Genomic DNA, 57,671 nt, shown 5'->3' with positions numbered 1-57,671 from the left:
GCTCGGCGGTCCCATGAGCGTCGAGCACCTGCTGGTCCTGGCGGACCCCACCGCGCGTCACCTGGAGCCCCTCCGGCCACTGGCCTCCCGCCTCCACCTCACCGTGGGCGCGTCCGAGGCGGAGCTGGGAGCCGCCATCGAGCAGGCGCAGGTGCTCGTGATCGACTCGCAGAAAAAGGACCTGCTGCGCACGCTGCTGCCCCGGGCGCGGAACCTCCGCTGGATTCACTCTTTGTTCGCCGGCGTGGAGAACCTCCTCTTCGAGGAGCTCATCCAGAGCCCCCTGCCCCTCACCAACTCCAAGGGGGTCTACAGCGGCTCGCTGAGCGAGTTCGCCCTGGCCGCGATGCTGTTCTTCGCCAAGGACCTGCGCCGCCTGGTGCGGCAGCAAGCCGAGGCCCGCTGGCAGCCGTTCACCTCCGTGGAGCTGCGCGGGCAGACGCTCGGCATCCTGGGCTATGGCGACATCGGGCGGGCCGCCGCGCAGCGCGCGAAGGCCTTCGGCATGCGCATCCTGGCCTGCCGGCGCCGGCCCGGGCAGAGCGAGGGAGACCCCTTTGTGGAGGCGGTGTTTCCGCTCGAGCGCCGGCAGGAGATGATCGCCGCCTCGGACTACCTGCTCCTGGCCATGCCGAACGCCCCCGGAACCCAGCGCATGATGGGGGAAGCGGAGCTGAAGGCCCTGAAGCCGCACGCGGTGCTGATCAACGTGGGCCGGGGGAGCACCGTCGATGAACCCGCGCTGGTGCGCGCCCTGGAACAGGGCCGCCTGCGGGGCGCCGCGCTGGACGTCTTCGAGACCGAGCCGCTGCCGGCGGGGCACCCCTTCTGGCGGCTCGAGAACGTCCTGCTCTCGCCCCACTGCGCCGACCACACGCCCACCTGGCGGGAGGATGCCGTGGCCTTCTTCCTGAAGAACCTGGAGCGCTTCGAGGCCGGTGCGCCCCTGCTGAACCTCGTCGACAAGCACGCGGGGTATTGAGGCGGCCCCGGCGTCCCGGAAGCGGGACGGGTCCGTCCAGAAAGGAGACGGGGCGGAGCGCCAATCCCCTGGAAGCACTCGCGGGGCGCTTCGGCACCTGGGTTGCTCCCCGGCCCGGGCATGCGCTTCGAATTCGAGCACCTGGGAAGCCTCACCCCGTTCGAGCTGGCGGAGGGCCAGCACCTCCTGGGCGGAGGACCGGAGGACCCCATCCGCCTGGAGGGCCTTCCCCCCGGGCTCCTGACCCTCCACATCGAAGGTCCCCGGCTGACCGTGACCGCCCTGCAGCCCATCACCGTGAACGGCGTCCTCGTGCCGTCCGGCCTGCGCCGGCTCGTGCTCCCCGGCGAGGTGATGGGCCTGCCCCAGGAGATGCGCCTCAAGGCCGTTGCGCCGCCCCCGGAGGCCGAACGTCCCCTGAGCACCGTGGCCGTGTTGAAGCACCTGCTGACCGATGCGGAGGAGCTTCCCCCCTCCCAGGCCGCCACCCTCACCTGCCTCACCGGGCTCGACACGGGCCGCGTCTTCCCCCTGGCGGGCGCGAGGACGGACATTGGCCGGGGCACCGGCGTGGACCTTCACATCCGGGACCGGACCGTTTCCCGCGCCCACGCCCGCCTGTGCTGGGACGGCACCACGTACACCGTGGCCTCCTTGAGCCCCCACAACGGCCTCTACGTGAATGGCCGGAAGGTGAGGCAGCCCCTCGCCCTCGGCAGGGGTGACGTCATCGAGCTGGGGCAGACCCTCTTGCGGTTCCAGGCGGCCGTCGAAGTCCCCCTCCCGGAGACCCCTCCGGACGCGGGGGAACCGCCCGCGCCAGAGCTTGACGCAGCGCAGCAAAGCCGGTTTCAAGGCGACGGGTGGTTCCTCGGCATGGGGGCGGTGATGGCCCTCACGGGGATTCTCGTCACCTATGCCCTGCTGGGCTGAGCGGGCTCAGAGCGCCTGCGCCGAGAGCCCCGCGCGCTCCACGAGGAGCGCCGCGAGCCGCCGGTGGTGCACGAAGAAGCTGGTGAAGTGGACAAACCCACCCCGGCCCCGGATGGCGTAGACGGTCACCGGCCCCGGCAACACGTCCACCTTGTGGATGTCCTTGAAGGAGAAGCGCCGGGTACGGACCAGGCCGCGGCAGGTGATGCCGCGCTCGTCCACCACGATGCTGCTGCGCCCGTAATACATCAGCGAGACAGCGAAAAAGACGACGAAGAAGAGCGCCGCGAGGAACGTCTGCAGCGGCACGCCCTCGAAGCTCATCAAATAGACGAGGACGCTGATCCAGAGGAGCCCCGCGCCCGCCATCAGGGCCGCGAGAATCCGCCGTGGACGAAAAACCTGCCGGCCTCCACCCTCGGAAATGCGTCCGTCCATACGGGGAAAGTAAGCGCCGGGGGTGACATGTGCCAGCCGTCCCACCGCGAAATCCGCCCGGCTGCTTTGTCCCTCAACGAAGGCGTTCGGCGGTCTGTCGGGCCTCGGACTGGAGCTCTGGCCGGACGTCCCGGGCGGTGGAGGCCGCGTACCGCTCGTAGTGCGCCCGGGCCTCCGGGGTGCGCCCCAGCATCCGGTAGGCTTCCCCCAGTCCATATAAAGGAGAGGCCAGCTCCGGGGCCAAACGGAGCGAGTACTCGTAGTCCACGGCGGCCTCCGCGTAGCGGCGCAGGCCGATGTAGGCGCTGCCCCGGGCGGTGTATGCCACCGCGAGGGTGGGCTCCAGGACGACAGCCTGGGTGAGGCTCTGGACGGCCCCCGCATAGTCCTCGGCCTGGATGCGCTGAACGCCCTGCTCGTAGAAGCGGCGGCCCTGCGCCCGCGCCGTCTCCGCCACGGGCCCGAAGCCGGGCGCCACCCCCTGGGCCTGCGGGGAGCCGCCCTGCTGCGCCACGCGGCCCTGAGCCCGCGTCACGTTCTCCACCGCGCTCTGGCGGATGGCCTCGTCCGAGGTGAGCTGCGCCACGCGGTTCCACCGCTCGATGGCCTGGCCGTAGTAGCCCAGCACCGCCAGGACGTTGCCCAGCTTGAAGAGCGCCTCCACGTTGCCCCCGTCCGCGTGGACCGCGTCGAGGAAGGCGAAGGCCGCTTCCCGGTACCGGCGCTCCTTGAGGAGCGCATCCCCGTCCCGGACCCGGCTGAGCGACAGCCCCGGGTGGGGCGTGAAGCCCGGGGACGCGGACGCCCGCGCCGCCCCGGGGGCCGTGGGCGCCGTCCGGGGTTGAGGCCGCAGCGCCGCCACGTGTTCGCGCGCCTGCTCCACCCACTTCTGCTCGCTGGGGCGCTTCTCCTTGGCGAGGTACGTCTCGTAGGCGGCGAGGGCCTTGGCGTTCTGGCCCTGCTGGCGGTAGCTCTCCCCGAGCCCGTAGTGGCCGTCCGGATCCTCGGGCGCGAGCTGGGTGTAGCGCTCGTAGGCCCGCACCGCCGTGGCGAAGTCCCCCGCCTTGCGCGCCGCGTAGCCCAGGTTGAACCACGCGGACTTGAACTCCGGGTCCGCCTCGGTGGCGGAGCGGAACAGGGCCGAGGCCTCAATGGCCTGGCCCTGCTTGAAGAGGGTGTTGCCCAGGCCGTTGAGCGCCGGGGCCCAGTTGGGATGCTCCGTGAGCGCCTGCCGGTAGGCCACCGCCGCCTCGCCGAGCTGGTTCTCCGCGAGCGCCTTCTCCCCCCGCTCGAACGCGGCCTGAGCGGGCTCCGAGGGCGCCGCCGCCCCCAGGAGCACCACCACGAGGACGATAAGGATGCCGCGAGCCACCATGGCCTTGCCTGATCGGACGGGAAACGCCCCTCAGCTCCGGAACGGGTTCTGCAGCAGCACCGTCTCGCCGCGGTCCGCGCCCACCGAGATGCAGGTGACGGGCACGCCGGAGATCTCCTCCACCCGGCGCACGTAGCGCTTGGCGCTCTCCGGCAGCTCGTCGAAGGTGCGCACGCCGGTGAGCTTCTCCTCCCAGCCGGGCAACGTCTCGTAGACGGGCTTCACGCGGCCCAGGTCCTCGTAGTCGCCCGGCAGCTCGGAGATGCGCTGGCCGTCCAGCTCGTACGCGTTGCACAGCTGCAGCGTCTTGATGCCCGACAGCACGTCCAGCTTCGTGAGGGCCAGGCTGCTCAGGCCGTTGACGCGCACCGCGTAGCGCAGCACCACGCCGTCCAGCCAGCCACACCGGCGGGGACGCCCCGTGGTGGCGCCGAACTCATCGCCCACGCGGCGCAGCTGGTCGCCCAGCGTGTCGCTCAGCTCCGTGGGGAACGGGCCGCCGCCCACGCGCGTGGTGTAGGCCTTGCTGATGCCCATCACCTTGTCGATGGCCGTGGGGCCCAGCCCCGAGCCCACCGCCGCGTTGCCCGCCACGCAGTTGGAGCTGGTGACGTACGGGTAGGTGCCATGGTCCACATCCAAGAGCGTGCCCTGGGCGCCCTCGAAGAGGATGCGCGCGCCGCGCGCCATCTGGCCCGCCAGGAACAGCGAGGCATCGCCCACGTGGGGACGGAGCTTCTCGCCCAGGCTGGCGAAGTCCTCCTGGATCTTCGCGGCGTCCAGCTCGGGCACCGGCTCGCCCGCCTTCTGGCACAGCTCGCGCAACTCCTCCAACGCCTGCGGAAGCCGCTCGTCGATGCGCTTGCGCAGCCGCTCGGGCTGCAGCAAGTCCCGGACGCGGATGCCCCGCCGGGCCACCTTGTCCTCGTAGGCGGGCCCGATGCCCCGCCCCGTCGTCCCAATGGCACTGCCGCCCCGGGCCTTCTCGCGGAACACGTCCAGTTGCTTGTGCCACGGGAAGATGACGTGCGCGTTGTCCGAGATGAGCAGGTGCGAGGCCTCCTTCAGGAAGCCGCGCGCCTTGAGCGCATCCATCTCGCCGACGAGCACCGAGGGGTCCACCACCACCCCGTTGCCAATCACACACGTCTTGCCCGGATGAAGGATGCCGGATGGAATCAGGTGCAGAACGGTCTTCTGACCGCCGACGACCAGGGTATGGCCCGCGTTGTTGCCCCCCTGGAAACGCACCACCACCTGGGCGTGCTCCGTGAGCAGGTCAACGACCTTGCCCTTTCCCTCATCTCCCCACTGCGCTCCAACGACGACGACGTTCGGCATGGTGCCGTCGCCTTAGCACGCACGGGGGGAGGGGTGACAGTGTTCCGCGAAGCCACAATGTAGCGCCTGACACGCCGCGGCTTCCCGGCTGGGCCATTCATCTTGCATGCCGGAGCGGACCAGGGCCCGCACCGCCTGCTCCAGCGGCTCGGCGGCCTCCGTCAACCCCCCCGGCAGGGTGAGAAACTCCGGCTCCGGCGAGGGCTCCCCGAGGAAGGCCACCCCGGCCCGGACCGTCACCCCGTCCTGAACCAGGCGCTTCGCGGCCAGCCCCTGCACCACCAATTCGTGCGCGAAGGCCACCGGCCCCAGGGGGTGACGTTTGCCCCGCCGGTAGGCCACCACCCACGCCTCCCCCTCGGGCGTCTCCCAGAGCAGGTCCAGCTCGCCCTCCACGGCCACCTGGCCCTTCGCCCCCGGCAAGGACAGCGCCAGCGAGAAGGTCAGGCCCCGGTGCAGGCGCGACGGGGGACTTGCGGCCAGGAGCCGGGCAAAGGGGGTGTCCAGGAAGCGCTCGGCCATCGCCAGGACCAACTCCATCCCCTCCCCGTCCGGCAGGTGGCCCCACGCCTGAAGGAGGGCTTCCAGGTGCGCCCGGCGCTCCGGCGCGGGCGCGGTGGCCCAGCGGAAGTCCAGCTCCCGGAGCAGCACGGCCCCCATCTGGGAGGCGTCCGGGGCGTGCCCCCAGGCATCGGCCTCGACCCACAGCGGGCGGCGCTTCGCCGGCAGCTCCCACGGGCGCTGGCCGCTCAAGCCAAGCTGGTGGATGTAGCGGTAGCGCCTCGGGCAGACCATGAAGTCCTGGAGCGCCTCGGCCGAGGCCACGGCGGACACCGGCTCCAGGGCGGCCCCGCCGCGCACCCGCTGGATGGCTGCCTCCACCCGCGCCTCGGCTTCCGCGACTTCGTCCGCACCCGGCGGCAGCGGATCCGCGGGCGGTGGCAGGGCCGCCACCTCGATGTCCCGCACCCGGGCCCGCAGCGCCGCGTCCGAGCCCAGGCGCCCATCGAGCATCGTCCACCAAGACAGGGGCACGCGCTTCTCCGCCGTGCCCGAGAGCAGCAGCAGGTCCCTCGCACGCGTGAGCGCCACGTAGAGCAAGCGCCGGTACTCGGCCAGCCCTCGCGTATCCAGTTCGTCCTTCACCGCCTCGAAGCGGGTGGAGCTGAAGCTCTCCAGGGAGTCCTGCAGCCATGGCCGCAAGACCAGGCCGTGCGTCCGCTCGAAGTGAATCCGTCCGCTCTCGGAGCGCCGCTTGCCGCCCAGCCCTGGCACCACGACGATGGGCCACTCCAGGCCCTTCGCCCGGTGGATGGTGAGCAGTTGCACCGCGCGCGGGTCTCCCGCGTCCAGCAGGTCCGCTTGCGCCTCGGTCGGATCCGACTCGACGAGCATGCGCAGCTCCCGGGCGAACGCCACGCACCCGCCCGTGCCGCGCTCGTCGCGCCGGCCCGCGAGCGCCAGCAGCTTGTCGATGTTGGCGCTGGCCTGCTCCGCGTACGGGGTTCCCGCCATGGCCTCGCGGTAGCCCGTGACGTCCATGGCCACCTGAAGCAGGGCCTTCACGCCCAGCCGGTCCCGCTCCCGCCGCAGCGAGGGAAGCGCCGTCAGGAAGCGCTCCAGCCGCAGCCGCTCGCTGGGCTCCAGCTCGCACGTGGCGAGGTCCTTCTGCTCTACGCCCGCCAGCGTCAGGCCCTTCTCCCCCGACAGCCGGAAGAGCGCGGCATCCGACAGCCCCACCAGGGGCGAGCGCAGCACCGCCGCCAGCGCGAGCGCGTCCTCCGGATCCGCCAGGAGCGCCAGCAGGGAGGCCAGATCCAGCACCTCCTGGGCCCCATAGAAGCCGCGTCCTCGCAGCACCCGGTGCGGCACGCCATGGCGGATGAGCGCCTGGCGGTACACCTCCAGGTGGGTGAAGGTTCGCAGGAGGATGGCCACGTCGCCGCCGCGCGCGGGGCGCAGGCGCTGGCCATCCTCGTGGGCCACGCACGGGGGTGCGCCCGGCGCCAGCAGCAGGCGCAGCCGCCGGGCCACCGCGTCGGCGTCCAGCTCGCGCGCCCCCGACGCGGTCTCCGCCTCGCCGATGAGCAGCCGCTCCACCGCGGGCTCCGGGGAGAACTCCGGGCGCACCGGCGACAGATCGTCCTCCTCGGAGACGTACGCCACCTCGTACGGGCGTGGGGGCTGGCCCGCCACCAGCACCCCCGCGAAGGCGCGGTTGAAGAAGTCCAGCAGCGCCGGTACCGAGCGGCGGTTGTGCTGGAGAAAGCCCTTCTGGCCTCCCTCGGCGACAATCTTCTCCGCCAGCGCCGCGAAGACGGAGACGTCCGCGCCCCGGAACTCGTAGATGGACTGCTTGCGGTCGCCCACCGCGCACAGGAACGCGGGCTCCAGCGGGAGCGCGGCGCGCAGGTCCTCGTCCGGGCGCACCGTCCGGGGGCCTCCGTCCCGTTGCTCCGACAGCAGCAGCACCAGCTCGAGCTGGAGCCGGTTGGTGTCCTGGAACTCGTCCACCAGCAGCGCCCCCATCCGCTCCTGCACCTGGCGGCGGAAGGTGGGGTGGTCCCTCAGCAAGTCCCTCGCCTTTACCAACAAGGCGGTGAAGTCGAAGACGTTGCGGCGGGTGAACTCGGTCTCGTGGCGCACCTCGACCTGGCCGAGCAGCACGCGGAAGGTGCTCTCGAATGGCACCGTGCGCCAGGCCGCGTACGCGTCCTCGAACCGCAGCACCGAGCCGTCGCTCTTGCCGAACACGAGCCAGTACAGCGCCCGGATGGGGCTCGCCGCGCCCTTGCTCAGCCGCGCGAAGTTGCGGCCATCCGCCAGGAACGCGGCCTTGAGCGCGGGCAGCCGGTCCGCTTCGGGGAAGTTCTCCGGCGTCATCCCCTCCAGCGCGCGCTCGCAGGCCTCGCGCAGCAGGCGCCACTCGCCCTTCGCATCCAGCTCCCTCGCCGAGGCACAGTGCTTCAAGCCCTCGCCGAAGAGCGCTTCCAGCACGGCACGGGCCTCCGCGATGCGTGAGATGGGCGCGGTCTCCGCCCGGAGCCCCTCCTCGCGCAGCTTGGCGTAGACCTGCCGCAGCGAACTCACGAGGCCCTCGGAGAACCCGGAGCCCGAGAAGGTCAGCTCCTGGCACAGCTCGCTCACTTCCAGGCTGCCCTTCTCCAGCGCGTCCAGCACCACGCGCTCGCACACGTCCTGCACGAGGCTGCTCGCCTCCAGCTCGTCGAGCACCTCGAAGGCCGGATCAATCCCCAGGCCCGCGGGCGCGCGGCGCAGGAGCTGTCCACAGAGCGAGTGGAAGGTGCCCACCGTGGCCGCGCCCAGCTCCTCGCGCAGGGCCCGCCAGGTGTCCTGCGTGGGAAAGGGGCGGCTCAGCCGCTCCAGCGAGGCGCGCAGCTCCGGCTCCTTCGCCTCCGCCTGGGCGAGCGCGTCCAGGCGCGCGCGGGTGCGCGAGCGCATCTCCGCCGCCGCCTTGTCGGTGAAGGTCAACATGCACAGCTTCGCGGGCCGCAGCGCCGGGCCCGCTTCCCGCGCGCCCGCCAGCAGGTGCAGCACCATCGTCACCAGGCTGTACGTCTTGCCCGCGCCCGCGCCCGCCATCAGCGCGAGGTTCTGCTCCAGGGCCAGGGGCGATGCGGTGCTCAAACGCCCTCCTCCACCACGCGCCGCTCGGTGATGCGGCACACCGCCCGGTAGCCGCAGCTGCCGCAATCCTTCGGGCGCATGCCGAACTGGCCCTTCCGGGCCGTGGCCACCAGCTGCTCCACCGCGTTCGCCAAGTTGGGCTTCTCTTCCTCGGCCAGCCGGGCGCGGATGGCTGGGTCCGTGGCCAGCATGTCCTCCAGTTCCTCAGTGGAGACCACCTCGGACAGGTGCACCGTCGTCCCCGTGCGGAGCGAGAACCAGGCCGCGTTGCGCGCCTCCCGGTGGCCGCTGGCCCGCGCCGCGTAGAGGTACAGCGGGAGCTGGAAGTCCGAGGACAGGAGCTTCTGTTTCAGCTCCCGCTTGTCCAGGCGCCCCGACTTGTAGTCGATGACGCCCACGTCGCCCGCGCTCAGATCCAGCCGGTCGATCTTCCCCTCGAAGTGGATGGCCTCCTCGCCCGCCAGGAGCGACACCTGCTTCCACGTCTCCCGGATGGCTTGCGGGCCGAACTTCAGCTCGAACTCCTCGGGCATGTAGCGCTCGAAGGGCATCCCCCGGCGCTCGTCCGCGAGGATGCGCCGCGCCATGGCCCGGGCCCGCTCCTTGGCGAGCTTCCACAGCTCCGGATGGCCCACGTGGTTGCGCTGCTCGAAGTAGAGCACCGCCTTGGCCAGCGAGGCATCCAGCACCTCCTCCGGGATTTCGTCCAAGCCTTTGCCGAGCAACCCCTGCTCCCGGAGCCGCTTGAACACTTCCTCCAGCACCCGGTGCCAGAAGGTTCCCCGGCCGCGCGCATCGAACTCCTCGCCCGGCTGATCCGGCTCGGCCACCTTCAGCCCGTACGTGAGGAAGCCCTGGAAGCCACAGTTTCCAAACCGGGCCAGCGCCGAGGCCGACAGGGGCCGGGTCTCATCGAAGCGGAACGTCTCCCGCAGCGCCACGTCCAGCCCCGGGCCCGCGATGTGTCCCGTGTAGGGGCCCACCCGGTTGGCCGGGTTGCTGAAGAAGTGCAGGCGTTCAACCTCCACGTGCGCCAGCTCCTTCACGCTGGCGAACCACGCCTCGACCGCGAAGCGCCGGCGCAGCAAGGGCCCCGCCACATCCGGCTCGGTCACGCGCAGCCGGGCGGACGCGAGCGTCTCCAGGGCCACGCGCTGGCGCAGCTCGGACTCCGTGAGCACGTCGTCCAACGGGGGCACGGCCATCAGCGCCCGCGCCTCCCAGCCCTTGCCCGTGAGCCGGCGGAGCTCCTCCAGGAACCCGGAGGGCACCTGCTCCTGCCCGCCCACGCCCGTCGCCGGGAAGGACAGGCTCACCTGCTCCTCCGCCGCCACCAGCGCGCTGGCGAAGAGCAGCCGGTCCTCGGCGAGGCGCCACGGCGCGCGGTCCTCGAACTCGCCGCCGGTGAGCCGGAAAACTTCCCGCCCCAGGTGCTTGTTCAGCTCCACCCGGTCGGCATCCCCCAGCAAGGGATTGGGCGCCTCGTGTCCCGGGAAGCGGCCCTCCGTCATCCCCGCCAGGAACAGGTGGCCGAACGTCCGGCCCGCCAGCTCGCGGATGTCCAGCACCTCCACCGCGCCGGCGGCGGGCCCCCGGGGCGGCAGGTACACGTCCCGCATCGCGTCCAGGAGCCACCGGCCGAAGGTGCGCCGGGCCAACCTCGGGCCGCCGTCCACCGTCCGCAGCGTGCGCTCCAGCTCCCCTACCCGGAGGCTCAGTGCCTGGCGCGCGGCATCGTCCCGGGAGCGGGCCTCCAGCCCGTGCAGCCCCAGGGCATCGTCCCGCAGGGGCTCCAGCTCCCCTTCCGAGTCCGTGAGCCCCAGTTGCCGCACGGCCTGCCACCACGCCCCGAGCAGTTCCAGCGCGCTGCCCGACTCGGGGATGCGGCGGCACTCCTCCATCAGCCGCAGGCAACGCTCCCGGAGCAGCCGCACGGCGTGGGCCCGCTCGTCGTGGGCCGCCACCATCCGGCGCGCCAGCCCCTCCAGCCGCACGTCATACGCGCCCTTGCCCCGCGAGGCCCCCAGCCGGTCGTCCCGCACCGCGGCCAGGGTGAAGAGCGTCGCCGGGGCCTCGGGTGCGCCGCGCGAGAGGATGGGCGCGTACCGGCTCGCCACCAGCTCCGCCACGCGCTCGGCCGGAAAACCATCCTCGGCCAGCAGGGGCAAGTCCAACGCCAGCCGCACCGGGCCCGCCAGCGCGAGCGGCTCGCCATACGGCAGCCTCACGGGTACGCCCAGCTCGCCCAGCGCCTCCGCCAACCACCGCGCCTCCGGCCCCGGCTCCCGCCAGGCCACGGCGATCCGGGCCGGTTCGACGCCCTCGGCCACCAGCCGGCGCACGTCCCGGGCGATCTGCCGGGCCTCGTCCTGGGCCGAGCCCACGCTCCACATGCGCAAGGGGCCCGCTGCGGCCTCCAGCGCCCCGCGCGCCACGCCCGCGGAGAAGAGGTGGCGTCCCAGCTCGGCCAGGGGCCGGGCCTCGAAGGTCAGGTCCGCCTTGAAGAGATCGACCTGGCTCAGGGCCTCCCCCTGGTTCTCGAAGGCCCGGAACAGGCCCGCCAGCGCCGCGTCCGCCACGGGCGAGCCGCCCACGGGCGTCTCCACCCGCAGGGCCACCTGGCGCTTCTCGCACACCGCCGCCAGCGCCAGGAGCAGCTCCAGCCCCGAGGGCCGCACGTCGTACAGGCCGTGCAGCACGAGCGTGTCCACGTCCTCCCAGGCCGCGGGCCACGTGCCCGCCTTCAGCGCCTGGAGCGAGCCGCGCAGCACGTCCTCGCGGTCCGCCAGCCCCAGGGCCTCCATGCGCCGGACATAGCCGTCATACACCCGGGCGAGCACCCGGAGCCGGGGCCGGCGCTCCTGCGGCAGCAGCTCCGCGGCGTCCTGAATCTCCCGGGGCGTCAACCGGCCCGCCTTCATGTCGAGCACGAGCTCCAGCGCGGCACGGGCGAAGGCGGGCTCCTGGACGAAGGCACCAAAGGGCGTCTCGCCCAGTCCCTGGGCCAGCGAGCCCATCACCACGCGCGCGGCCGAGGCCGGGCACGGCCTGCGCTTCAGCGCCCGGGCGCCACCCAGCGCGTTGACGAATTCGTCCCAGGTGAGACAACCCGCCGCCCGCACGAAGCCGTGGCTTTCACGTGTCGCGCGCAGCACTTGCTGGCGCCGGTTCGCGTCGGGGAAGACCTGGAGGGTGCGGCCGGGACGGGGCATTCGGAGTGGATTCTAGAACGCGTGAAGGGCCCCCGCTTATGCTCCATTCGTGCTTTCCGCCCAACTCCTTCTCGCGGTCGTCCCCCTGCTCTCCTCGGTTCCCCTGAGCCCGGACGCCCGGCCCTCTTCCGGGCAGGCGCCCGGTTTTCACGAACTGCGCTTCGACTGGAAGCAGGATGGCGCCCTCATGGGCGCGGCGACGGTGCTGCTCGTGGGCAGCGAAGTCCTCTTCAAGGAGGACCTGGCCCCCGCGACGTGCCGCTGGTGCGACCGGGCCGCCGATGGCACGGACTCGCTCAACCGGCTGGACCGCTGGGGACGCGGGCTCACCGGCACCACCGGGGCGCAGCGCCAGCGCGCGGGCAACTGGAGCAACATCGTGGGCGGACTGCTGCCCCTGGGCACGCTGGGGGCGCACTACGCCTTCTCGCGGCAGGCGGGGGCCTCCGGCGCCGTGTTTCTCCAGGACACGGGCATCATCGTCGAGTCGGTCCTGCTGAGCGCGGTGCTCAACCAGGCCACGAAGTTCATCGCGGGCCGGGAGCGGCCCTTCGTCCACGCCCTGCCCGAGGCCCAGAAGCCCTTCACGGAGCACCCCTCGGACAACAACCTCTCCTTCTACAGCGGCCACACCAGCATGATGTTCTCGCTGGTGGTGTCCGCGGGCACCGTGGCCCACCTGCGCGGCTACCCGCACCAGCCCTGGGTCTGGGCGGTGGGGCTGCCCCTGGCCACCTCCGTGGGCCTGCTGCGAATGGGCGCTGGCAAACACTACCTGACCGATGTGGCCGTGGGCGCGGCGCTGGGGACGGCCTCCGGGCTCGCGGTGCCCCTGTTGCTGCACGGGCGCACGTCTTCGACCCCCGAAGGGCTGTCCCTCCAGGTGACGGCAGGGCCCCGGGGCGCGGCGGTCGCGGGGCGCTTCTAGCCCTGGCCGCTCCGCGGCCTGTGGCACCAGCGTGTCACCGGACGTGTTCTCTACAAGATGCCTCGCGGCGTCCCGGAAACATTTATTTCAAGACGGGTTGTTCCCCCCCAGCCAGCGCCCCACCTTCCCGGGGCAGACGCTTGAAACGGGGGAGGAAGACATGAAGCTGAGCGCGGTGATGAATCCGGATGTGCGTCCTATCAGCCCGGAACAAACGCTGACCGAGGCCGCCCTGCGCATGCGGCAACAGGGCTCAGGACTTCTTCCCGTGTGCAACAGCCGGAAAATCGTGGGCCTGCTCACCGACCGCGACATCGTGTTCCAGGCCATCGCGGAGCGGCTCGATCCCCAACAGACCCGGGTGGGCGAAATCCTCGGGGACGCGGCCCCCTGCTACGCCTTCGAGGACGATGAGCTGGCCACCGCCGCCCAGCTCATGGCCGAACACCACCTCCACTACCTGCCCGTCCTCGACCGGGACCAGAACCTCGTGGGCATGGTGTCGCTCGACGACATTGCCCGCGAGGCGCTGGACGCGCCCTCGGGCCCCCACGAGCTTCCCCTCTCGGGGCTGACCGTGAACCATCACTGAGGGCCGGGCTTCGGCCCCCCGCGGCTCACCCCAGCTCCCGCTCCTCTTCCGGCAAGGCGGCGTGGGGCCCTGCCGCGGGCAGCGATTGAAGGTTCCACGGCGCCCCGGCCTGCCAGGCCACCGCGCCGGACAGGCCCCAGCCTCCGCGCACGGGCTCGCGGTTCTCGAACTCCAGCCAGAACACCGCCTCATCCGGCCGCGCCGCCTGATCCAGACAGGCAATGCGCGTCACCGGCCGTCCACCCTCGCCGCCCAGGGACACCGCGAAGCCCTTGTGGGAGTGGCCACAGAACATCCACTTGGGCCGCAGCGTGTCCACCAACCGGCGCGTGATGGGATTGCCAATCCAATACGACGGCAGGGGCCGGGTTGACGGGGCGTTCTCGTCCCGCGCCCGCTGCACGATGCCCCGGGGCCACTCGTGCACCAGCAGCAGGTCCACGTCCCGCGCGTGCATGACCCGCTCGACTTCCGGCGCGCGGAAGTAACCGGCCTGCTTCGCCGTATCGAGCGCCCGGGGCCGCTTGAGCGGCTGCTCGAAGAAGCGCGGGGCGTGGATGCCCGAGAGGTACGCCACGCGCAGCCCCCGCAGCGTCTGGAGCCCCGCCCGCCCGAGGTAATACACCTGGGGGGCCAGTTCCATGCCCTCCGGCGCGTCGTGGAGCGCCTCGAAGTCCTCGTTGTTCCCACCGATGAAGTACAGCGGCCGCTTCATCTGCCGCTGCCCATCCGCGTACTCGGCGAACTCGGCGGGCATGAGGCGCTTGGTCATCTTGCGGCGTTGATCATCCGCGCGCCGGAAGGCCTCCACGTCCCCCACCGCCAGCACCATGTCCACCGGCCGGCCCCGCGCCTTCTCCAACACCTCCATCCACGCTTCCACCCGGTGGAAGCGTCCATGGATGTCTCCCACACCCGCGATGAGGAGAGATTGTGTGGACATTGCAGGCCTTCGGCGTGAGCCTTCAAAGTGCCGTGGCCCCCTCCCGCTGTCGAGAGGGATCTCCCTACAGGCGTTGAAAACAGTGCTGAGAGAAAATTAAAGAGAAGGACCCGGGGGGTCCTCTCCTGCGCCTGGGTGCATCCCGACTCCGGGGATCAGCACCCGAGCGGGTACGTGACTTCTACCAGGGCGCCTGGAGGGGGAGCGGCCTGCGCCTCGAAGAGGATGGCGCGGGTGTCTGGGTTGTAATGCCAACCGGACGTCACCGGCACCCCATCCACCGTGACGGAGATCTGCGAGGGATTCTCCGGCTGCTCGGACAGCGGGAAGGAGCGGTTGGGCCCGAAGGTGTTGGACGAGAGCTTCTTGAGGGACTCGGCCCAGTTCGGCGTGCAGATGCTCTCCACGACGCCGCCGGTGGCCTCCGCGAGCTGGATGTAGCGCGCGCCCGAGCTGCTGGCCGTCACGCAGGTGGACAGGTTCGTGGGCCCCACGATGGCCGAGACGCTCAGCTTGGAGGCCTCGTTGTTCTTCAGCGCGCGGAGGTACGTCTCGTAGAAGGCCACCGGCTGGGGGGAGAAGTCCTCCTCGTCGGTGAGGAAGATGAGCGCCAGCCGCGCGTCCTCGCGCAGGAAGCCGCCGTTGCCGTCCGCGGCCTGCGCGGTGCGCGGATCATCCGTGTTGTGCAGCAGCGGCTGGGACAGGGCCCGGTAGGCGGCCTCCAGCCCCTGCTCGTTCCAGTGGCACACGCCCACCTGCGTGTTGTGGGCGAAGACGGACGAGGCGTTCGGCGTGGTGGGGGTAATGACCCGCGGCGAGGCGCCATCCACCGGGAAGAGCCGGCCGTTCTCACCGCCCTCGGCGCCGCCCAGGCACGCGGACCAGCCGCCCGGCGAGGCATCCAGGCCCGTGGTGGTGACCCCGATGTGGTAGTCCACGCCCGCGGCGTTGGCGGAGCTCAGGAAGGCGGCGAAGTTGCTGCCCAGGCTCTGCTGCTCCTCCATCATCGAGCCCGAGTTGTCCACGACGAAGAGCACGTCGACCTTGGCCTCGGACTCCTGGAAGAACGTGTCGGTCTGCTCCGCCTTGCTCACGCCCTTGCCCAGCAGGCTCGCGGTGTAGACGGAGTCCGGCCCCAGCTCAAAGCGCAGCGCCGCCGCGTCCACGCCCTCGTTCTCCGGCGCATAGGTGGCGCGCAGCCGGAACTGCCCGCCCGCCTCCAGCGTCACCGGGAAGGTGGGCACCTCCGAGAGCTGGAACTCCGCGCTGTCCTGCTGCACCTGCAGCCCCTGGACGGTGAGCGGGCCCGCGCAGCCGTTGTAGGCGATGAGCTCCTGCGTGCGCGGCGCGCACGTGAGCTGCGAGAGGCCAAACTCCAGGTGCGTGGGCTGAACGGCGAAGCAGCCCTTCACCCCCTCGCCCACCACGTTCACGGTGGGGTGCCCGTTGGACGGATGGTTCACCCAGCCCTCCGCCAGGCCGCCATAGGAGGCCTCCGCCTCCGGCTTGAACCGGACGAGCAGCTGCGCCTTCTGCCCCGGGGCCAGCAGCGAGCCCGTCACCGGCGGGGCGCTGAAGGCCCCGTCCGAGCCCGCCGCGAGCTGCAGCCCCGCGAGGAAGCACTCCGTGGCGCCCGTGTTGCGCACGGAGGTGCCCAGCACCACCTCCGCGCCCACCGGCACCCGGCCGAAGTCGAGCGTGGCCGGGGACACCGCGTACTGGCACGGCGGGAGCGCCTTGCCGTTCCCCTTGAGCGTCACCGCCTCGGTGGAGGTGGTGCCGCCGCTGCGCACGGACACGGAGAGCTGGGCCTCGCCCTGCCCCGCGCCCGCCCGGGGCGTGAAGGTGACGCCCACGGCGGCCGACTGGCCCGGGGCGATGGGGGTGCTCGCGGGCGCCTGGGCCAGCGTGAAGAACCCGCCCTGCCGCGTGTCAATCTGCAAGTCACTCACCAGCACCGGGGCGCGGCAGCGGTTGATGACCTTCACCTCGCGGGTGGCGGACATGCCCTCGGCCACCCCCCCTAAGTCCAGCGCGCGCGGCAGCACCGTCACGCACGAGGAGCCGCCCTCGCCGCTCAGCGCCACCTTGGGCGCGGGCGCGGCCGAGCCGGTGGCCTTCACGTCGATCTCCACCCGCGCCTCGGGAAGCGCGCCGAGCCGCGACGGCGCGAACGCCACGCGGATCTCCGCGGCCTGCCCCGGATTCAGGACACCGCCCGGGGGCACCACCGCGCTCAGCAGGCGGAACTCACCAGAGCCCTCGAGGAGGCGCGCGCCCTGGTAGCTCATGGGCGAGGTGCCCAGGTTGCGCACCATGATGCGCTCCTCGGCCGTGGCCCCCAGCGCCACGTTGCCGAAGTCCACCCGCAGGGGAGAAATATCCAGCTGCGAGGCGATGCCCATGCCCTTGAGCGGCACGGCGATGGGCGCGCAGCCCTCGCACACCTCCACGCTCACCTCGGCGGAGGCCACGCCCAGCCGGCGCGGCTTGAACGCGATGGGCAGGGCCTGCTCCTCGCCCGGCTGCAACATCAGCTCCGGCCCGGCCGTGCTGGAGGAGAACTGATCCGCGTCCGCCCCGGCCATGCGCAGCCGCAGTGGGCTCTCCACGCGGGAGGAATTGCGCAGGCGCAGCGTGAGCACCTGCACGGTGTCAAGCGCCACGTTGCCAAAATCCAGCTCCTGGCTGCGCACCTCGACCCAGGCCTTCACGCCCTGGCCCGCGAAGTTCACCTGCGAGCCCGCGGCCCCGTCCGAGTCCGCGTCCGTGAGGATGTCCACCACGCCCTGCACCGTGCCCTCCACGGCGGGCGAGAAGCGCACCTCCAGCTCGGCCTCGCCCCCCGCGCTCAGCGAGAAGGGCTCGAACGGGGCAATCTCCACGTTGGGCACGCTGGAGGAGGCACCCTCCACGCGCAGCGGGGCCCGGCCCTCATTGGCCACCCGGAGTTTCACCGTCTTGGTGGAGCCGATCGCCGCCGGGCCGAACTCCAGCACCTGGGGCCGTGCGGCGAAGCCCGTGCGCGCGCGGTTGCCGGAGCTCTGCCGGTCACACCCGCTCAGCCCTCCCGCCACGCACGCCCACGCCACCAGCCAAGCCCACCGACGTCCCCACATAAGCGCCGCCTCCCCAGACTCCGTCCTGGAGGGCTGTTGCAACCGGAATGCCCAGGCAGGGAAGCCGGGGGGCCAACCGGGCAAACCACCCGCCAGACTGGGGAAAAAGGCGGGAATGCACAGGGAAGCGAAGTCTCCACCCTTCCCCCACCCCTGAACTTTTTTCAGGACTGCCCACCCGGGGACAGGAGAAACCACGCTCCCCCGGGGCCGCTAGGGTTGCACGGCGGCGGGCGCCAGGAGCTTGCGCAAGAGCCCCGTGCCCCAGAGCACCCCCAGGATGCACAGGGCCGCGCCCAGCAGGGCCAGCGGCGCCACGGGCTCGGTGAGGAACACGGCGCCCAGGAGCCAGGAGAAGACGGGGGTGAGCTGCGAGCCCACGCCGCCCATGGCCGTGGTGACGTGACCCATGGCGTAGGTGAAGATCATCTGGGCCACCGCCGAGGACAGCCCCACAGCCAGCAGCAGCCCCACCGTGTCCGCCGCGAGGGGCCGCCAGTCGGCCAGGGCGAACGGAAGGCCGAACAGCAGGCCGAAGCAGCAGAAGGACAGGAAGACGGTGGCCGGATCCGTGTCGTTGCGCAGGGCACGCAGGGCGACCACGGCGGCGCCGCTGAAGACGGCCGAGAACATGCCCGCCCACGCCCCCAGCCCGAAGGACAGGCTGGAGGTCACCATCGACGTGCCCCAGATGACGAGCCCCGCGCCCACCGTCGTCAACACGAGCCCGCCCAGGAGCGGGCCGCTCACCTGCTCTTTGAGGAAGTAGTAACCCAGGATGGCGCCGTAGATGGGCCAGCAGGCGTTGAGCAGCACCGCGGGCCCCACCGCCACCAGGTCAATGCAGACGAAGTAGAGGTAGACCGAGATGCCGCCGAAGATGCCCCGCAGGGACCAGAGCAGCGGCCGGCCGAAGCGAGGCCGGTGGCCCATCGCCGGGTAGTAGAGCGCCAGGAAGACGAGCCCCACGGCGAACCGGCCGCAGACCACCTGCCCCACCGACAGCCGCCCCGAGAGCATCCGGGCGAACAGGGCCATGAGCGCGAAGAGAAAGCTGGAAAACATGAGCAGCGGCAGGCCGCGCCAGCGCTCGGGGACCGAAAAGCCCTTCATGGAGTGCGGCCCACCGTAGCCCAAGCCCTGGCGGCCCCCAAGGACGCCTGCCCTCCGGGCCGCTGGGGATTCCGGTTGCAACGCCAAGCGTTCAGGACCATCCAACGGCTTCCTACCCAATAAACCGGGTCACCGGAACACCTTTTCAGTATAGACCAGCCCCTATGTCCGAGCCCGACATCATCACCATCCGCGGTGCCCAGGAGCACAACCTCAAGAACGTCACGCTGGAGATCCCGAAGAAGAAGCTCGTGGTCTTCACCGGCGTGTCCGGCTCCGGAAAGAGCTCGCTCGCCTTCGACACCCTCTACGCGGAGGGCCAGCGCCGCTACGTGGAGAGCCTCTCGGCCTATGCCCGGCAGTTCCTCGGACAGATGGAGAAGCCCAAGTACGACACGCTGAGGGGCCTGTCGCCCACCATCTCCATCGAGCAGAAGGCGGCCAGCAACAACCCCCGCTCCACCGTGGGTACGGTGACGGAGGTGCATGACTACCTGCGCGTGCTCTACGCCTCCATCGGCGTCCAGCACTGCCCCCAGTGCGGGCGCAAGGTGGGCAAGCAGAGCGCGCAGCAGATCATCGACGAGATCCTCAAGTCCCCCGCGGGCACCAAGGTGCAAATCCTCGCGCCGCTCGTCACCAACCGGAAGGGCGAGCACAAGGACATCCTCACCGAGGCGCAGAAGCGCGGCTTCTCCCGGGCGCGCATCGACGGCAAGCTGAAGAGCCTGGAGGAGCGCGTGGAGCTGGACAAGAAGTCCAAGCACGACATCGCGCTCATCATCGACCGGCTCGTGCTCAAGCCGGAGGTGCGCACGCGCCTGACCGACTCGGTGGAGACCGCGCTGCGCGAGGGCAAGGGCATCCTCATCGTCACCGACGAGAACGGCACCCTGTCCTCCGACCGCGTCATGAGCGAGCTGAACGCGTGCCACGCGTGCGGCCTGTCCTTCGGCGAGCTGACCCCGGCGGCCTTCTCCTTCAACAACCCGCTGGGCATGTGCACCGACTGCAACGGCCTGGGCACCAAGGCGGAGATGGATCCGGACCGGATCGTCCCGGACCCCACGCGCACCGTGCGCGACGGGGCCATCGAGCCGTGGGCCAGCGGCATGAACAAGGGCGAGGGCTGGACGGCGGAGTTCGTCGAGAGCCTGGCCGAGGCGTTCAAGATTCCCCTGGATGTGCCCTACGCGAAGATCGGCCAGAAGGAAAAAGACATCCTGATGTACGGCTCGGACGGCAAGGCGTTCACCGTCAAGTGGGGCGAGGGCGGCCGCTACAAGATGGAGTGGGAGGGCCTGGTCAACAAGCTCATGCGCAGCTTCAAGACGACCACCTCCGAGGCGATGCGCACCTACTACCAGAAGTTCTTCAGCGACAAGCCCTGCCCCACGTGCAAGGGCGATCGCCTGAAGCCCGAGAGCCGCGCCGTGAAGGTCCACGGCAGCTCCCTGGTGGAGCTGAGCAAGCGGACCATCTCGGACTCCCTGAGCTTCCTGGGCGGCATGGGGCTCACGGAGAACGAGCAGAAGATCGCCGCGGAGCTGCTCAAGGAGATCCGCAGCCGCCTGTCCTTCCTGGTGGACGTGGGCCTGGGCTACCTCACGCTGGACCGCACCGCCTCCACCCTGTCCGGCGGCGAGAGCCAGCGCATCCGCCTGGCCTCGCAGATGGGCAGCGAGCTGACGGGCGTCATCTACATCCTGGATGAGCCCTCCATCGGCCTGCACCAGCGCGACAACGGCAAGCTCCTGGCCACGCTCAAGCGGCTGCGGGACTTGGGCAACTCCGTCATCGTCGTGGAGCACGACGAGGAGACGATGGAGGAGGCGGACTGGATCGTCGACTTCGGCCCGGGCGCAGGCGAGCTGGGCGGCCAGGTGGTGGCCCAGGGCACCCCCAAGCAGGTGATGGCGGACGAGGGGAGCCTCACGGGCGCGTACCTCTCCGGGCGCAAGGAGATCGAAATCCCCGAGCAGCGGCGCAAGCCCGGCAAGCAGCAGCTGCTCATCCGCGGGGCGCGCGAGAACAACCTGAAGGACGTGGACGTGGAGATTCCCCTCGGGGTGCTGGTGTCCATCACCGGCGTGTCCGGGGCGGGCAAGTCCACGCTCATCAACGAGATCCTCTACCCGGCGCTGGCGCGGCACCTCTACGAGAGCCGCGAGGTGCCCGGGCGGCACAAGTCCATCCAGGGCATGGAGCACCTGGACAAGGTCATCGACATCGATCAGCGGCCCATCGGCCGCACGCCGCGCAGCAACCCGGCCACGTACACGAAGGTGTTCGACGCCGTGCGCGAGGTGTTCGCGCTCACCCAGGAGGCGCGCACGTTCGGGTACACCCCGGGCCGCTTCTCCTTCAACATCAAGGGCGGGCGCTGCGAGGCGTGCGAGGGCGACGGCGTGAAGCTCGTGGAGATGCACTTCCTGGCGGACGTGTACGTGCCGTGCGAGGTGTGCCAGGGCAAGCGCTTCAACGAGGCCACGCTCCGGGTGCGCTACAAGGGCAAGAACATCGCCGAGGTGCTCGACATGAGCGTGCGCGAGGCGATGCAGCACTTCGGGGCCCACAAGGACATCATGCGCGTGCTCCAGACGCTGGAGGACGTGGGGCTGGGCTACATCCGCCTGGGGCAGAGCTCGCCCACGCTGTCGGGCGGCGAGGCCCAGCGCATCAAGCTGGCGCGGGAGCTGGCGCGCGTGTCCACCGGCCGCACGCTCTACATCCTGGATGAGCCCACCACCGGCCTGCACTTCGAGGACATCCGCAAGCTGCTGCTGGTGCTCAACCGCCTGGTGGAGGCGGGCAACTCGGTGCTCTGCATCGAGCACAACCTGGATGTCATCAAGAGCTCCGACTGGGTCATCGACCTGGGCCCCGAGGGCGGCTCGGGCGGCGGCCGGGTGCTCGCCGTGGGCACCCCCGAGGCCGTGTCCCAGGTGCAGGAGAGCCACACCGGCCGCTACCTCGCCCACGTCCTGAAGAAGGCCCGCCGCCAGCGCGTGGGTCAACGGGTGGACACTTCCCCGGCGCTCGCCCCGCCGCCGCCGGCGGAGGCTCCGAGCGGACGCCGGGCGTCGATGGCCACCTGAGGGCAGGCAGCCAGGCAAGCGCCTGCCAGGCCGCCACTTGGCGATTGGGAATAGATGCACAAGAGGCATGTCCTGGTCTTCCCGTGTCAGGACTCACGATGCCGCCCTCGCTGCGCCCCTGGAGCCTCGTGCTCCTCCCGCTGTTGCTGGCCGCCCCCGTGGCATCAGCGGAGGAGGAGGCTCGCCGTCAGGCCGCCCAGGCGGTGCGCCCGCCGCGCACGCCGAAGCGTTCCGGTCCTCTGAAGGCGCTGGTGCCCATCCCCGGCGGCGAGCGCCTGCGCAAGGACGCAGCCCTGGCCTTCCAGAAGATGCACGACGAGGCCTCCGCGGAGGGCATCTGGCTGTGGGCCGTCAGCGGCCACCGCTCGCGCGCGGAGCAGCGCTACCTCTACCGCCTCTACCGCAAGGGCCTGGGGCCTCGCGCCGCCCGCCCCGGACGCTCTAACCATCAGCGGGGCACGGCGGTGGATGTGTCGGTGGGCGGGGTCTCCTCCCCGGTCTACGGGTGGCTGTCGGCCAACGCGTGCCGCTTCGGCTTCCGGCGCACGGTGCGCTCGGAGCCGTGGCACTGGGAGTACCGCCCCAAGAGCACGCCCCTGCCCAAGCCCGGCCATGCGTGCGCCGACCGCTACGTCACCCCGCCCCTGCCCCCGGCCCCACCCGAGGTGGCCACGCCCAGCCCCAGCTAGTTGACGGACAGCGGCGGCAACATCTCCCCTCCCGTCACGTGCATCAGGGACAGGGCAATCCGTCGCGGTCCCAAGCGGCTCAATGGCTCTCCGCTTCAAGCCGCCTCAGCAGCAGGCGCAGTTCGTCCAGGGTGAACTGATGCGCCCCAGGGGCCTCGCCTCGGGTGTCTCTCAGGGCGAACGAGAATCCCCGCGCGTGACTCAGCCCCCTTCGCACCTCTCGGAAGTTGCCGGGGGACAGGGGGAGGGAGAACAGGACCGGGCTCTTCGAGGCGATTGCGTCGAGGTCGCGTGCGTCCAGCTCAAGCTCGTTCGGCTCGCGGATGATGCGCCAGCCATCCTCAAGTGACGGACAGATCTCTACCTGTGTCCACGCTGGCGGTGGCGCGCCCGCTTCATCCATCCGCGCGCTCACCCACGCCGGGTCATCATCCTCATCGGCCGCTACCCGCACGAGCGCCCACTCGATTCCCGCCTGCGCGAGCGACTCGCGCCAAGCCCCCGGTACCTCCGTGCCCCACGGCACCTGCACCACCTGTGCGCCCATCTGCTTCGCCGCCCTAGACTCCAGCGCGACAGCCCCACCGAGAGGCTCCACGCACAGCCTCGCCCGCTTGAGGACTGCGGCGATCGCGTGCGCGCCATCGCTGCCAATGACCCTGCCCGCCGTGCGCGCGCCCACCACGACGCCGATCAGGTCTACCCCTAGCAGTTCGAGTTGTGCCGCCTCCTCGGGCGAAGCAACCCCCTGCACATGAATGACACACCCGCCCTTCATCTATTCCCCACCGGGCTTCCTGGCATCATCGACCTCCTGAAGGACATTCTGCGCTGCAGCATTCGCGGTGGCCGCCTGCAGCATCCACCCCTGGAGGCCCGTATCCATGTAGATGATGGTCGCCTTCTCTCCCAAGGTGGGGACGTAGGTCGCGCGATCGACGACCTTGATGGTCCCCTTGGACGAGGAGGAGATCTTGTAATAGGAGCCGCCATGCCGACCGCCCCCCGGGTGGACCTGGATATTCTGGATGTCGAACCTCTTGATCTGGATCTGCTTCGAGAGCTTCGAGCCCTTGGTCGACGGCGCGATGTCGGCCTTGTAGCCCGCCTTGCGGAAGACATCGGCGATCTGGTCCGGACTCTTCCCCCAGAGGGACTTCGGCTTGAACAAGAGCTGGCCGATCCACTTCTCCGCATCCGCTGCGGTTTCTGCGATCGCCGCGCCCTTGCCGAGTAGCACGGTGGCCTTCTGGAAGGACGTGCTCGCCTTGACCGCCTCAACGAGCTTCTTCACCCGCGGCAGGCTCGTGATGAGCTTGGTGATCTTGGACGCCTTGCCCACCCACTTGATGCCCTGGACGACGCCCCCCGAGAAGAAGAGCATCAGCGCTTCCATGATGACGTAGCCGATCACCCAGCCGCGGAAGTGCCACCGGCGCAGCAGTTCGGGGGCGTTCCACTTCGCTGAGAAGCGGTCGAGCCAGCCCTGCACGAGCGCGTTCCAATCGAGCTTGCTCAGATCACTCCACAACCTGAAAGCATCTGCCAGGAGGTTCCCCGTGAGCAGGCTGGCCAGGATGTCCCAGATCATTACCGCCAGGTCCTTGAACCCGACCAACACGTCCCAGAGGGATTCGAGCACGCCGTGGATCACCCCCGCAGTGAAAGCCGAGGCCCCGAGGGTGAAGTCGACGGCCGACTGGGCGATCGTTTTCGCCGCCTCCCAGGCTTCGTATGAGATCGACTCGGACCCGGCTTTGCCGCGCAGCGACTTCAAGAAGGCGAGGCTAGGGATCCAGATCATGGTGCCTTCAAGCACCTGCGTAGTGTCCCAGTCATCGCGAGGGTCCGGCTTGTAGATGCCGCGCCGCCCCTCTCCCTGGTTGGAGTAGACAAGGCCGTTCACGTAGAAACGGTGATCGCTCCCCCACTTCGCTTGGCCACCGTAGTACCGGTGAGAGAGTAACAGCGCTGACTCGCCATGTTTGATCCAATGGATCTTCGCTTGAGGCTCAGGCAGATCCATGTCTAGGTGCGTGGCGACGCAGTAGCCAAACACACCCCCGTCGGTCGTAACGAAGTACCAGCCGTCATCGATGGAGTCGACAAAAACGCGGGTGTTGAAAGCCAGATGCTTCACCACACGCGCATTGGGCGAGGGCTTCTCTCGCAGGTTGATGCCCTCTGGCTTGTACGCAATACCAAGCTTCCGAACTTGCTCCTTCCGGGAGAAGCGCTTGACCCCTGGGTCACTGCCACTCGTCCCGGAAGAAGGAGACCCGAATCGAAGCTTCTGGTCTGACATCGAAACCTCAGTGGCCGTCAACAGAGGGAGAATTGAGCACGGACTCCTCCACAAAGCGACAGTGAACGTGCAAACTCCTGAATACTGCACGGACACTCACAACGGCCCTGGGCGGCTTTCCCCCTCGGGAATGGCCTTCCGGATACCGGCGAGCCTCGGAGGAGCAGTTCCCTTGCAACGGTGGCCCGATATGACCGGGTAGTATTAGGGCGCGCCCCGAGATAACCGATTGTCTCGGCCCGGCCCCGTGGGGTAGGCACGAAGCGCCATTTTCCCTGGCGCTCCCCCCTTCCGCCGAGATGCCCGCGCATGGCCGAGTCCGTCCCCGCGAAGAGCAGCCGCTTCCCGCCGCAAATCCCCTACATCATCGGCAACGAGGCCTGTGAGCGCTTCAGCTTCTACGGGATGCGGAACATCCTCACGGTGTTCCTCATCGACTACCTGCTGGTGAACGCGAACCCGGACCCGGCGGCCCGGGAGGCGATGGCCAAGTCGCACTTCCACCTGTTCATGTCCGGGGTCTACTTCTTCCCGCTGTTCGGCGGGTACCTGGCGGACCGGTTCCTGGGCAAGTACCGCGTCATCCTCTGGCTGAGCCTGCTGTACTGCGTGGGCCACGCGTGTCTGGCCATTTTCGAGAACAGCCCCGCGGGCTTCTACACGGGCCTGTTCCTCATCGCCCTGGGCTCGGGCGGCATCAAACCGTGCGTGTCCGCCATGGTGGGCGACCAGTTCACCGAGGAGAACAAGCACCTGGTGAAGAAGGTCTTCGCCATCTTCTACTGGACCATCAACTTCGGCTCGTTCTTCGCCTCGCTCTTCATCCCCCTGGCCCTCAAGCACCTGGGGCCCGCGGTGGCCTTCGGCATCCCCGGCATCCTCATGTTCCTGGCCACCGCCATCTACTGGCTGGGCCGCCGCCACTACGTCGTCGTGCCGCCCACCGGGCACAACCCGCACTCGTTCCTGCGCATCCTCTTCTCGGCCCTGGGCAACCGCCAGCACCGCCCCGCCGGGGGCGACTGGCTGTCGGGCGCCCGGAAGGCGCACCCCGAGGAGGCCATCGAGGGCGTGCGGGCCGTGTTCCGCATCAACCTGCTGCTCATGCCCACCGTGCCCTTCTTCTGGATGCTCTTCGACCAGAAGGCCTCCACCTGGGTGGTGCAGGCGCGCGGCATGGATCCCCAGGTGGGCTCGTTCACCTTCCAGCCCAGCCAGATGCAGTTCATCAACCCCGCGCTGGTGATGATCCTCATCCCCGTGCTGGCGGGCGTCATCTACCCGGCGCTCCAGAAGACCCGCTTCGAGCTCACCCCGCTGCGCCGCATGCCGCTGGGGCTCATCATCGGCGCGTTCTCCTACATCATCGCGGGCTACTACCAGGTGCTCATCGAGGGGGGCTCCAGGCTGAACATCGCCTGGCAAATCCTCCCGTACATCGTGCTCACGCTGGCGGAAATCCTGGTGTCCACCACGGGCCTGGAGTTCGCCTACACCCAGGCCCCCCGCGAGATGAAGGGCGTGGTGCAGAGCCTGTGGCTGGTCAACACCACCCTGGCCAACATCGCGGTGGCCATCGCCTCCTCGCTCAACATCTTCCAGGGCTCGGGCCAGTTCTTCTTCTACTCGGGCCTGGCCATCCTGGCCGGGGTGGGCATGGCCCTCATGGCGCGCAAATACAAGGTCCGGGACTACTACCAGCAGGCCGCCCCCATCCCCGTGGGGGAGCATGCCGCACCGGGTCTGAACGCCAAGGGCCCCTGAGGGCCCGCACGCAGAGCGTGTCTGGTGGGGGGGGCGCTTGACAAAGGTGTGACCTGATCGGTTCGATCCTGAACTGAATGTCCACATCCACTGCCCAGCAGCTCCCCCTCGAACCGCCCTCCTCCGATGGCGCCGCCCCCGCGGCCCCCAAGGGACACCCCAAAGGGTTGTATGTCCTCTTCGCCACTGAGATGTGGGAGCGCTTCAGCTATTACGGCATGCGCGCCCTGCTCGTGCTGTACCTGCTGAACTACCTGCAGTTCCAGCCGGCGGACTCCTCCTCCGTGTTCAAGTGGTACACGAGCCTCGTGTACCTCACGCCCCTGCTGGGCGGGTTCCTGGCGGACCGGTACCTGGGGCTGCGCGCCTCCATCATCATGGGCGCGGTGCTGATGGCCATTGGCCACTTCCTCATGGCCTTCGAGCCGCTGCCCCTCTTCTACGCGGCGCTCGCCTTCCTCATCGCCGGCAACGGCTTCTTCAAGCCCAACATCTCCACCCTGGTGGGCAAGCTCTACAAGCAGGGCGATGCGCGCCGGGATGGTGCCTTCACCATCTTCTACATGGGCATCAACATCGGCGCCTTCCTGTCGCCCCTCATCTGCGGCTGGCTGCGCCGGAACATGGGCCCCACCCCGGGCATGGGCTACCACTGGGGCTTCGCCGCGGCCGGCGTGGGCATGGTGCTCAGCCTCATCATCTTCCTCGTGGGCCAGAAGCAGGTGCTCCGGGACGTGGCCGCCGCGGGCAACCTGGATGAAATCGCCCCCAAGAAGAAGGACGCCACCGTGGCCCAGGCGGCGGCCGAGGAGCCGGACGAGCAGGTGCCCAGCACCGGCGGCTTCGGCGGCCTCATCGCCAAGGTGTTCCCCTGGCTGCTGTTCGCCCTGGCGGTGGTGGTGCCCGTGCGCTTCATCACCCAGGCGGTGGCGGGCCATGAGCCCTGGACGAACGTCATCATGCCCACGGTCTTCTCGGCCATTGGCGCGTGGATGGGCTGGACGCTGCTCACCATCAAGAACGCCGCCCGGGACAAGAGCACCGTCATCTTCGTGCTCTTCACCTTCGTGGTGCTCTTCTGGATGGCCTTCGAGCAGGCCGGCAACGCGCTCAACATCTGGGCCGCCTACAACACGGCGACGCTCGACTTCGGCCTCTTCGCCGTGGAGGGCGAGGACTACCAGGCGGCCAACGCCCTGTTCATCGTCGCCTTCGCCCCGCTGTTCGCGATGATGTGGACGGGGCTGGCCCGGCGCGGCCTGGAGATCTCCACCGCGGCGAAGATGCTGGCGGCCATGGTGCTCATCACCGCCTCCTTCGGCGCGATGGTGGCCGGCGCGGCGGCCGAGAACGCCACCGTCACCCGGGTGCCCCTGGCGTCCCTGCCCCCGGGCGTCCAGCTGGAGACGCTCAACGCGGGCCGGTTCGGCTATGAGCCCGGCACCCAGGAGCTCACCGTGCGCGGCGTGCTGGCGCCCTTCGCCGTCACCAACGCCCTGCGCCCCACGGTGGACAAGACGTACATGGGCCAGGTGGAGGCCCTGGAGGCGGCCGCGAGGAACGCCTCCCCGGAGCGCCCCACCACCTTCCAGTTCACGGACCTGCCGCAGGGCTACACGTTCCCGCTGCAGGGCGGCGCCGTGTCCGCATGGGATGCCTCGTCGCGCACGGTGACGATGGTGGCGGGGCTGTCCCCCCTGACCAAAGCCCAGCTCGTGGGCGCGGGCGCCCCTCCCGCGTGGCGCGAGGCCATCACCTCGCTGGCCGAGAAGAGCAAGGCGGCCCAGGTGAGCGGCTTCTGGCTGCTGCTGAGCTACCTGCTGGCCACCTTCGGCGAGCTGTGCCTGTCGCCCGTGGGCCTCTCCATGGTGACGAAGCTGGCGCCGACGCGCTTCGCCTCGCTCTTCATGGGCGTGTGGCTGCTGAGCAACGCGGTCGCCCAGTACGTGGGCGGCAGCCTCGGCGAGAAGTGGGGCGAGATTGTCCCCACCAGCTACTTCGCCATCTTCGTCTACTCGTCGCTGGTGGGCGCGGTGGTGCTGCTCATCCTCCAGGCGCCCCTCAAGCGGCTCATGCACAGCGTGCGGTAGCGCGGTACCGCCCGGCCGCCGTCACCCGTTGGCGGCGCCGGGCCCCGGAGGCAAGCGCGGCGAGGCGCCCGGCCCGCCGCGGTGCTGGAGGTGCTCCACCCCCTGCACCGGCAGCCGCACCTCGCACCGGGTGCCCTGGCCCCACTCGCTGGTGAGGTGGATGAGCCCGCCGTGGCGCAGAACGATTCGCCGGCAGAGCGCCAGGCCCAGGCCCGTGCCCTCCCCGGCCGCCCGGGTGGAGAAGAACGGCTGGAAGAGGCGCTCCATGTCCTCCGGCTTGATGCCCGTGCCGGTGTCGGTGATGGACACCACCGCCGTGGCCCCGTCGTGCTCGGTGGAGATCTTCACCTGGCCCTTGGTTCCCACCGCGCGCACGGCGTTGTCCAGCAGGTTCACCCACACCTGGTTGAGCGAGCCCGGGTCCCCGGTGATGGGCACGTCGCACTGGTAGTCGCGCACCACCACCACGTCCGGGGGAATCTTCCACGCCAGCACGCTCAGGGTGGAGTCCAGCGAGGCGCCCAGGTTCACCGGCACCAGCCGGTCGCTGGTGCGCACGAAGGACAGCAGGGACTCGGCCAGGTGGCGGATGCGCGTGCCGCACTCCTCCATCACATCCAGCATGGCGCGCGTGGTGTCCGGGTCCACCTGAGAGCCCAGGATGCTCTCGCGCAGGGGCAACATGGCGTTCATCAGCCCGTTGAGCGGGTTGCGCACCTCGTGGGCGAAGCCGGAGGTGAGCAGGCCCGTGGCCGCCAGCCGCTCGTTCTCCGCCGCGCGCACCGCGGCGTCCCGCAGGCGCAGCTGGGCCTCGATGCGCGCCAGCAGCTCCCGGGGCGAGAACGGCTTGCCGATGTAGTCGTTCGCGCCGGTGCCCAGCCCCTCCACCTTCTCGGCCACCTCCTGCCGGGCGGTGAGGAGGATGACGGGGATGTCCGCCGTCTCCTGGCGCTCGCGCAGCGCGGCGAGCATCTGCAGGCCCGACATCACCGGCATCATCACGTCCGAGACGATGAGGTCCGGAATCGTCTGGAGGGCGCGCTGGCGGCCCTCCTCGCCGTTGACGGCCTCCAGCACGCGGTAGCTCGTGCGGAGCACGCTGACGACGAAGTCGCGGATCTCCGGCTCGTCCTCCACCACCAGGATGCGCGGCGCGTTGGACGGCGCCAGCTCCTCGGGCACGGAGGAGGGCTCCACGGCGGCCCCGCCCGGACGCAGGGAGGGCAGGGCCGGCAGGGTGCGGCGATCCCTCCGGGTTGGCATGTCGATGGCGCGCCGGTCCCGCAGGTCCTCGCGGATGTGCGCCGTGCCCTTGGGCAGCTGGACGCGGAAGGTGGCGCCCTTGCCCACCTCGCTCGACACCTCGATGTCGCCGGAGTGCAGGTCCACCGTCTCCTTCACCAGCGCCAGCCCGATGCCCGTGCCCCCGAAGCGGCGCGTGCCGGTGGAGTCCGCCTGGGCGAAGCGGTCGAAGATGACGGGAATGTCATGGGGGGCGATGCCGGGGCCCGTGTCCTCCACCTCCACGAACACGTGGGCCGAGTCCTCGGACACCCGCACCCGCACGGCGCCCTGCTGGGTGAACTTCAGGGCGTTGGAGACGAGGTTCTGGAACACCACCTCGATGCGCTCCACGTCCCCGTGGATGGCGCCCACCGGGCCGCCTTCCAGGGTGAGCGACAGCCCCTTCTTCTCCGCCATGACGCGGAAGGGCGGCAGCAGGGAGGACAGCAGGCCGTGCAGCTCCACCGCCTGGTAACGCAGGCGCAGCTTGCCCGCCTCCATCTGCGCCAGGTCCAACAGGTTGTTGATGAGCTTGAGCAGGCGGTGCGCACTGCGCTCCATCGTCATCAGGTGCTGGCGCATGGCGTCCGGGTAGGCGGACGGGTCGCGCTGGAGCAGCGACTCGAGCGACAGCAGGATGAGCGTGAGCGGCGTGCGCAGCTCGTGGCTCACGTTGTCGAAGAACTCGCTCTTGAGCCGGATGAGCTCCTTCTGGGTGTCGAGCGCCGTGGCCAGCTTGGAGTTGGCCTCCGTCAGCTCCTGGGTGCGCGCCGCGACGCGGTCTTCCAAGGCCAGGTTGCTGCGGTACACCTCGTCATAGCGCCGCTCGAGGTCCGTCAGCGACTGCATGAGCCCCTCGTTCTGCGCGGCGAGGTACTCGTCCTTGCGCCGCACTTCCTGGCGCGCGTCCATCCACGCCCCGAAGAAGGCGGCCCCCAGCGCCACGGAGGGCACCAGCACCGGCAGCGGCCCCAGGTTCAGCAGGCCCATGCCCGTGCCCACCGCCACGCCCATGAGCATGCCGGCGCCCAGGCGCCAGCCGCGCACGGGCTCGTGCCACGTCAGCTCGTAGCGGCAGCAGTCGGCGCCCCGTGCCTGGCACTGCAGCTCCACCATCTGCGCGGGCGGCAAGTCCCAGATGGTGGGCACCGAGGCGAACTGCGCCATCCGCCCCTCGCACAGGTTGCGGTTCCGCTCGGTGCGGCGGCTCAGGTACGAGAGCACCATGTGGTTGCTCGACGAGGCCTCGATGGTGAACTTGCCCACCCGGTTGAGCGTGGGCACCACCTCGATGAACTTCGCGTACACGGCCTTCACCGAGCCGAAGATGCGCAGGGCGTGGTACAGAAAGCCCATGGCGTCCGGCGTGACGAAGAGCCGGCCCGCCTTGCGCGAGAAGTGCGGGTCCCCCGACTCGGCCACGAGCGCGTCGATGAGCTGCTCGGTGAAGTCGAAGGAGATGAAGTTCGTCAGCGTGCTGACGTACTCCAGCGACAGGCCCAGCTGGTACTTGCTCCACAGCTGGCGCAGGCGCTCCTCGCCGTACTCTCGCCGGAAGTACAGCAGCAGCACGGAGACCGCGCGGACGCTCAAGTCGGGAGCATCATCCGATGGCCTCACCCCTTCCGAGGGCGAGGGGGGCAACACGGTCTCCGTCAACGCTTCTGTCCCTCCGTGATCAAAAGAACAGAATACTTCAAAGCATCTGGGTCCGACAGCAGACGCAGATAGCCCTCACAGAAGGCCTGGTAGGCGGCCGCTCCGCCATAGGCGGGCGCCAGCGCGGGCTCCAGCGTCTCGAAGCGCTGCCGCCAGTCGCTCAGCAGCCGGGCATCCGCCGCCCCCGCCACCATCCACAGGGGCGCCAGGTGCACGCGCACCTCCTGCAGCCCGGCCTGCCGGAACAGGTGGAACAGCTTGCGGCCGATGTGCAGGTCCACCCCCGCGTCCTTCACCGCCCGGTGGAAGGTCCGCATCCCCTCTTCCAGCTCCGGCGGGCAGGGCCAGTTCAGGTGCCCCAGCCCATCCACGTCCGCCACCACCACGCGCCCCCCGGGCTTGGCCACCCGGAGGAACTCGGCGAGCGCCCGCTCCGGGTCCGGCAGGTACTCCAGCACGTACTGGCACCAGACGTAGTCAAAGGTGTCCCCCGGGAGATCCGTCGAGCGGATGTCCGCCTGGAGGAAGTGGCACTGGGAGAGCGCGGCACAGGTGGCGCGGGCCTCGGCGAGCCGTGGGGCGTGGAGGTCCACCCCCGTCACCTTGCCGGTGGGCCCCACCAGCTCCGCCAGGATGGAAGTCACCACGCCCGGGCCACACCCCGCGTCCAGCACCCGCATGCCCGGCTGCAACCCGGTGGACAGCAGGTGGGGCCGCACGGGAAGCGCCCGCGCCTGCTCGATGAGCCTCCGGGCCTCGGCCTCCGACTCCATCAAATAGCTGCTCAATCCGTCCGCTCCTCGTCCTGTCCCAGCACCCGGGGAGACCGGGCCCGGAGCCGCTCGAAGACGGCGGCCATGAGCATGTGCCAGGTGCGCGCCGTGCTCCGGTGGAAGGTCCACTTGGCCACGCGGCAGCTCCACTGGAACCCCATGGCCACCAGCCCCTCCACCTCGTCGTCCTGGACCAGGGCCAGCGCGGAGCGTTTGCCCTGCTGCCGGTAGTGCTCCACGCAGTGGGCCGCGAGCGCCTCGCGCGCCTCGGCGGCCCGGGGGTGGTGCGCCTCGGGCACGACAAAGGAGAAGGCCGACGTCATCTCCGCCCAGCTCAGCCCCGGCGTGGCCTCTTCCGCCAGGGCCAGGGCGAGCGGCGCGTTCTCCCCTTCCACCACGAAGAGGGAGCGGCCCCGGTGGATGCCGTGCGGGGCGTAGCGCGCGGCGAGCGTGGGCATCCGCGCCTCGGGGGCCAGCAGGTCATCGGCCATCAGCCGCACGACTTCCCCGCGCTCGCGCAGGTGGCCCTCCAGCCACTTCAGGTCCGCCGGCGTCGCGGGCCGCACCGTGGGCAGGCCGCGCCGCGTGCGCAGGGGCTGGGTGAGGGGCACCCGCGTGTAGTTCATCGTCTGGAGCTCGGTGAGCCCCTCGATGTGCATGGTGCGGGCAATCCACCCGAAGACGCGGTCGGGCCACTTGTTCTGCAAGCGCCAGAAGATGCGCATGTAGTGCACATCCTCCAGCGCCTCGGCGTAGTCCACGTTGAGGGCGGGCAGCTCGCGGGAGATGTTCTCGCCCCGGCGCACCGTGGGCATCACCATCAGGTGCTGCACCATCCACGTGCGCGAGTGCGTGCGCACCCCGGACACGTGGCCTAGGAGCTGGTCGCCCTCGCAGTACAGGAAGGTGCGGAAGAGCCCCTCGGGCACGCCCGCCAGCTTGCGGTGCGTGTCCTCCAGCGTGGCCAGGTGGGGCCCCTCCTCGAAGGGGTAGTCCGGGTGGAAGAGGTGCACGGCCCGGGCCAGCTCCCACACGTTCTGGAACGGCTCCGTGCGGCCATCGCGCACCTGGGGGCAGCGCGCCTGGACGAAGGCGTCCATCACCACCTGGCGCGCCTCGGGCTGCACGTTGAGCAGGCGCATGCCGCAGCGGAAGGGCCGGGCCATGCCGCCCACCGCGTGGCTGAGCAGCGGGGAGCTGTCGCGCACCTCCGCGCTGCACGGGGCCCGGGTGCCATCCGGCAGCACCAGGGTGAAATTGTCGATGATGAGCCCCACGGGCAGCACGTCCCGGGCCGCGTCGTAGGCGAACGACAGGCCCAGCGGGTGCAGGTCCATCACCGGGTACTCCATGCGCTCGCCCGTCAGCGGCGACACGTAGGCGACCGAGAAGGTCTGATCCTCCCCGGCCGTGAAGCGCATGCTGCTGCGCCGGTGGTACATGGACAGGCTGCGCGGCATCGACAGGATGAAGCCGTCGGCCTCGGAGCGCACCACCGCGGCCCAGCCGTGGTAGCTCTTGCCGCTCAGGTCGAAGACGAGCTGGACGACGTCTCCCACCGCCACGGTCCAGCGCAGCGGCAGCGCGCAGCGCAGCACGGCGGGCCCCTCGGCCGTCTCCTCGATGAGCGAGGCCTGCAGCTCCTCCCGGCGGCGCACCCCCTGCACCAGCGTGCACTGGAGCGTGCTGCTGCGCCGCAGCGCGCGCCGCAGCACCGCCATCACCCGCACCATGTCGTTGAGCGTGGCCAGCTCCACGTGGCCGATGCCGGTGCCCGTGCGCTCCAGCTGGATGCCCACGCGGAACCAGGCATCCCCCGGGGCGCGCTCCAGCCCCAGGTGCCGCACGAAGCCGTTGGTGCGCAGCATCACCTGCCCGGCGCGCTCCAGGCGCAAGTCGAAGATGCGCGTGCCCGGCGGCAGCTGCTCGATGGGCGCGTCCACGGGCAGCTTCAGCAGCACGCCCTCGTTGCCCACGTTCAAGCACTGGGCGCGCAGCGGCTGGCCCTCCACCAGGAAGACGGCCTCCAGCCCCAGGGTGGGCACGCGCACGGAGGCGCGCTGGCGCATCAGCTCGCGCAGGCTGCGCGCCATCTCCTCCACCGGCACGGTGGGGTCCACCGTGTGGAACTCATGCCCCTCGGCCGCCACGTCCACCAGCTCGCGCAGCTCCTGCGACTGGGACTGGGGACAGAGGAACACCCGCATGGCCGCGGGCGCCAGCCGGTCCAGGTCCCGGATGAAGCGGCGGGCCTCCACCACGTCCGCCAGCACCACGTCCGGCACCCGTTCGGCCAGGGTGCGCGCCGCGTCATCCCGCGACGACACCGCGATGATTTTCCGGGGGGCCAACGCGGACACCAGCCCAGCCCGTAACACCGGATCCGGGTGGACGATCAACACCGACTGCTCGTGCGAGACCATCAACACCTACCTCCGAGCCACGCGCCTATGGGATGCGCCATGGCACCATGGAGGGAACCGCTTCCCATCACCATGCGCGCCAGGGAGCACCCGGCTTGCCGTCAACGGCACGACCCAGGGGGCGAAGCCAGCAAAGCAAAACCGTAACCGCTTTCGAGGCTGAAAAGAAGGAGGCCCCTCCGGTTTCACCCCTCACCGGAAAGAACCCTGCCCCCTTAGCCGTTCTGATCAGGATGAAGCTTTCCTGTTTCCCCGGAAGAGCGGTGAAGTGTTGCAGCCGTCCTTCCGGGGCTGGCCCCCAGCGGGAGGCCCAGTTAAATCCCTCCCTGACGGAGGATGGATGAGCCTCGAAGCGGACACCGACGTGGACCTTGAGTCGAAGATCAACGCGCTGAAGAAGTCTCTCAACGCGGTTGTCCTGGCACACTATTACCAGGAGAGTGAAATCCAGGATGTAGCGGACTTCGTGGGAGACAGTCTTGCCCTGGCACAGGCGGCGGCGAAGACGGACGCGGACGTCATCGTCTTCTGCGGTGTGCACTTCATGGCGGAGACGGCGAAGATTCTGAACCCCGCAAAGCAGGTGTTGCTGCCTGACCTGAAGGCGGGCTGCTCCCTGTCGGACCGGTGCCCGCCCGCGGCCTTCCAAGCGTTCAAAGCCAAACATCCGGATGCGTTCGTGGTGAGCTACGTGAACAGCTCCGCGGCGGTGAAGGCGATGAGCGACGTCATCTGCACGTCCTCCAACGCGGTGAAGATCGTCAACCAGGTGCCCAAGGACCGGCAGATCCTCTTCGCGCCGGATCAACACCTGGGCAGGCACGTGATGAAGCAGACGGGCCGGGACATGGTGCTGTGGCCGGGCAGCTGCATCGTCCACGAAATCTTCAGCGAGAAGAAGCTCGTCCAGCTCAAGGTCGAGCATCCGGACGCCGAGGTGGTGGCCCACCCGGAATGCGAGCAGCCGGTGCTGCGGCACGCGGACTTCATCGGCTCCACCAAGGGCATCCTGGATTACGTGGTGGCCAGCCCGAAGCAGAAGTTCATCGTCGTGACGGAGGCCGGCATCCTCCACCAGATGAAGCTCAAGGCCCCGCAAAAGACTTATATCCCCGCCCCGCCCGACAACGGCTGCGCGTGCAACGAGTGCCCGTACATGCGGCTCAACACCCTGGAGAAGCTCTACCAGTGCATGCGGGACCGGACCCCGGAGCTGATCCTTCCCGAACACTTGCAGACCGCCGCCCGGGCCCCCTTGCAGCGCATGCTCGAGTGGTCCTGACGCACAGCGTCGGCGCAAGCTCCAAACACGCACCTTGCGCCGGAGGGGCGGGGGTGCGATGGATCCGGCGTGGGTTTCCGATTCCTTTCCGTCCCTGCTTTCCGTCTGGTCGATCATCCTCAGTCCCTGCCGGATGAAGACCGTCTCGAGCCGCAGCTCCCCCCCGTGCCGGAGGCCGTCGAGCGCGCGCTGGCCAGCGCCGAGTTCCGGGACATCCGCGCCCGGGACCGGCTGCGCTCGCTGCTCCAGAGCGACTTGCCGCCCCGGCTGGGCTCTCCGGGCGAGGGCTTTGGCCCCTCGGCCGTGTTCGCCCAGCCGCCGCACGACTTGCCCGCCCTGTTGCGCCTGGCCGACGAGCTGGAGCAGCTGGCCCGCCGCGAGGCCGGCGAGCGCGCGCTGGTGTGGAAGTGCGCCAGCTGCAACGCCCGCTACGCGGTGCCCGTGTCGCTGGTGCGGCCCGTGTCCATCCTCTGCGAGCGCTGCGGCACGCCCGTGGAGCTGAGCGCCCCGCACAGCCTGGGCGAGGAGTCGCTCATTGATCCGTTCCTGGGCGTGGTGAACACCTGCCGCCGGGAGCTGGCCGTCTTCTTCCGCGAGGCAATGGCGCGCGGCTGGCCCGTGCTGGTCTCCGAGGGCGAGCGGCCCGGCGCCGCGGCGGCGGGTGGCGATTCGGTCCGGCAGTAACGCCGGTCAGATGAAGATGCCGGCGGACGCGTCACGGCGCGCGTCCTCCAGCTTCAGCCCCGTGTCCTGATCTCGCAGCGCATCCATCACGTGGCGGCGGCCCCCCTTGCACCGGGCGCACTCACACGCGCCCTTCTTGCAGGTGCAGTCCGCCTTGCTGCCGCACTGGCACTTGGCGCTCAGCAGCTCGTCCACCTCCTGGAGTGGCTGGACCTTCCCGGGCTTCGCCTCGGAAGGCTCCGGAACGGCCTTCGCGTGGCCCTCGCAGGCGTGTCCCACGCCCGGGGCGAACAGCACGCCACCCGTCAGCCCCAGGACCGCCATCGCCATGCCCATGCGCTTCATGCGTCTCCTCCCAACAAGCCACGGGCCCCGCCAGCACACTCCCGGCCCGTGAAGCGCCTATACCCCAGCCCTTCCCGGCTGCCAAGGTGACTGTCTTACTTCCGCCCACCCCTGGCCCCTCCTTATATAGGGAGAGTAGAAGGCGCTTCCATGCCGACCCCCGCCGAGCCCCGCGCCCTGTTCGAGGCGCTCCGAACCGGTGCCGCCCTGCCGGACTTTCCCGCCGAAGCCGTGACGCAGGCCCGAGCCCTGGCGCAGGACGTGGCGGGCGCCCCCGCCTCCGCCGTGGAAGCCCTGCCCGCCCCGCTCGTGGAGGCCTTGCTGGAGGGCTCGGTTCTGGCCGGGAGCCCCGCGCTGGCCGAGGCCCTGTCCCAGTCGGGCGTGAAGCCCGTGGCCAAGGCGGCGAAGAAGGCCCTCTACCGGCTGCGATCCCGGGGCATCGCCGTGGCCGAGGCCCCTCGCCCGCCCGCGGAGCCGCCCCGTGCGGCCGAGCCCCCCGAGCCCCTCCCCGCGCTCATCACCGGCATCACCGGCGAGGGCCAGCGCGCGCTGCTGCTCGGCCGGTACCTCCGGGGCGGCGGCATCGAATGCACGCAGGCCGTACTCTCGGATGAGCTGGGGGTGCTGGAGCTGTCGCTCGTGGACATCACCCGGGGCAGCTACCGCCGGCGCGTCAAGGAGACGCGCGACGAGGGGCTCGCGGTGGAGCTCTCCCAGGAGGAAGGCGCCGCGCGGCTCGCCGAGGCCGCGGCCCTCAACCTGCGCTCGCGCACGCCCTTCCCCACGGACTTGGAGCTCGCCCTGCGGCACCACGGCGTCCAGCCCGCCACCGCCGAGCCCACCGTGCCCGCCCCCGAGCCCGAGGATGTGCGCGGCGTGCTGGAGGGCCACACCCTGCACGAGACGCCGGAGATCTCCCAGTGGCTGCCCCCCGAGGAGGAGCTGCGCAAGGTGGTGCAGAAGGTGGATGAGATTGCCGCCAGCCCGCTCGCGCTCTCCGGCCCCCAGCGCGAGGAGCAGACCCTGCAGGCGGCGCGCGCCCTGGCGAGGGCCTTCTTCACCCCTGCGATGCGGCGGCTCTACGGCCTGCGGCTCTGGCGGATGGCGGACTTCTTCGAGCGCGGTGGCAGGGCCCAGGTGGCCCAGGTGGCCCGGGCCGAGGCCCGCCGGCTCTTCCATGGTCCCGAGGAGCCCTTCTCCCGCTTCGCGGAGCACCTCTTCGAGAAGCTGCTCCAGCTCGCGGGGCCGCAGATGGGCGCCCTGCCTCCCATGGAGGCCCCCCAGCCCCCGGCCCCCTCCCCCGGCAAGCGAAGCCCGGGGGGCCTCATCCTGCCGTGAGCGAGGGGGGGGTTGAACGCCGCGCGCCGCCTCAGTCCCCGATGCGGGCGCGCAGCAGCAGGTCCAGGTTCTCCAGCTCCCAGGCCTGGGCCCGCTTGAAGTCGTGGAAGCGCCGCTCGTGCTCCATGAACTCCGGCGGGTGGACGCACCGGCGCCCATCCTCGCCCCGGCGCGCCCGGTACACGTTGTGCAGCATCTCGTGGAAGACGATCCACTCGACGAAGTACCGGGGCACCACCGGCTGATCCAACGCGGGGTGGATGCGAATCACCTTCGAGTCCGCCGAGTAGGAGCCCATCTTGATGCTCTTGCGCGGGCCCTTCACCCGGGGCGCCGGCCCGTAGGTGATGGCCGCGCTGATCCGGCTCTCGAAGTACCGCTCGTTGAGCCGCTCGAAGATACGGCCGAGATCATGGTGGCGGCCCACCGGATCCAACCTCAGGCGTTTGCGCATCTGCGCCGGAGACACCCGCCGGATGTAGGCCTTGTTGCGCTCGATGAAGCGATCCAGGCGCAGGCTGGCCTCCGCGTCCCCTTCCCTCACGAACTCCGCCAGCGCCTGGAGCACATCGTCCGGCGCGGCGAGGAACATGTGGTGCAGCCGCAGCCGCCACAACGCGCGCTGCCGCTGGAACGTGAGCATCGTGTGCGTGTTGTCGTGGATCTCGATGGCCACTTTCGCGCGCAGCCGCGTGCGCAGCCGGCGCTCGAGAACGCGCCGCCACACCTTCACGAGCCGATTGGGTTCCGGCGCCAACGGTTGCTGCTGCCGGGCAAGCCGTGCGGCGGGGTAACTCCGCTTTCTCACTATGTTTTTCTGCTTCGTCTGGCGTGCCATGGTGTCGGGGCGGGATTCTAAGAGCCCCTCTGACACGTGTAAACGCAACTCTGGAAGCCAAAAACCTAGGGATTCCAACGACTTAAGGGCACTCAAGCGTACTCAGGCCCACTTGTCCGCCCCTAGGGGTGTGCGCCATATACCCCGCCAAGTGCCTGTTATTTTTGGCCTTTTCTGCAGGGGATGAGCAGCTCTATCGCTCCCCGGTCGTCCGGCTTGAGGATCTGCTTGAAGCTGCCCCGGGTCGGCTTCCGGGCGGAGGAGCAGGCGTACTTCACCTTGACTTGGCCGGCCGGCAAGGAGACGACCTTGTTGGGTTCAACCCGCTTGCCGTCGACCGAGATGACCACGGTGCGCGACGAGGTGGTGAACTTCACGGCCACCAGCTTCGCCGGGGCGTTCTTGCCGCCGGGCGTGGCGGCCTCCACCGCCGTGGGGGCCTGAGGAACCCCCGGGGCACTGTCCGCCACGAGGGGCGGCGGCTCCGGCGGCGGCTCCCCGGTGCCGGCCGGAGGACCTGAGGGGTTGTCTCCGGTGGCCGGGGCCTGCGCCGGGCCGGCGTTTGCCCCCGCGAGGCCCGTTCCCTCTTCCGGATCCGTCCCGGGCGGCGGCGCCTCGGGCCGGGCCGGGGGCGCCTGGACCGGGCCCCCCGTGCGCCGCAGCGGCACGGGCTGCAAGGAATCCTCGCCGAACGCATCCTCGGAGCTGGGGCTGGGGCTCAGGGCCCAGAAGAGACCTCCGGCGAACACGGCCAGCAGCGCCACCGCGGCCGCGGCGATCAGCAGGCCCCGGCCCCGCCTCGCGGGGGGCCCGGACACCGGCTCATACCCGCCGGTGGCCTCCTCCTCCTCGGACAGCATCTCGCCGGGCAACGACCGGGAGAGCTCGTCGTCGGACAGGTCCGAGTCCGTGGCCGCGGGGGCCTCGTCGTCCCAGGGCACCATCCGCGCGGACGGACGGGAGCCGCGCGGGGCGGGCGTGGGCTGCGTCTGGGAGAAGGACCGGGAGGACTCGTCGTCCGCCCCGGGCCGCAGCCGCTGGTTCACCGTGGGCTGCGTCAGGGAGATGGACTGCGAGTCCTCGTCATCGTCCTCCTCCTCGGCGAGCGGCCGGCGCGAGGGGGGGGCCGCGGGCCGGCGCGCGCGCGGCTCCGTGTTCGGCTCGATGGCCAGGGAGGGCCGGCGCGCGGACGGCACGGCGGCCATGCCCGGGCGGCTGGCGCGCCCGCGATCCGGCACGGTGAACTCGCCATCGTTGTTGGCGGACCAGGCCCGGAGGGGGTGCGTGCCCACCGCGGTCCGCTCGTCTTCCTCGTCCTCCTCGTCCGGCTCCTGGGGCCCGGCCGCCCGCTCCTCATAGGGGTCCAGGGTGTCGTCCGGCTCGCGATGCGCCTCGCCGTCCGCCGCCTCGTCCACCTCTTCGTCCACCGCTTCGTCCGCCTCGGCCTTGCTGGGCGCGGGGGGCGGCGGGGGGCGCGACATCTGCGTCGGCATCTCCGGCTCGGAGGCGTACGCCGGCGGGGCGGTCTTCTCGCCCAGGGGCTTGCGGTTGGGGCGCGCCGAGAGCCCCATGGGCATGGGCATGGTCGCGTCCTTGCGGCCCGCCGGGGCGGCGATGGGAATGTGCAGGACGGTGCGCTCTTCCTCCTCGCCCATGAGCCGGGCGATGTAGTCGGCCACGTCCGTGCTCTGCTTGAGGGTGCCCGAGGTGAGGAACGTCTCCAGGTCCTTCTGCACCTCCGAGGCGCGCTGGTAGCGCACGTTCCGGTCCTTCAGCAGGCAGCGCATGATGATGCGCGACAGCTCCGTGGGGTAGTCGTCCTTGATGAGGTGCGGGGGCGGCGGATCCTCGGAGCGGATGGCGAAGAGAATCCCTTCCGTGGTGGGCTTGGCGAAGGGGCTCTTACCGGTGGTGATTTCGTACAGCATGGTGCCGAGCGCGAAGATGTCCGCCCGGTGATCCAACTTGTCCTGGGCGACCTGCTCCGGCGACAGGTAGAGGAACTTGCCCTTGATGACGCCCGGCTTGCTGCGCTCGACGAAGGCGCCGGCCTTGGCGATGCCGAAGTCCACGAGCTTCACCCGCCCGTCATAGGCGAGCATCACGTTCTGGGGGCTCACGTCCCGGTGGATGAGCTGCAGCGGCCGGCCATCCACGCCGATGGAGTGGTGGGCGTAGTCGAGCCCCGAGGCCACCTGCGCGCAGACGGCCGCGGCGACGCCATAGGGCACGTTGGCGCCGAACTTCCCCTCCTCCTGCATGACACGCCGCAGGTCGATGCCCTCGACGAACTCCATCGCGATGAAGATGGTGTTCTCCAGCCGCCCCAGCTCCGACACCTGGACGATGTTCGGGTGGTGCAGCTGCGCCGCGATGCGCGCCTCGTCCAGGAACATCTGGACGAACTCCGGCTCCTCGGAGAGGTAGGGAAGGATGCGCTTGAGGACCACCAAGTCCGGCTTGGGCGGTTCCTGCGCGAGAAAGAGCTCCGCCATTCCCCCCACCGCGAGCCGCTTGATGAGGACGTACTTGCCAAAGGGGATGGCGGTCTGGGGAGAAGAGGAAGGAATGGTGGCCCCGCCGTAAAGAAGGTCCGGCCGTCTTGGACCTGCCAGGGAGCTTACCCGCAAAGGCGCGCTTCGGGGAGCAACAGGCCAGGCGGACCGGCCCCCACCGCGGACGTGACACCCTGGCAATACGTCTGCGACACTTCGCGGCAAGGGCCGCGAGCACCGCAAGCCCTGAAATGCCCGGACCCTCGAACCCATGTCCCGCCCCCTGCCCCCGTTCCTTCAAGGCCTGAAGCCGACCCTCCACATCTCCCACCGCGGGGGGGCCCTGCTCGCGCCGGAAAACACCCTGTGCGCCTTCCAGATGGCGGTGGAGCGCTACCGCACGCAGATGCTGGAGCTGGATGTCCACCTCACCCGCGACGGGGAGGTGGTGGTGGCGCACGACGCCACGCTGGAGCGCTGCACCGACGGCTCAGGCCCCCTGGCCGCATGCTCCCTGGCGGAGTTGCAGCGCCTGGATGCCGGCTTCCGCTTCACCCCGGACGGGGGCCGGACCTTCTCCTTCCGGCGCCAGGGCATCCGCATCCCCACCCTGCGCGAGGTGCTCCGGGCGTTTCCCGGCCTGCGCATCAACCTGGAGCTGAAGCCGGACGCCCCCGGCTCCGAGCTCGTCCTGCGCGAGGTGCTCCGCGAGGAAGCCGCCCTGGAGCGCGTGTGCCTGGGCAGCGAGCACGACGCCGTGGCCGAACGGCTGGTGGCCTGCATGCCCGAGGCCTGCCACTTCTACCCGCGCGAGGCCCTGGCCACCTACGTCATCACCGCGCGCAACGGGGAGACGCCCCCCGAGGACCCGCGCTACACCGTGCTCGACATGCCCCTGTACTTCGGCGAGGTGCGGCTCGTGGACGCCGCGTTCCTGCGCACCACCGCCGCCCAGGGAAAGTGGGTCAATGTGTGGACGGTGGATGACGCCGGGGAGATGCGGCGCCTGGTGGCCGAGGGCGTGGGCGGCATCATGACGGACCGTCCGGATACGCTCCGTCAGATTTTGGACGCTCCCACGCAAGCGCAGTAAGCCGGCACCATGGCCCGCCCCGTCTCCCGCAAGCGCTCCCCCCCCGCCGCCCCGGCCCCGGAGCCGGCTCCCACCGTGGCCTCCCCTGCCCCGGCCCCCGCGCCGCGCACGCGCAACACGCTCCGGGCCAAGCCGCCCAAGGCCCGGCGCTTCCTGGCCCTGGCCGGCAACATCGGGGCCGGCAAGACGACGGCCGCCAAGATGATCAGCCAGTCCTTCGGCTTCGAGCTGTTCGACGAGCCGGTCATCGATAACCGGTTCCTCAAGGACTACTACGCCGACATGCGCCGCTGGAGCTTCACCCTCCAGCTGGAGTTCCTCATCCGGCGCGTGGAGCACCACGAGCTCATCCACTCGGTGCGCAAGAGCTGCGTGCAGGACCGCACGCTCTACGAGGACCCGGAGATCTTCGCCAAGTACCTGCACGGGCTGGGGCACCTGACGAACGCGGAGCTGGATCTCTACTACGAGTACTTCCAGCGCCTGTCGCGCAGCATCCTGCCGCCCGACCGGGTCATCTGCTTCGAGGTGGGCACGGTGGATGTGCTGCTGGAGCGCATCCGCACCCGGGGGCGCGAGGAGGAGAAGGGCATCCAGGAGCAGTTCCTGCGCGGCCTCAACGGCTACTACGCCACGTTCCCGCAGGTGCTCCAGAAGAAGTACGGCGTGGACTGCCTGGTGCTGGATGTCTCCTCGCGGGACATCCGCCGGGGCCAGGGCCGCGAGGAGTTCCTGGATCGCGTCTCCAGCTTCCTGGCCTGAGCGGCCTCCCGCGGCTCAGCGCCCCGGGGGCGGGGTGACGGACGTCTGGGAGATGAGCACCCACACCGAGTCGGTCTTCTCGCTGTAGAACATGGTGATGGCCACGTTGCGCCAGCCATGGTCGAACTTGAAGATGAAGCCAAACGTCTCGTACAGCGAGCGCTGGTTCAGCCCGTGCAAGAACCGGCCGTAGAACTCCCGCACCTTGGTGCAGGGGGCCACTTCATCGAAGAAGTTCCGGTGGATCTGCCGGTCGCGGTTGATGCGCGCCAGCTTCGCCTCGGTTTGATTGAACTTGAGAATGCGGCCGGTGCGGTCCAGCTGGATGAGCCCGAAGGGCAAGGTGTCCAGCTCGGCCGCGGACAGGTTGTCCGCCTGCCTCAGCAGATCATCCGCGTCTGACTTCGAGGCATGGGGCAAGGGATTCAAGGTCGCAGGGAGCGCCATGGCTGTGTCCTTGGGGGAGGGGGCGGTGAGATGTTCAACTTGATAGAGAGCCTTGCCCTGAAGAGCAACGAGCGCCGTGAATTCTTGTACGGGAGTCCCACCCAATCATTCACCGTGCAACACGCCGCTGATGCCGCCACCGAACTCCCGAGGAGCCCCTGTGCAAGACCTTACGGCCAAGAGTCCACGCGACTCCGAAGTGCTGATGACGCAGATGATCCTTCCCCCGGATGCCAACAACCTGAACGCGGCGTTCGGCGGCAAGGTCATGCAATGGATTGACATCTGTGGGGCCATCGCGGCCCAGCGCCACTGCAGGCAGGTGGTGGTGACCGCCTCCATGGATGATCTGCACTTCCATGCCTCCATTCGTGTGGGATGGATTGCCCTGCTGCGCTCGCGCGTGCTCGCCGCCTTCCACAGCTCCATGGAGGTGGGCGTCACCGTGCACGCGGAGAACCCGCTCACCGGCGAGCGCACCCTCACCACCAGCGCGCTGATGACCTTCGTCGCCCTCAACAAGGACGGAAGCCGCGCCCAGGTGCCGCCCCTGCAACTCACGACGGAGGAGGAGCGCGTGGCGTTTCAGCAGGCCGAGGAGCGGCGCACCCAGCGCCTCGCTCGCAGGAAGGAAACGCAGGCCTGGCTGCGGGTGATGGTGCCCTCGCAAGGGGGCTGAACGCCCCGGCCCCTGCGCGCCCGCCCTCTTCCGCTCAGCGGGGAAGAGGGCGCGAAGCCACCGGCATCAGGTGGTGAAGGAGGTGCCGCAACCGCAGGAGGACTTGGCGTTCGGGTTCTCGAACTTGAAGCCCGCGCCCGTCACGGACGTGACGAAGTCCACCACGGTGCCCAGCAGGTACTTGCTGCTCAGCGCGTCGGTGGTGATCCGCACGCCGTCCTGCTCCCAGACGTGGTCGTTCGGCTTGGCTTCCTTGACCAGGTTGAGATCGTAGCCCAGGCCGCTGCAGCCCGCAGGCACCACGCGGATGGAGAAGAAGTAGCCCTCGAACCCCTGGGCCTTGATGACCTCTTTCACCTGGGTCACCGCGGCCACGCTGAGCCGCACCGGATTGAGGGGGGTGGCCTGCACATCCAGCGAAGCAGGAGCAGGGGTGGTCGTCGTATCCATGTTCGTCAGTCTCCTTGCCTGCGCCTTATAACGCCAGGCGTCTGGAAAGCCATCCGTCCTGCAGTGGAAACCCAGGTTATACCCTCGCCTACATGCCCATTCCGGAGATCTCCCCCACTGAACTGGCCGCCCGCCTGGAGGGGCCCGCCGAGCAACGGCCCGTCCTCCTGGACGTGCGCTTCCCGGAGGAGCACGAGTACGTGGCCCTGCCCGGCTCGGTGCTCATTCCCCTGCCCGAGCTGGAGGAGCGCGCCCCGGAGCTGGAGGGCTTCCGGGGCCGCCCCGTGGTCGTCTACTGCCACCATGGCGTCCGCAGCCTGGATGGCGCGGCCTACCTGCGGGCGCTGGGCCTGGAGGCCGTCTCGCTCCGGGGCGGCATCGATCTGTACGCGCGCGCGGTGGAGCCGCGCCTGCCGCGCTACTAGGGCAGCACTTCCTTGACGGTCTGGGCGTTCAGGTCCGCCGACACCGTGGTGGTGGCGCCCCGCTTCACCTGGACCTCCACCGTGAGGGGCTTCTCGAGCTTCTCGCTGTGAAGCTCCAGCACGTGCGGGCCCTCCATCAGATCGAACGGGATGCCCGGGGTGAAGTCGTAGATGTCCTGGCCCCGCTCCCGGATGGTGATTTTCCCCGGGTTGCGGGGGCTGACCTTGAGCTGGACGGAGCCCATCTTGAACTCGCGCTTGATGACCTTGATCTCGCCGGGCTCGCCGTAGGGCAGCTCCTCCTCGGCGTAGATGCCCTGCTGACGGTTCTCCAGGATGAGCGTGTCCTGGATGTGGGCGCCCGCCACCCCCTTGAGGGGCGTCTCGCCCAGCTCGGTCAGGGGATCCGAGCTGCCGCACCGGTCGCTGTGGCGCACCGTCACGTGGGTCTTCGGGGACGTGTCCACCGACACCAGGATGCCCTGGCCGTCGATGCCCTTGATGTTGAGCTTGTCCCGGAAGGCGAAGATGAGCCCGGCCACCCCCAGGATGGCCACCCCGGCGAGGACCTTCTTGAGGGCTTCGCCCGGGTTGCGCAGCACGGGCTTCTTCGGCTTGGGCGCCGCGGGGGCCGAGGGCGAGGAGGGCTCATCGTCCTCCACCCCCACGGACTTGCGCACGGGCGCCTCCCGCATCTCCACGCTGCTCTTCGGGAGCACGCCCGTGCGCCGGCGCGGGGGCTGGGAATGCTCACCCGAGGGCCGCACCTGGCTCACATGGCCCGTGGTCCGGCGCCGGGGCGGGGGCGCGGGCGGCGGGGTGGGCTCCGGCTCCGGCTCCGGCAACTGGGTGCGCTCGGAGTCCTCGTAGGGGTCCTCTTCCTCCTGACGCCGTGCCCGGGCCTCCAGGGCGAGCGCCGCGCGGGAAGGCCGGGGCGCGGGGCGCGCCTCCTCCTCGGAGAGCGGCACCTGCCGGGAGGCACTGCGCCGCACGGGCGCCGCGTCCTCGGTGGGAGCCCTCATCTCCGGGCGCGAGGGCATGCGCCCGACGGCCGTCTGTCCGGCGCCCGTGGCCCGGCGGGGCGTCTCCCCCGAGCGCCGGGGCACCGGCGCCACCTGGGTGCCCTGCGGCGCCAGGTACTCGTTCATCTCCTCGTGCAGCGAGGGCGGCTGGGAGGTGCGCGTGGCGGGCCGGATGCCCGTGGAGGTGCGGGGCCGGTCGTGACGCTGGGAGCTCTCGCCTGGAGGGGCCTCCCAGCGCATGTCCGCCACGGCGGGCGGCGGGGTCCGCGACGGCCGGGCGGACGCAGGCTCCGCGGGCGGCGACGGGGGGGCCAGGTTGGCCGAGCTGCTGGAGTCCTCGCCGTTGGGCTCGGGGTTGCCGGACTTCTTCTCCTCCTGGAGGCGGTCCGCGAAGAGCGTCTCCATCAGCTCGGAGATCTGCACGGAGCTGGCCACCGCCTGCTCGCGCACGAGGGCCTCCTCCAGGGCGAGCTGGAACTGGCGCGCGTCGCGGTAGCGGTCATCCGCCGCCTTGGACAGCGCCCGCATCACCACCTCGTCCATGCCCGGGGGCACATCGGCCACCTGGGAGGGCGGCTGGATGCTGCACTCGAGCGCGGCCTGGAGCGTGGCCAGCTCCGTCTCTCGCTTGAGCGGGCGGTTGCACGTGAGCAGCTCGTAGAGCACCAGCCCGATGGCGAAGATGTCCGCGCGGTGATCCAGCGCCTTGCCCGAGGCCTGCTCCGGGGCCATGTAGGCGAACTTGCCCTTGATGGCGCCCGACTTCGTGAGCCCCACCTGGTCGGCGGCCTTGGCGATGCCGAAGTCCACCAGCTTCACCGAGCCGTCGAAGCTGATGAGGATGTTCTGCGGGGAGATGTCCCGGTGCACCACCTTGAGGGGGCGGCCCGCGTCATCCGTGCGGGTGTGCGCGTAGTACAGCCCCTCGCACGCGGCGGCGACGATGCGGATGGCCAGCGGACGGGCAATCCACTGGTCCTTGCCGTAGGCCTTGCGCATCACCCGGCCCAGGTCCTCGCCGTGGACGAACTCCATGGCGATGTAATAGGTGCCGTTGGCCTCGCCGAACTCGTACACCTGGGCGATGTTCGGGTGGGTGAAGCGCGCGGCGATCAGCGCCTCGTTCCGGAACATCTCCACGAACTCGTGGTCCTCCGCCAGGTGCGGGAGGATGCGCTTGACGACCAGGTTCTTGGCGAAGCCCTCGATCCCCGTCTGGCGCGCAAGCCAGACCTCGGCCATGCCGCCCGTGGCGAGCTTCTTCAGAAGCTGGTATTTCCCGAAAGGCTGAGGAGTCATCCCGGTGGGCTCGCCGGGGGGAGCAAGCGGAAGTGGGTGGTGTGGAGACAGGGCATCTTAGACGACAGGGCGGGTGGAGGCAAAACCGTCTTACCACGTCCGGCCGGGGGGTCTGGAGCGCCTGTCTGTTGCTCGCCACCCTGGCCGCCGCCGCCCCCCCGCAGCCGGACCGCATCACCGTGGACCGGCGCGGCGGCGTGCTGGAGCTGGCCTGGTCGGACTCGGAGGAGCGGCTTCAAGGTTCGATCCAGCCCCTGGCCCCCCGCGCCGGGGAGCCCCTGAAGGTCACCCTCCACGTCGGCAGCTTCCAGGGCGCCCCCTTCGAAGGCCCCCTCACCGTCTCGCTCCGGGAGCGGGGCGCGACCCATGGCCAGGTGTTGACCGTCCCGAAGGGCGCCGTGAACTGGCACGCGGAGTTCGTGCCGGAGCGCGCCGCCGTGCACCAGCTCGATGTGAGCTTCCGGACCACCCGGATCAAGGTGCTCCACGCGGAGCTCGACGTGGGCGCGCCCCGGCTGCCCCACCTGCTGCTCTGGGGAGGGTTGGGCCTGGGCGTGCTCCTGGCGCTCCTGGGGGGGCTGCGCCTGCTCCAGAAGGAAAAACCGTCCGGATCTCCCGCCCCGGAGACCGGAATTTCTTCTGCCCCGGGGCCGGACGAACCGTCCGCCCTGTAACTTCGCGGGAAGCCCTTTTTCCCACCGAGGGAACTTTCTTTCCCTTTCGTGCGGGGAAAAACCGCCGAAGCCCCCTTTTTCCCGCGCTGATCGCCGCGCGTCCGTCCCCTTCCGGACAGAGCACCGCCCGGGCACCCATGTTGCAGGGAAGCTCGGCGGTCGAGGCACGGAGGCGGGACACATGAGCGGGCGGCGGGTCGGGGTTCAATCGGTGGGGCGGAGCCTTCTGGCCGCGCTCCTGGTGAGTGCGCCGGCGTGGGCACAGGAGGAGACCTCCGCGGAAGCCCCCGCCTCCCCCGCCGAGCCCACCCTCGTCGCCGAGGCCATGCCGGTGAACGCGGGCACGGTACAGCGGCCCAGTGCCCCCACGGCCCCGGAGGCCCCCAGCGCGCCGGCCGAAGCGCCCAAGCCCAAGGTGGAGCCGCTGGGCGAGAGCCTGAGCGCGATGGAGGAGAAGCCCACGGATCGCGAGGTGCGCGTCTTCGGGCGCGTCTTCGCCCGGGCCCGGGCCGATGAGCGCTCGGACTACGCGCGCAACCTGTCCATCCAGTCCGCGCGCGTGGGCGTCAGCGCGTCCTTCAAGCACCTCGAGGCGGAGGTGACCGGCGACCTGTCCTCGAAGAACATCCTGAAGGATGCGTTCGTGCGGCTGGCGAACGAGTCGAAGAGCCTTCGCCTCTACGCGGGCCAGTTCAAGGCGCCCTTCCTGGAGCGCGCGCTGGAGTCGAGCTGGGACTTGCCGCTGGTGGGCCGGGGCTTCGTCGAGGACTACCTCACCGAGACGCACACGATGGGCGGCCGGCGCCTGGGGCTCATGGGCGAGGTGCGGCTCAAGGGGGCCTGGAAGCTGAAGGTCTCCGGCGGCCTCTTCGAGGGCTCCAAGGACGAGCTGGGCGTGCGCACCAGCGAGGACGCGGCCGCGCGCGTGAGCATCCGCCCCTTCAAGGCGCTCACCGTGGGCGTCAGCGGCTACATGGCCGAGGTGATGGAGGGCATGCCCCGCAACGCGATGGCGGCCGATGCCCTCCTGCGGCTGGGCGCGCTGAGCGTCTCCGGGGAGTTCGTCCGCGGGCGGCTCGGCCTGGGCCCCTTCACCGCGCAGCTCGGTCTGCTCACCTACACGCTGCCCCTCTCGAACGACTGGGCGCTGCAGCCCGTGGTGGGCGCCGAGGCGCTGCAGCTGCGCGGAGAAGTGACGGGACGCGGCTGGACAACCGTGGGGGGCGTCAACATCCTCTTCTCCGATTTCTTCAAGGCGCAGGTGCAGGCCGAGCGCGGCATTCGTCCCGGAGACGAAGTGCCCGGCACTGAATTGTCCCTGCAGCTGGCCACCCGCTTCTAGGAACGGAGATTCGATCATGATCTCGTTCGCCGAAGGCGAAGTCACCAAACTGCGCCGCGAGTTCAAGCTGGTGCTGGAACCCGCCGCCGCCGCCGCGCTCAGCTCGCGGCTGTGCCTGGAGCTGGACGGCCACCTGCCGCCCCCCACGCGCATCGTCTCCATCTACTTCGACAAGCCGGGCTACCCGCTGACCCAGCGCGCGGTGAACACCCCGAACGACTGCATGAAGGTGCGGACCAAGGAGTACTCGCCGGACCTGGGCGCCGAGGGTGTGGAGCGCGTGGTGCTCGAGGCCAAGCGCGAGCGCAACGGCGTCACCCAGAAGCGCCGGGTGTGGGTGCCGCGCTGGCGGCTCAAGAGCGTGCTGCGCGGCAGCACGGGGCTGCTGCCACTGATTGCCGGGGGCGGGCTGATCCCCGTGCTCGGGGTGACGTACCAGCGCCACGTGTACCAGGCCTCGCACACCTGGCGGGTCACGGTGGACCGGGAGATTGGCTACCACTCGATTCCGCCGGGCCTGGCCCTGTCGGAGTCGGCGCTGACGGTGGAGCGGCTGGGACCGCCGCTGCACCTGGACCGCCGCGTGGTGGTGGAAGTGAAGCACCTGGGACAGGAGCTGCCAGAGTGGCTGGCGGCGCTGCACCCGGGAGGCAGGAAGCCGGCGTACAGCAAGTTCGCCGAGGGGATGGCGAGGATTCACTCCTTCGCCGCGGATGGGGTTCTTGGGGGTTAGGGCACCGTGTTCATCGACTTCGAAGGCATCGACGGCAGCGGCAAGACAACGCTCTCCAATCTCCTGGCCGCGCGGTTGCGGCGCCAGGGGTACAAGGTGGCTCACGCCCGGGAGGGTGGCGAGCTGCAATCGCCCATCGCCCGGCGCGTGCGGGATTTGACGCGCGACTCCAAGCTTTTGGAGATGGGCGCGCGCACCGAGTTCTTCCTCAACCTGGCGCGCGACGCGCAGCAGCTCGAGGAGGTCATCGCCCCGGCGCTCGGCCGCGGCGAGGTGTGCATCAGCGACCGCTACCTCTACTCGCAGCTGGCGCTGAGCGGCGGCGGCCGGGGCCTGTCCCAGCAGGAGCTGGCCCCCGCGTGCGAGCTGGCCTCCAAGGGCATCTGGCCGGACCTGGTCATCCTGGTGGACGTGGAGCCGGACCTGGCGCGGCTGCGCAAGCGGCTGGGGAAGATCAAGGAGGGCCGGAGCACGGACGGCGACAGCCGCAAGGGGCTCGCGGGCGCGGGGCTGGCCGTGCGCGTGCGCGAGGCCTTCCTGGAGATGGCGCGCAAGGATCCGTCGCGCTGGCTCGTCATCGAGAACAACGACCAGCCCCTGTGGGCGCTGGAGCAGCGCATCGTCGACGCGGTGCTCGCCCGGCTGGAGGGGCGTGAGCCGCAGATCCAGCGCATCAGCCCCGAGGTGGCCGCGGCGCCCACGGGCCCGGTGACGGTGGAGAACGTGGAGGAGCGCTTCTTCCACGCGCTGGACGCGCTGGAGGTGCGCGAGCCGGCCCTGGCGGTGTGGCTGCTGGGCGGCGTGCCCGGCCTGGCCCCCCACCAGCGGCGCCTGGCCTCCGTGGAGCGCTTCCCGGGCCTGTCCGTGCGCAGCCTCCTGGGGCTGGAGGACGAGGCCTCCTGGTCCCTGCGCGAGCTGCTGGCCAAGGTGGTGCCGGCCGATGTCGCCGCCAGCCTCAACGGCAGCACGTCCCCGCGCGCCATGGCGCTCAACACCCAGCTCTATCCGCTCGCCCCGCGCGAGGTGGTGATGGGGCTCAAGCGCAACGACAGCACGGAGGCGTGGAACCTGCGCGAGCGCGCGCTGCACGACCGGCACCTCGGCGAGGTGCTGCTGGGCCTGGCCGGCGTGGACGGTGAGGCGGCCTGGTCCGTGCGCGAGCTGGGCGTCCAGAAGAAGCTGCACTCGGAGGTGGCCCGCAGCCTCACGGGGCTCAAGGGCGAGCGCGCGGATGCGCTCCGGGAGTCGCTCCTGCCGCACGACCGGCTCGCGGTGCTGCGCAGCGTCACCGGCCTGGACTCGCCGTTCGCCACGGGCCTGCGCGAGCAGCTCGCCGGCAAGGCGCTGAAGCTGGTGCTGCGCTCGCTCACGGGGCTCACCACCGCCGAGGCCTTCGCCCTGCGCGAGCAGGGGGCGCAGCTCACCAAGGAGGCCCTCGACTCGATCGACGGCATGGATGACCCGCGGGCGTGGCGGCTGCGCGAGCTGTTCGCCTCGCGCTGGCCGGCCACCGTCCTCTCCTCGCTCCGGGGGCTGCCGCTCACGGAGCGCGCCGAGGCGCTCATCGGCCGCGTGCTGAACGCCAGCCCGGGACGGCTGCCGCTCTTGCGCAACGCCTACTGCGTCGTCGCCACCGCGCATGAGACGGCCCTGGACCGGGTGGTGCGTCCGGCCGCCGCCTCCGATTCCGACGCAGCGCGCGCCAGCCTCTGAAAGAGACCCTCACCATGGAACCCACCTTCACGGCGGTCTTCAGCGACCTGGGCAAAGAGCTCTCCTCGATTCCCATGGCCGCCATCATTCCCCGGATGATGGCCGCGGTGCTCATCGGCGCCCTGCTGTCCCTGCGCCCCTGGCGGTTGATGATGGGGCGCGCGCTGCCCAAGGCGGAGATGGTGCATGCGCAGGTGCTGCTGTGCACCGCCGCAGCGGTCATCACCGCGGTCATCGGCGACAGCGTGGCCAAGGCCTTTGGCCTCGTGGGCCTGGGCGGCTTCGTGCGCTTCCGCTCGGGGCTGAAGGATCCGCGCGACGCGGCCATCCTCTTCCTGATGATCGGCCTGGGCATGGCGTGCGGCCACGGCAGCCTGGGGCTCGCGGGCATGGGCACGCTGTTCGTCGCGGGGCTGCTGATGGTGCTGGACCTGGTCTCCAAGGAGGAGAAGGCGCCGAAGCAGCGGATGATGGTGTCGGCTCAGTCGGATGACCTGGTCAACGCGGAGGCCTCGCTGCGCCAGGCGCTGGGCTCGCGGAATGTGATGGTGAAGTCCTGCGCGCTCGATTTCGACGGGCGCCGGTTGGAGATGGAAGTCGAGGAGAAGGATCCGGGGGCCCTCGTCGCGGCGCTGAGCCAGACGCAGGGATCCACCCTCCGGGGATTGCGATGGGCGGCGTTGAGCCCCAAGGGAACACGGGAGGAGCAGGTATGAGACGGAGTGTGGTGGCGGCCCTGGTGGCCGGAGCGTGGCTGGTGGGTTGTGGCGGTGCGGGCGGTCTTCCCACGGACCCGAACAACCCTTCGGGGGGCCTGCCTGGCGACCCCGTGAACCCCGACCCGGGAGGCCCGGGCAACCCGGCCACGAGCCAGAGCCTGTGGCCACTCACCACGGGCTCCACGTGGACCTACCGCATCACGGATCCCGTGCGCGGCACGTTCGACAAGACGGTGGAGGCGCTGGGCCTGGAGACGGTGCCAGACACGAACCAGACGGCCACCGCGATGCGCAGCATCCAGCCGCACCTGGAGGAGCTGTCCTGGCAGGTGGAGGTCAGTGACGGCACGGTGGTGCGCCTGCGCGAGGAGGACCGCAAGGCGGGCACCGTCGCCCGGGTCACCACCTGGTCCCCGGCCACGGTGAAGTCGTTGTCCAAGCCGCAGGCGCTCAACTGGAGCACCGCGTCCACCATCCGCGAGAAGACGCAGCTGAGCGATGGCACCCAGGAGGAGAAGGAGCGCACGTACACCTGGCGCGTGGTGGCCGTGAACGAGACCGTCACCGTCCCGGCCGGCACCTTCACCAACGCCATCAAGGTCCTCCGAGACCGTCCGGACAAGGAAGGCAAGGAGCGCGTCTACTGGCTCGTTCCGGGCGTCGGCAAGGTGAAGGAGGACGGCGAGCGGCTCGAGGAGCTCTCCTCCTACACCATCGCGAAGTAGACCGGCCCAGGGGCCGCCTACCCCTGAAGCGCTCCCCTGCCCGCCCGTGGGAATTCGACACGGGGAGGATGGGGGGGGTGCGCCCAGAAGGTTGAACCTCCGTCCCCGGAATCCCCCGGGGCCGGAGGCTTCATGCATTTAGCGAAGGTCCCTGCGCTCGGCGCCCTGGTTGCTGCCCTGGTGATGACCACCGGGGTGGCCCACGCGGCCTCACTGACCCGCTCCCCGTACCTGCAACGGGTGGGTCCCGACACAGCCACCATCGCCTTCCGCGTGGACTCGAACTGCGCCGCCCAGGTGCGCTACGGCACCGGGGGCACGACGGACCAGACGGCCCGCTCGGCGGACAGCGGCCGCACCCACGCCGTGGAACTCAACGGCCTGGCCCCTGGGGCCGAGTACACCTATGTGGTGGAGGCCTGCGGGGCGAACACACCCCCCAAGCGCTTCCGCACCGCGCCCGTGCCCGGCACGCGCCGGGTGCACTTCGCCGCCATGGGGGACTTCGGCACGGGCGGCTCCCGCCAGAAGGAGGTGGCAGCCAGCATGCTCTCGCACCGGCCCGAGCTGTTCATCGGCATGGGGGATGTCGCCTACGAGTCCGGCACCGAGGAGCAGATCCAGAACAACATGTTCGCCCCCATGAAGGACCTCCTGATGGAGGTGCCCTTCTTCGCGGTGGCCGGCAACCACGAGTACGTCACGAACCAGGCCCAGCCCTACCTGGACAACCTCTACCTGCCCACCAGCTCCAGCGGCGGCGAACGCTACTACTCCTTTGACTGGGGGCACGTGCACTTCGTGGGCATCGACTCGAACTGCGCCATCGGCCTGGCCTCGAAGGACCGCTGCACCCTGGCGGCGCAGAAGGCGTGGGTGGAGCAGGATCTCGCGCAGAGCAAGGCCGCGTGGAAGGTCGCCTTCTTCCACCACCCGCCCTGGTCCAGCGGCGACCACGGCTCCCAGCTCCTCATGCGCCGGGAGTTCAGCCCGCTGTTCGAGAAGTACGGCGTGGACCTGGTGCTCACCGGGCACGACCACCACTACGAGCGCACCTACGCGATGAAGGGCGACGCCATGGCCTCGGGCACGGGCATCCCCTACCTCGTGGTGGGCAGCGGCGGCGCCAACCTGCGGGAGTTCGCCAACTCGAAGCCCTCCTGGAGCGCCGCGCGGAACAACACGGACTACGGATTCCTGGACGTCGAGGTCGTCGGGGGCACCCTCACCGCGAAGCTCATGACGTCCTCGGGCAACGCCGCGGACACCCTGGTGCTGACGAAGGCACTGCCCCCCGAGGAGACGCCCTCCCCGGATGCGCTGGCCCTCATCGTCGAGGGGGAGCGCGGGGTGGCCCCCCACCAGGCCCTCTTCCGCGCGGAGCCCTCCCTGAGCGGCGCCTCGGTGGAGTGGGACTTCGGGGATGGGCAGACGGGCGAGGGCACCCAGCTGTCCCACGTCTATGAGAAGGAAGGCGAGTACACGGTGACGGCGACGGCCCGCGCGGGCTCGGCCCAGCAGACCGCCACCGCCCAGGTGTCCGTCGCCCCGCCGGGCACGAGCCTGCCCTCTCCGGGCACTCCTCAGTTCCCCCCTTCGGGGCCGTCCATCGGGGTGCCGGGCCCGGGGATGCCGGGAGACGATGACGCGGCGGCGGCCGGCGGGTGCGCCACGGCCCCCCTGGGTGCCCTGTTCCCCCTGGGAGCACTGGCCCTCGCCGGGCTCTGGCGCCGCCGTTCGCGGTAGGCGGCCCGCCCGGTTCTGCTTCCGTGCTTGCCACCAGGCGTCCGGGATGCGATGGGCGCCTGCGCCGCAGGTTCCTTCCCTCCTGGGCCCTGGAGCTCGCCATGAAACGATCCCACCGTCCGGAACCGAAGAAGCAGGGCGCGAAGAAGGCCCCCTCAAAGAAGCCCTCCGAGAGGGGCACGAAGCGCACCGGCCCGGCCTCCCGCGACGACGCCCGCGGCGCCCCCTCCGAGCGTGCCGCCCGGCCGCTGCGGGAGGACCTGGTGCTCCAGGCCTGCCTGGAGGCCTACGGCTCGGTGCGCCATGAGGGCCGCCTGTCCGACCGGGCCCTCGACTTCACCCTGCGCCGCAAGGCGCACCTGTACTCCACCGAGCGCCGGGCCGTGGCCGAGCGGGTCTACGCCCTGCTGCGCCGCCAGCGCACGGTGGACTGGCTCCTGGCGCGCGTGCGGCCCAGCTTCGACCGGCTGGAGACCACGCGCCAGGACGTGATGCGCCTGGCGGCCTCCCGCATCCTCCACGGGGAGCCCCTGGAGCAGGTGGTGCACTCCTCCTCCCTGCCCGCCGAGGACGGCGCCGCCCTGCGCACGCTCCCGGACGCGGCCGCGGCGCTGGACGCGCTGCCCCAGGCCAAGCGCTACCCCATCGCCGCCTCGCTGCCGGACTTCCTCGCGGAGAAGTTCCTGGAGACGTTTGGCGCGGACGCCAACGCGGCCGCGGAGGCCATGAACGAGCGCGCCCCGCTCACCGCGCGCGTCAACCTGCTCAAGGGCAGCCGGGAGGAGCTCCAGCGGCGGCTGGCCGCCGAGGGCGTGGAGAGCAGGCCCACACCCCTGTCTCCCCTGGGGCTGTGGCTGGAGACGCGCATCAACGTCTTCTCCCTGCAGAGCTTCAAGGACGGGCTGCTGGAGCTGCAGGACGAGGGCAGCCAGCTCCTGGGCATGCTCGTGGACTCGCCGCCCACGCGGGTGGTGGATGCGTGCGCGGGGGCGGGCGGCAAAACCCTCCAGCTCGCCACGCAGATGAAGAACCGGGGGGACCTGCACGCCCTGGACGTGGACGAGGTCCGCATCGAGGAGCTGCGCAAGCGGGCCCGCCGCGCCGGGGTGCACAACGTGCGCACCCAGGTCATCCCCGCCGAGGACCCCGCCGCGGCCGAGGCCCTGGTGGCCCTGAAGGACAAGGCGGACCGGGTGATGGTGGACGCGCCGTGCAGCGGCACGGGCACCTACCGCCGCAAGCCGGACGGGCGCTACCGGCTCACGCCGGAGGACCTGAAGGCGCACGCGGCCCGGCAGAAGGCGCTGCTGGAGCGGTTCTCCACGATGGTGAAGCCCGGAGGCCGGCTCATCTACGGCACGTGCAGCGTGCTGCGGGAGGAGAACGAGGCGGTCATCGAGGACTTCCTCTCGCGCCACCCGGAGTTCTCCGTGCGTCCTGTGGCCCAGGAACTGGGCCCGGAGCTGGGAGAGAAGGTCAGCCGGGGCCCCTTCCTGCGCCTGGCCCCGCATACCCACAACACGGATGGCTTCTTCGGAGCCATCCTCGTCCGGGCGAAGTAGGCTCCCGGGAGACGACCCCGCCACGGAGAACCCTGGCCATGAAGGAAGCGGTCCACTATCGCGTCTCCATGTCCCGTCCGCACTCGCACCTGTTCGAGGTGGAGGCGCGCTTCCCGGCGGGACAGGCTGTGCTCGACGCGGTCCTGCCGGTGTGGACGCCGGGCAGCTACCTGGTGCGCGAGTACGCGCGCCACCTCCAGGATGTGACGGCCACGGGCCCCGGGGGCGAGGCGCTGCCCCTGCAACGCGTGGACAAGCGCACCTTCCGCGTGACGGCGGGAGGCCAGGCGGTGACGCTGCGCTACCGCGTCTACGCCAACGAGCTGACGGTGCGCACCAGCCACCTGGACGGCTCCCACGGCTACTTCAACGGGGCCACGCTCTTTCTCTACACGGAGGCCACGCGCCACCAGCCGCACCACGTCACCGTGGTGGCCCCCGAGGGGTGGCAGACCTTCTGCGCGCTGGAGCGCCAGGGCGAGACCTTCCTCGCCCCGGACTATGACGAGCTGGTGGACAGCCCCTTCGAGGTGGGCCCCCACACGCCCCTGTCCTTCACCGCCGCGGGCGTGCCCCACGAAGTCGTGGT

At 70.3% G+C, this 57,671-nt stretch carries 43 protein-coding genes (1 of these 43 running past the window's edge); 24 read left to right on the top strand and 19 right to left on the bottom strand.

What is annotated here, in order from left to right:
- Positions 1 to 13: 13 nt before the first annotated feature.
- Positions 14 to 982 carry a D-2-hydroxyacid dehydrogenase gene (locus KY661_RS22285; RefSeq protein WP_225412137.1) on the top strand — a complete coding sequence of 323 codons (969 nt, stop codon included), beginning with the start codon at positions 14 to 16 and terminating at the stop codon, positions 980 to 982.
- A gap of 120 nt (positions 983 to 1,102) precedes the next feature.
- Entirely contained in the window at positions 1,103 to 1,915 is an 813-nt protein-coding gene (locus KY661_RS22280) for an FHA domain-containing protein (RefSeq protein WP_225412136.1), read from the top strand.
- 6 nt (positions 1,916 to 1,921) lie between these two features.
- Here the strand turns inward: KY661_RS22280 and KY661_RS22275 are convergent, their stop codons facing one another.
- The 5 genes from KY661_RS22275 to KY661_RS22255 form a co-directional block, all read right to left on the bottom strand.
- Positions 1,922 to 2,353 carry a PH domain-containing protein gene (locus KY661_RS22275; RefSeq protein WP_225412135.1) on the bottom strand — a complete coding sequence of 144 codons (432 nt, stop codon included), beginning with the start codon at positions 2,351 to 2,353 and terminating at the stop codon, positions 1,922 to 1,924.
- 73 nt (positions 2,354 to 2,426) lie between these two features.
- Positions 2,427 to 3,728 carry a tetratricopeptide repeat protein gene (locus KY661_RS22270; RefSeq protein ID WP_225412134.1) on the bottom strand — a complete coding sequence of 434 codons (1,302 nt, stop codon included), beginning with the start codon at positions 3,726 to 3,728 and terminating at the stop codon, positions 2,427 to 2,429.
- A gap of 30 nt (positions 3,729 to 3,758) precedes the next feature.
- The gene (locus tag KY661_RS22265; RefSeq protein WP_225412133.1) at positions 3,759 to 5,069 is read right to left on the bottom strand and encodes an adenylosuccinate synthase; all 1,311 of its coding nucleotides are present in this window, start codon (positions 5,067 to 5,069) and stop codon (positions 3,759 to 3,761) included.
- Positions 5,070 to 5,081: 12 nt separating this feature from the next.
- On the bottom strand, positions 5,082 to 8,717 hold the full coding sequence (locus tag KY661_RS22260) for a UvrD-helicase domain-containing protein (RefSeq protein WP_225412132.1): 3,636 nt from the start codon (positions 8,715 to 8,717) through the stop codon (positions 5,082 to 5,084).
- Positions 8,714 to 11,929: a PD-(D/E)XK nuclease family protein gene (locus KY661_RS22255; RefSeq protein WP_225412131.1), complete on the bottom strand. Its 3,216-nt coding sequence runs from the start codon at positions 11,927 to 11,929 to the stop codon at positions 8,714 to 8,716. Before KY661_RS22255 ends, KY661_RS22260 begins: the two co-directional genes overlap by 4 nt.
- 49 nt (positions 11,930 to 11,978) lie before the next feature.
- Between KY661_RS22255 and KY661_RS22250 the strand changes: the two genes are divergently transcribed.
- The gene (locus KY661_RS22250) at positions 11,979 to 12,857 is read left to right on the top strand and encodes a phosphatase PAP2 family protein (RefSeq protein WP_225412130.1); all 879 of its coding nucleotides are present in this window, start codon (positions 11,979 to 11,981) and stop codon (positions 12,855 to 12,857) included.
- A 160-nt stretch (positions 12,858 to 13,017) separates the two neighbouring features.
- Complete coding sequence (locus KY661_RS22245) at positions 13,018 to 13,449, top strand: CBS domain-containing protein (RefSeq protein ID WP_225412129.1); 432 nt, start codon at positions 13,018 to 13,020, stop codon at positions 13,447 to 13,449.
- Positions 13,450 to 13,474: 25 nt separating this feature from the next.
- On the opposite strand, the gene KY661_RS22240 is transcribed toward KY661_RS22245, so the two are convergent.
- The 3 genes from KY661_RS22240 to KY661_RS22230 all read right to left on the bottom strand — a co-directional run bounded on the left by KY661_RS22240 (position 13,475) and on the right by KY661_RS22230 (position 18,624).
- The gene (locus KY661_RS22240; RefSeq protein ID WP_225412128.1) at positions 13,475 to 14,392 is read right to left on the bottom strand and encodes a metallophosphoesterase; all 918 of its coding nucleotides are present in this window, start codon (positions 14,390 to 14,392) and stop codon (positions 13,475 to 13,477) included.
- A gap of 155 nt (positions 14,393 to 14,547) precedes the next feature.
- A complete protein-coding gene (locus tag KY661_RS22235; protein ID WP_225412127.1) occupies positions 14,548 to 17,511 on the bottom strand; it encodes a choice-of-anchor D domain-containing protein in 2,964 nt (987 codons plus the stop codon).
- Between the two features lie 213 nt (positions 17,512 to 17,724).
- Complete coding sequence (locus KY661_RS22230) at positions 17,725 to 18,624, bottom strand: DMT family transporter (RefSeq protein WP_225412126.1); 900 nt, start codon at positions 18,622 to 18,624, stop codon at positions 17,725 to 17,727.
- A 164-nt stretch (positions 18,625 to 18,788) separates the two neighbouring features.
- On the opposite strand from KY661_RS22230, the gene uvrA reads away from it, so the two are divergent.
- Positions 18,789 to 21,722 (top strand): excinuclease ABC subunit UvrA, encoded by a 2,934-nt coding sequence (uvrA, locus tag KY661_RS22225; RefSeq protein WP_225412125.1) that lies wholly within the window; start codon positions 18,789 to 18,791, stop codon positions 21,720 to 21,722.
- A 98-nt stretch (positions 21,723 to 21,820) separates the two neighbouring features.
- Positions 21,821 to 22,411 carry a M15 family metallopeptidase gene (locus KY661_RS22220; RefSeq protein WP_225412124.1) on the top strand — a complete coding sequence of 197 codons (591 nt, stop codon included), beginning with the start codon at positions 21,821 to 21,823 and terminating at the stop codon, positions 22,409 to 22,411.
- A gap of 79 nt (positions 22,412 to 22,490) precedes the next feature.
- Here the strand turns inward: KY661_RS22220 and KY661_RS22215 are convergent, their stop codons facing one another.
- Together KY661_RS22215 and KY661_RS22210 are read right to left on the bottom strand one after the other, a co-directional pair.
- Complete coding sequence (locus KY661_RS22215; RefSeq protein WP_225412123.1) at positions 22,491 to 23,189, bottom strand: hypothetical protein; 699 nt, start codon at positions 23,187 to 23,189, stop codon at positions 22,491 to 22,493.
- Positions 23,190 to 24,716, bottom strand: coding sequence for an SH3 domain-containing protein (locus KY661_RS22210; protein WP_225412122.1), 1,527 nt, complete (start codon positions 24,714 to 24,716; stop codon positions 23,190 to 23,192).
- A 309-nt stretch (positions 24,717 to 25,025) separates the two neighbouring features.
- Between KY661_RS22210 and KY661_RS22205 the strand changes: the two genes are divergently transcribed.
- Positions 25,026 to 26,480, top strand: coding sequence for a POT family MFS transporter (locus KY661_RS22205; protein WP_225412121.1), 1,455 nt, complete (start codon positions 25,026 to 25,028; stop codon positions 26,478 to 26,480).
- Positions 26,481 to 26,557: 77 nt separating this feature from the next.
- Positions 26,558 to 28,570 carry a peptide MFS transporter gene (locus KY661_RS22200; RefSeq protein ID WP_225412120.1) on the top strand — a complete coding sequence of 671 codons (2,013 nt, stop codon included), beginning with the start codon at positions 26,558 to 26,560 and terminating at the stop codon, positions 28,568 to 28,570.
- A gap of 21 nt (positions 28,571 to 28,591) precedes the next feature.
- Here the strand turns inward: KY661_RS22200 and KY661_RS22195 are convergent, their stop codons facing one another.
- The 3 genes from KY661_RS22195 to KY661_RS22185 form a co-directional block, all read right to left on the bottom strand.
- A complete protein-coding gene (locus KY661_RS22195; protein WP_225412119.1) occupies positions 28,592 to 31,447 on the bottom strand; it encodes an ATP-binding protein in 2,856 nt (951 codons plus the stop codon).
- Between the two features lie 62 nt (positions 31,448 to 31,509).
- Entirely contained in the window at positions 31,510 to 32,301 is a 792-nt protein-coding gene (locus tag KY661_RS22190) for a methyltransferase domain-containing protein (RefSeq protein WP_225412118.1), read from the bottom strand.
- On the bottom strand, positions 32,298 to 34,712 hold the full coding sequence (locus KY661_RS22185; RefSeq protein WP_225412117.1) for a helix-turn-helix domain-containing protein: 2,415 nt from the start codon (positions 34,710 to 34,712) through the stop codon (positions 32,298 to 32,300). The genes KY661_RS22190 and KY661_RS22185 overlap by 4 nt, the downstream gene beginning before the upstream one ends.
- A 337-nt stretch (positions 34,713 to 35,049) precedes the next feature.
- Here KY661_RS22185 and nadA point away from each other — a divergent pair, with 337 nt between their 5' ends.
- Both nadA and KY661_RS22175 read left to right on the top strand, forming a co-directional pair.
- The gene (gene nadA / locus KY661_RS22180) at positions 35,050 to 35,991 is read left to right on the top strand and encodes a quinolinate synthase NadA (protein ID WP_225412116.1); all 942 of its coding nucleotides are present in this window, start codon (positions 35,050 to 35,052) and stop codon (positions 35,989 to 35,991) included.
- Positions 35,992 to 36,060: 69 nt separating this feature from the next.
- Positions 36,061 to 36,675 carry a hypothetical protein gene (locus KY661_RS22175; RefSeq protein WP_225412115.1) on the top strand — a complete coding sequence of 205 codons (615 nt, stop codon included), beginning with the start codon at positions 36,061 to 36,063 and terminating at the stop codon, positions 36,673 to 36,675.
- A 6-nt stretch (positions 36,676 to 36,681) separates the two neighbouring features.
- On the opposite strand, the gene KY661_RS22170 is transcribed toward KY661_RS22175, so the two are convergent.
- A complete protein-coding gene (locus KY661_RS22170) occupies positions 36,682 to 37,020 on the bottom strand; it encodes a metallothionein (protein WP_225412114.1) in 339 nt (112 codons plus the stop codon).
- A 150-nt stretch (positions 37,021 to 37,170) separates the two neighbouring features.
- Here KY661_RS22170 and KY661_RS22165 point away from each other — a divergent pair, with 150 nt between their 5' ends.
- Positions 37,171 to 38,358, top strand: coding sequence for a hypothetical protein (locus KY661_RS22165; protein ID WP_225412113.1), 1,188 nt, complete (start codon positions 37,171 to 37,173; stop codon positions 38,356 to 38,358).
- Positions 38,359 to 38,389: 31 nt separating this feature from the next.
- Here KY661_RS22165 and KY661_RS22160 read toward each other — a convergent pair whose 3' ends face one another.
- Entirely contained in the window at positions 38,390 to 39,091 is a 702-nt protein-coding gene (locus KY661_RS22160) for a hypothetical protein (protein WP_398577223.1), read from the bottom strand.
- A 263-nt stretch (positions 39,092 to 39,354) separates the two neighbouring features.
- The gene (locus KY661_RS22155; protein ID WP_225412181.1) at positions 39,355 to 41,715 is read right to left on the bottom strand and encodes a serine/threonine-protein kinase; all 2,361 of its coding nucleotides are present in this window, start codon (positions 41,713 to 41,715) and stop codon (positions 39,355 to 39,357) included.
- A 247-nt stretch (positions 41,716 to 41,962) separates the two neighbouring features.
- On the opposite strand from KY661_RS22155, the gene KY661_RS22150 reads away from it, so the two are divergent.
- Together KY661_RS22150 and KY661_RS22145 are read left to right on the top strand one after the other, a co-directional pair.
- Complete coding sequence (locus KY661_RS22150; RefSeq protein ID WP_225412111.1) at positions 41,963 to 42,784, top strand: glycerophosphodiester phosphodiesterase; 822 nt, start codon at positions 41,963 to 41,965, stop codon at positions 42,782 to 42,784.
- A 9-nt stretch (positions 42,785 to 42,793) separates the two neighbouring features.
- The gene (locus KY661_RS22145; protein ID WP_225412110.1) at positions 42,794 to 43,546 is read left to right on the top strand and encodes a deoxynucleoside kinase; all 753 of its coding nucleotides are present in this window, start codon (positions 42,794 to 42,796) and stop codon (positions 43,544 to 43,546) included.
- Between the two features lie 15 nt (positions 43,547 to 43,561).
- Here the strand turns inward: KY661_RS22145 and KY661_RS22140 are convergent, their stop codons facing one another.
- Positions 43,562 to 43,993: a PAS domain-containing protein gene (locus KY661_RS22140; RefSeq protein WP_225412109.1), complete on the bottom strand. Its 432-nt coding sequence runs from the start codon at positions 43,991 to 43,993 to the stop codon at positions 43,562 to 43,564.
- Positions 43,994 to 44,153: 160 nt separating this feature from the next.
- Between KY661_RS22140 and KY661_RS22135 the strand changes: the two genes are divergently transcribed.
- Positions 44,154 to 44,672 carry an acyl-CoA thioesterase gene (locus tag KY661_RS22135; protein WP_075008021.1) on the top strand — a complete coding sequence of 173 codons (519 nt, stop codon included), beginning with the start codon at positions 44,154 to 44,156 and terminating at the stop codon, positions 44,670 to 44,672.
- A 66-nt stretch (positions 44,673 to 44,738) separates the two neighbouring features.
- Here KY661_RS22135 and KY661_RS22130 read toward each other — a convergent pair whose 3' ends face one another.
- Positions 44,739 to 45,122, bottom strand: a complete 384-nt coding sequence (locus KY661_RS22130; protein WP_075008020.1) for a HesB/IscA family protein — start codon at positions 45,120 to 45,122, stop codon at positions 44,739 to 44,741.
- A 92-nt stretch (positions 45,123 to 45,214) separates the two neighbouring features.
- Between KY661_RS22130 and KY661_RS22125 the strand changes: the two genes are divergently transcribed.
- Positions 45,215 to 45,547: a rhodanese-like domain-containing protein gene (locus KY661_RS22125; RefSeq protein WP_225412108.1), complete on the top strand. Its 333-nt coding sequence runs from the start codon at positions 45,215 to 45,217 to the stop codon at positions 45,545 to 45,547.
- Here KY661_RS22125 and KY661_RS22120 read toward each other — a convergent pair.
- A complete protein-coding gene (locus KY661_RS22120) occupies positions 45,544 to 47,868 on the bottom strand; it encodes a serine/threonine protein kinase (protein ID WP_225412107.1) in 2,325 nt (774 codons plus the stop codon). The two genes, KY661_RS22125 and KY661_RS22120, sit on opposite strands and share 4 nt — an antisense overlap.
- Before the next feature lie 128 nt (positions 47,869 to 47,996).
- Here KY661_RS22120 and KY661_RS22115 point away from each other — a divergent pair, with 128 nt between their 5' ends.
- From KY661_RS22115 to KY661_RS22075, 9 genes are all read left to right on the top strand, one after another.
- Positions 47,997 to 48,542 carry a hypothetical protein gene (locus KY661_RS22115; RefSeq protein WP_225412106.1) on the top strand — a complete coding sequence of 182 codons (546 nt, stop codon included), beginning with the start codon at positions 47,997 to 47,999 and terminating at the stop codon, positions 48,540 to 48,542.
- 181 nt (positions 48,543 to 48,723) lie between these two features.
- A complete protein-coding gene (locus KY661_RS22110; protein WP_225412105.1) occupies positions 48,724 to 49,884 on the top strand; it encodes a hypothetical protein in 1,161 nt (386 codons plus the stop codon).
- A gap of 16 nt (positions 49,885 to 49,900) precedes the next feature.
- Positions 49,901 to 50,617, top strand: coding sequence for a VTC domain-containing protein (locus KY661_RS22105; RefSeq protein ID WP_225412104.1), 717 nt, complete (start codon positions 49,901 to 49,903; stop codon positions 50,615 to 50,617).
- A gap of 6 nt (positions 50,618 to 50,623) precedes the next feature.
- Positions 50,624 to 52,330 carry a dTMP kinase gene (tmk, locus tag KY661_RS22100; protein WP_075008014.1) on the top strand — a complete coding sequence of 569 codons (1,707 nt, stop codon included), beginning with the start codon at positions 50,624 to 50,626 and terminating at the stop codon, positions 52,328 to 52,330.
- A gap of 14 nt (positions 52,331 to 52,344) precedes the next feature.
- A complete protein-coding gene (locus KY661_RS22095) occupies positions 52,345 to 53,046 on the top strand; it encodes a DUF4956 domain-containing protein (protein WP_075008013.1) in 702 nt (233 codons plus the stop codon).
- Positions 53,043 to 53,774 carry a hypothetical protein gene (locus KY661_RS22090; RefSeq protein WP_225412103.1) on the top strand — a complete coding sequence of 244 codons (732 nt, stop codon included), beginning with the start codon at positions 53,043 to 53,045 and terminating at the stop codon, positions 53,772 to 53,774. Before KY661_RS22095 ends, KY661_RS22090 begins: the two co-directional genes overlap by 4 nt.
- A 132-nt stretch (positions 53,775 to 53,906) precedes the next feature.
- The gene (locus tag KY661_RS22085) at positions 53,907 to 55,520 is read left to right on the top strand and encodes a metallophosphoesterase (protein ID WP_225412102.1); all 1,614 of its coding nucleotides are present in this window, start codon (positions 53,907 to 53,909) and stop codon (positions 55,518 to 55,520) included.
- 101 nt (positions 55,521 to 55,621) lie between these two features.
- Positions 55,622 to 57,082 carry an RsmB/NOP family class I SAM-dependent RNA methyltransferase gene (locus KY661_RS22080; protein ID WP_225412101.1) on the top strand — a complete coding sequence of 487 codons (1,461 nt, stop codon included), beginning with the start codon at positions 55,622 to 55,624 and terminating at the stop codon, positions 57,080 to 57,082.
- Positions 57,083 to 57,120: 38 nt separating this feature from the next.
- Positions 57,121 to 57,671, top strand: partial view of a M61 family metallopeptidase gene (locus KY661_RS22075; protein ID WP_225412100.1) — the 5' end (the start) only. Its footprint extends 1,219 nt past the window's final position; 551 of the gene's 1,770 nt are visible here — the first part of the coding sequence; the start codon lies at positions 57,121 to 57,123; its stop codon lies off the right edge, out of view.

Source organism: Allostigmatella hybrida (assembly GCF_020103775.1).
Lineage (GTDB): Bacteria > Myxococcota > Myxococcia > Myxococcales > Myxococcaceae > Hyalangium > Hyalangium aurantiaca.
Note: the sequence above shows the minus strand (reverse complement) of the source record. Positions and strands in the feature narration are given on the sequence as shown.

Excerpts from the sequence above, each read along its gene's own strand:
- KY661_RS22085 (WP_225412102.1), top strand. The coding sequence starts at position 53,907 with ATGCATTTAGCGAAGGTCCCTGCGCTCGGCGCCCTGGTTGCTGCCCTG.
- KY661_RS22145 (WP_225412110.1), top strand. The coding sequence starts at position 42,794 with ATGGCCCGCCCCGTCTCCCGCAAGCGCTCCCCCCCCGCCGCCCCGGCC.
- KY661_RS22285 (WP_225412137.1), top strand. The coding sequence starts at position 14 with ATGAGCGTCGAGCACCTGCTGGTCCTGGCGGACCCCACCGCGCGTCAC.
- KY661_RS22170 (WP_225412114.1), bottom strand. The coding sequence starts at position 37,020 with ATGAAGCGCATGGGCATGGCGATGGCGGTCCTGGGGCTGACGGGTGGC.
- KY661_RS22080 (WP_225412101.1), top strand. The coding sequence starts at position 55,622 with ATGAAACGATCCCACCGTCCGGAACCGAAGAAGCAGGGCGCGAAGAAG.
- nadA (WP_225412116.1), top strand. The coding sequence starts at position 35,050 with ATGAGCCTCGAAGCGGACACCGACGTGGACCTTGAGTCGAAGATCAAC.
- KY661_RS22140 (WP_225412109.1), bottom strand. The coding sequence starts at position 43,993 with ATGGCGCTCCCTGCGACCTTGAATCCCTTGCCCCATGCCTCGAAGTCA.
- KY661_RS22265 (WP_225412133.1), bottom strand. The coding sequence starts at position 5,069 with ATGCCGAACGTCGTCGTCGTTGGAGCGCAGTGGGGAGATGAGGGAAAG.
- KY661_RS22280 (WP_225412136.1), top strand. The coding sequence starts at position 1,103 with ATGCGCTTCGAATTCGAGCACCTGGGAAGCCTCACCCCGTTCGAGCTG.
- KY661_RS22095 (WP_075008013.1), top strand. The coding sequence starts at position 52,345 with ATGGAACCCACCTTCACGGCGGTCTTCAGCGACCTGGGCAAAGAGCTC.
- KY661_RS22110 (WP_225412105.1), top strand. The coding sequence starts at position 48,724 with ATGAGCGGGCGGCGGGTCGGGGTTCAATCGGTGGGGCGGAGCCTTCTG.
- KY661_RS22270 (WP_225412134.1), bottom strand. The coding sequence starts at position 3,728 with ATGGTGGCTCGCGGCATCCTTATCGTCCTCGTGGTGGTGCTCCTGGGG.
- KY661_RS22215 (WP_225412123.1), bottom strand. The coding sequence starts at position 23,189 with ATGAAGGGCGGGTGTGTCATTCATGTGCAGGGGGTTGCTTCGCCCGAG.
- KY661_RS22230 (WP_225412126.1), bottom strand. The coding sequence starts at position 18,624 with ATGAAGGGCTTTTCGGTCCCCGAGCGCTGGCGCGGCCTGCCGCTGCTC.
- KY661_RS22255 (WP_225412131.1), bottom strand. The coding sequence starts at position 11,929 with ATGCCCCGTCCCGGCCGCACCCTCCAGGTCTTCCCCGACGCGAACCGG.
- KY661_RS22245 (WP_225412129.1), top strand. The coding sequence starts at position 13,018 with ATGAAGCTGAGCGCGGTGATGAATCCGGATGTGCGTCCTATCAGCCCG.
- KY661_RS22240 (WP_225412128.1), bottom strand. The coding sequence starts at position 14,392 with ATGTCCACACAATCTCTCCTCATCGCGGGTGTGGGAGACATCCATGGA.
- KY661_RS22235 (WP_225412127.1), bottom strand. The coding sequence starts at position 17,511 with ATGTGGGGACGTCGGTGGGCTTGGCTGGTGGCGTGGGCGTGCGTGGCG.
- KY661_RS22090 (WP_225412103.1), top strand. The coding sequence starts at position 53,043 with ATGAGACGGAGTGTGGTGGCGGCCCTGGTGGCCGGAGCGTGGCTGGTG.
- KY661_RS22210 (WP_225412122.1), bottom strand. The coding sequence starts at position 24,716 with ATGTCAGACCAGAAGCTTCGATTCGGGTCTCCTTCTTCCGGGACGAGT.
- KY661_RS22130 (WP_075008020.1), bottom strand. The coding sequence starts at position 45,122 with ATGGATACGACGACCACCCCTGCTCCTGCTTCGCTGGATGTGCAGGCC.
- KY661_RS22200 (WP_225412120.1), top strand. The coding sequence starts at position 26,558 with ATGTCCACATCCACTGCCCAGCAGCTCCCCCTCGAACCGCCCTCCTCC.
- KY661_RS22220 (WP_225412124.1), top strand. The coding sequence starts at position 21,821 with ATGCCGCCCTCGCTGCGCCCCTGGAGCCTCGTGCTCCTCCCGCTGTTG.
- uvrA (WP_225412125.1), top strand. The coding sequence starts at position 18,789 with ATGTCCGAGCCCGACATCATCACCATCCGCGGTGCCCAGGAGCACAAC.
- KY661_RS22165 (WP_225412113.1), top strand. The coding sequence starts at position 37,171 with ATGCCGACCCCCGCCGAGCCCCGCGCCCTGTTCGAGGCGCTCCGAACC.
- KY661_RS22205 (WP_225412121.1), top strand. The coding sequence starts at position 25,026 with ATGGCCGAGTCCGTCCCCGCGAAGAGCAGCCGCTTCCCGCCGCAAATC.
- KY661_RS22125 (WP_225412108.1), top strand. The coding sequence starts at position 45,215 with ATGCCCATTCCGGAGATCTCCCCCACTGAACTGGCCGCCCGCCTGGAG.
- KY661_RS22275 (WP_225412135.1), bottom strand. The coding sequence starts at position 2,353 with ATGGACGGACGCATTTCCGAGGGTGGAGGCCGGCAGGTTTTTCGTCCA.
- KY661_RS22150 (WP_225412111.1), top strand. The coding sequence starts at position 41,963 with ATGTCCCGCCCCCTGCCCCCGTTCCTTCAAGGCCTGAAGCCGACCCTC.
- KY661_RS22120 (WP_225412107.1), bottom strand. The coding sequence starts at position 47,868 with ATGACTCCTCAGCCTTTCGGGAAATACCAGCTTCTGAAGAAGCTCGCC.
- KY661_RS22105 (WP_225412104.1), top strand. The coding sequence starts at position 49,901 with ATGATCTCGTTCGCCGAAGGCGAAGTCACCAAACTGCGCCGCGAGTTC.